Annotated in this window: 37 protein-coding genes, 2 pseudogenes and 2 riboswitches (2 of these 41 only partly in view); of the genes and pseudogenes, 25 read left to right on the top strand and 14 right to left on the bottom strand. The window is 73.6% G+C overall.

The window, feature by feature from the left end; translation table 11 throughout:
• Positions 1 to 8,673 carry the 5' portion of an SDR family NAD(P)-dependent oxidoreductase gene (locus ACFZAM_RS14595; protein ID WP_391045989.1) on the bottom strand. 246 nt of this gene lie to the left of the window's left edge, so only the first 8,673 of its 8,919 coding nucleotides appear in the window; it begins with the start codon at positions 8,671 to 8,673; the stop codon falls past the left edge of the window.
• A gap of 775 nt (positions 8,674 to 9,448) precedes the next feature.
• Between ACFZAM_RS14595 and ACFZAM_RS14590 the strand changes: the two genes are divergently transcribed.
• Positions 9,449 to 10,867 carry a condensation domain-containing protein gene (locus tag ACFZAM_RS14590; protein ID WP_391045987.1) on the top strand — a complete coding sequence of 473 codons (1,419 nt, stop codon included), beginning with the start codon at positions 9,449 to 9,451 and terminating at the stop codon, positions 10,865 to 10,867.
• 10 nt (positions 10,868 to 10,877) lie between these two features.
• Here the strand turns inward: ACFZAM_RS14590 and ACFZAM_RS14585 are convergent, their stop codons facing one another.
• Positions 10,878 to 11,486 carry a hydroxyisourate hydrolase gene (locus tag ACFZAM_RS14585; protein WP_391045985.1) on the bottom strand — a complete coding sequence of 203 codons (609 nt, stop codon included), beginning with the start codon at positions 11,484 to 11,486 and terminating at the stop codon, positions 10,878 to 10,880.
• Positions 11,487 to 11,538: 52 nt separating this feature from the next.
• On the opposite strand from ACFZAM_RS14585, the gene ACFZAM_RS14580 reads away from it, so the two are divergent.
• Positions 11,539 to 11,733, top strand: a complete 195-nt coding sequence (locus tag ACFZAM_RS14580; protein ID WP_188281614.1) for a hypothetical protein — start codon at positions 11,539 to 11,541, stop codon at positions 11,731 to 11,733.
• Between the two features lie 457 nt (positions 11,734 to 12,190).
• On the opposite strand, the gene ACFZAM_RS14575 is transcribed toward ACFZAM_RS14580, so the two are convergent.
• The gene (locus ACFZAM_RS14575; protein WP_391045983.1) at positions 12,191 to 15,808 is read right to left on the bottom strand and encodes a BTAD domain-containing putative transcriptional regulator; all 3,618 of its coding nucleotides are present in this window, start codon (positions 15,806 to 15,808) and stop codon (positions 12,191 to 12,193) included.
• Positions 15,809 to 16,701: 893 nt separating this feature from the next.
• Between ACFZAM_RS14575 and ACFZAM_RS14570 the strand changes: the two genes are divergently transcribed.
• Both ACFZAM_RS14570 and ACFZAM_RS14565 read left to right on the top strand, forming a co-directional pair.
• A complete protein-coding gene (locus ACFZAM_RS14570; protein ID WP_391045981.1) occupies positions 16,702 to 17,694 on the top strand; it encodes an ATP-binding cassette domain-containing protein in 993 nt (330 codons plus the stop codon).
• Positions 17,691 to 18,590, top strand: coding sequence for an ABC transporter permease (locus ACFZAM_RS14565; RefSeq protein ID WP_355341444.1), 900 nt, complete (start codon positions 17,691 to 17,693; stop codon positions 18,588 to 18,590). Before ACFZAM_RS14570 ends, ACFZAM_RS14565 begins: the two co-directional genes overlap by 4 nt.
• A 159-nt stretch (positions 18,591 to 18,749) precedes the next feature.
• Here the strand turns inward: ACFZAM_RS14565 and ACFZAM_RS14560 are convergent, their stop codons facing one another.
• Together ACFZAM_RS14560 and ACFZAM_RS14555 are read right to left on the bottom strand one after the other, a co-directional pair.
• Complete coding sequence (locus ACFZAM_RS14560) at positions 18,750 to 19,217, bottom strand: hypothetical protein (RefSeq protein ID WP_391045979.1); 468 nt, start codon at positions 19,215 to 19,217, stop codon at positions 18,750 to 18,752.
• Between the two features lie 42 nt (positions 19,218 to 19,259).
• Positions 19,260 to 19,963, bottom strand: a pseudogene (locus ACFZAM_RS14555) (IS5 family transposase).
• Between the two features lie 383 nt (positions 19,964 to 20,346).
• Between ACFZAM_RS14555 and ACFZAM_RS14550 the strand changes: the two are divergent.
• The 3 genes and pseudogenes from ACFZAM_RS14550 to ACFZAM_RS14540 all read left to right on the top strand — a co-directional run.
• Positions 20,347 to 21,342: pseudogene (locus ACFZAM_RS14550) on the top strand (TROVE domain-containing protein); the annotation flags it as partial.
• Between the two features lie 1,069 nt (positions 21,343 to 22,411).
• On the top strand, positions 22,412 to 25,972 hold the full coding sequence (locus ACFZAM_RS14545) for a family 78 glycoside hydrolase catalytic domain (RefSeq protein WP_391045977.1): 3,561 nt from the start codon (positions 22,412 to 22,414) through the stop codon (positions 25,970 to 25,972).
• Between the two features lie 151 nt (positions 25,973 to 26,123).
• Positions 26,124 to 27,068: an ABC transporter substrate-binding protein gene (locus tag ACFZAM_RS14540; protein ID WP_391045976.1), complete on the top strand. Its 945-nt coding sequence runs from the start codon at positions 26,124 to 26,126 to the stop codon at positions 27,066 to 27,068.
• Here ACFZAM_RS14540 and ACFZAM_RS14535 read toward each other — a convergent pair.
• Positions 27,047 to 28,483: a hypothetical protein gene (locus tag ACFZAM_RS14535; RefSeq protein ID WP_391045974.1), complete on the bottom strand. Its 1,437-nt coding sequence runs from the start codon at positions 28,481 to 28,483 to the stop codon at positions 27,047 to 27,049. The genes ACFZAM_RS14540 and ACFZAM_RS14535 overlap by 22 nt on opposite strands.
• Positions 28,484 to 28,592: 109 nt before the next feature.
• Positions 28,593 to 28,738, bottom strand: a riboswitch (cobalamin riboswitch).
• A 50-nt stretch (positions 28,739 to 28,788) separates the two neighbouring features.
• Positions 28,789 to 28,922, top strand: a riboswitch (cobalamin riboswitch).
• Positions 28,923 to 29,028: 106 nt separating this feature from the next.
• On the opposite strand from ACFZAM_RS14535, the gene ACFZAM_RS14530 reads away from it, so the two are divergent.
• From ACFZAM_RS14530 to ACFZAM_RS14500, 7 genes are all read left to right on the top strand, one after another.
• The gene (locus ACFZAM_RS14530; RefSeq protein ID WP_391045972.1) at positions 29,029 to 32,730 is read left to right on the top strand and encodes a prenyltransferase/squalene oxidase repeat-containing protein; all 3,702 of its coding nucleotides are present in this window, start codon (positions 29,029 to 29,031) and stop codon (positions 32,728 to 32,730) included.
• Positions 32,731 to 32,756: 26 nt separating this feature from the next.
• The gene (locus tag ACFZAM_RS14525) at positions 32,757 to 33,749 is read left to right on the top strand and encodes a hypothetical protein (protein WP_391045970.1); all 993 of its coding nucleotides are present in this window, start codon (positions 32,757 to 32,759) and stop codon (positions 33,747 to 33,749) included.
• A gap of 4 nt (positions 33,750 to 33,753) precedes the next feature.
• Positions 33,754 to 35,040: a CbiQ family ECF transporter T component gene (locus ACFZAM_RS14520; protein ID WP_391045968.1), complete on the top strand. Its 1,287-nt coding sequence runs from the start codon at positions 33,754 to 33,756 to the stop codon at positions 35,038 to 35,040.
• Positions 35,037 to 36,704, top strand: coding sequence for an ATP-binding cassette domain-containing protein (locus tag ACFZAM_RS14515; RefSeq protein ID WP_391045965.1), 1,668 nt, complete (start codon positions 35,037 to 35,039; stop codon positions 36,702 to 36,704). The genes ACFZAM_RS14520 and ACFZAM_RS14515 overlap by 4 nt, the downstream gene beginning before the upstream one ends.
• A 98-nt stretch (positions 36,705 to 36,802) precedes the next feature.
• Positions 36,803 to 37,627: an ECF transporter S component gene (locus ACFZAM_RS14510; protein WP_355341769.1), complete on the top strand. Its 825-nt coding sequence runs from the start codon at positions 36,803 to 36,805 to the stop codon at positions 37,625 to 37,627.
• A gap of 79 nt (positions 37,628 to 37,706) precedes the next feature.
• Entirely contained in the window at positions 37,707 to 38,000 is a 294-nt protein-coding gene (locus tag ACFZAM_RS14505; RefSeq protein WP_355341469.1) for a DUF1905 domain-containing protein, read from the top strand.
• A gap of 146 nt (positions 38,001 to 38,146) precedes the next feature.
• Entirely contained in the window at positions 38,147 to 38,782 is a 636-nt protein-coding gene (locus ACFZAM_RS14500; RefSeq protein WP_391045963.1) for a DUF1345 domain-containing protein, read from the top strand.
• Between the two features lie 161 nt (positions 38,783 to 38,943).
• Here the strand turns inward: ACFZAM_RS14500 and ACFZAM_RS14495 are convergent, their stop codons facing one another.
• Together ACFZAM_RS14495 and ACFZAM_RS14490 are read right to left on the bottom strand one after the other, a co-directional pair.
• On the bottom strand, positions 38,944 to 40,779 hold the full coding sequence (locus ACFZAM_RS14495) for a protein kinase (protein ID WP_391045961.1): 1,836 nt from the start codon (positions 40,777 to 40,779) through the stop codon (positions 38,944 to 38,946).
• An 838-nt stretch (positions 40,780 to 41,617) separates the two neighbouring features.
• On the bottom strand, positions 41,618 to 42,040 hold the full coding sequence (locus ACFZAM_RS14490; protein WP_391045958.1) for a MerR family transcriptional regulator: 423 nt from the start codon (positions 42,038 to 42,040) through the stop codon (positions 41,618 to 41,620).
• 100 nt (positions 42,041 to 42,140) lie between these two features.
• Between ACFZAM_RS14490 and ACFZAM_RS14485 the strand changes: the two genes are divergently transcribed.
• Positions 42,141 to 42,596 (top strand): hypothetical protein, encoded by a 456-nt coding sequence (locus ACFZAM_RS14485; RefSeq protein WP_391045956.1) that lies wholly within the window; start codon positions 42,141 to 42,143, stop codon positions 42,594 to 42,596.
• A gap of 141 nt (positions 42,597 to 42,737) precedes the next feature.
• Here the strand turns inward: ACFZAM_RS14485 and ACFZAM_RS14480 are convergent, their stop codons facing one another.
• A complete protein-coding gene (locus tag ACFZAM_RS14480) occupies positions 42,738 to 43,463 on the bottom strand; it encodes a TetR family transcriptional regulator (RefSeq protein WP_391045953.1) in 726 nt (241 codons plus the stop codon).
• 190 nt (positions 43,464 to 43,653) lie between these two features.
• Between ACFZAM_RS14480 and ACFZAM_RS14475 the strand changes: the two genes are divergently transcribed.
• The gene (locus tag ACFZAM_RS14475) at positions 43,654 to 44,529 is read left to right on the top strand and encodes an NAD(P)H-binding protein (protein WP_391045950.1); all 876 of its coding nucleotides are present in this window, start codon (positions 43,654 to 43,656) and stop codon (positions 44,527 to 44,529) included.
• A gap of 26 nt (positions 44,530 to 44,555) precedes the next feature.
• On the opposite strand, the gene ACFZAM_RS14470 is transcribed toward ACFZAM_RS14475, so the two are convergent.
• Positions 44,556 to 45,449, bottom strand: coding sequence for an alpha/beta fold hydrolase (locus ACFZAM_RS14470; RefSeq protein ID WP_391045948.1), 894 nt, complete (start codon positions 45,447 to 45,449; stop codon positions 44,556 to 44,558).
• A 73-nt stretch (positions 45,450 to 45,522) separates the two neighbouring features.
• Between ACFZAM_RS14470 and ACFZAM_RS14465 the strand changes: the two genes are divergently transcribed.
• From ACFZAM_RS14465 to ACFZAM_RS14450, 4 genes are all read left to right on the top strand, one after another.
• On the top strand, positions 45,523 to 45,837 hold the full coding sequence (locus tag ACFZAM_RS14465; RefSeq protein WP_391045946.1) for a hypothetical protein: 315 nt from the start codon (positions 45,523 to 45,525) through the stop codon (positions 45,835 to 45,837).
• A gap of 163 nt (positions 45,838 to 46,000) precedes the next feature.
• Positions 46,001 to 46,999 (top strand): hypothetical protein, encoded by a 999-nt coding sequence (locus ACFZAM_RS14460; RefSeq protein ID WP_391045944.1) that lies wholly within the window; start codon positions 46,001 to 46,003, stop codon positions 46,997 to 46,999.
• Between the two features lie 133 nt (positions 47,000 to 47,132).
• Positions 47,133 to 47,693: a GNAT family N-acetyltransferase gene (locus tag ACFZAM_RS14455; protein ID WP_391045942.1), complete on the top strand. Its 561-nt coding sequence runs from the start codon at positions 47,133 to 47,135 to the stop codon at positions 47,691 to 47,693.
• A gap of 107 nt (positions 47,694 to 47,800) precedes the next feature.
• On the top strand, positions 47,801 to 48,661 hold the full coding sequence (locus ACFZAM_RS14450; protein WP_391045941.1) for an aminoglycoside adenylyltransferase domain-containing protein: 861 nt from the start codon (positions 47,801 to 47,803) through the stop codon (positions 48,659 to 48,661).
• Between the two features lie 406 nt (positions 48,662 to 49,067).
• Here ACFZAM_RS14450 and ACFZAM_RS14445 read toward each other — a convergent pair whose 3' ends face one another.
• The 3 genes from ACFZAM_RS14445 to ACFZAM_RS14435 all read right to left on the bottom strand — a co-directional run bounded on the left by ACFZAM_RS14445 (position 49,068) and on the right by ACFZAM_RS14435 (position 50,945).
• Positions 49,068 to 49,484, bottom strand: a complete 417-nt coding sequence (locus ACFZAM_RS14445; protein ID WP_391045939.1) for a hypothetical protein — start codon at positions 49,482 to 49,484, stop codon at positions 49,068 to 49,070.
• A 71-nt stretch (positions 49,485 to 49,555) separates the two neighbouring features.
• The gene (locus ACFZAM_RS14440) at positions 49,556 to 50,083 is read right to left on the bottom strand and encodes an NUDIX hydrolase family protein (protein ID WP_355341772.1); all 528 of its coding nucleotides are present in this window, start codon (positions 50,081 to 50,083) and stop codon (positions 49,556 to 49,558) included.
• A 121-nt stretch (positions 50,084 to 50,204) separates the two neighbouring features.
• Complete coding sequence (locus ACFZAM_RS14435; protein WP_391046204.1) at positions 50,205 to 50,945, bottom strand: SAM-dependent methyltransferase; 741 nt, start codon at positions 50,943 to 50,945, stop codon at positions 50,205 to 50,207.
• Positions 50,946 to 51,104: 159 nt separating this feature from the next.
• Here ACFZAM_RS14435 and ACFZAM_RS14430 point away from each other — a divergent pair, with 159 nt between their 5' ends.
• A complete protein-coding gene (locus tag ACFZAM_RS14430; RefSeq protein WP_391045937.1) occupies positions 51,105 to 52,679 on the top strand; it encodes a SpoIIE family protein phosphatase in 1,575 nt (524 codons plus the stop codon).
• A gap of 483 nt (positions 52,680 to 53,162) precedes the next feature.
• Here the strand turns inward: ACFZAM_RS14430 and ACFZAM_RS14425 are convergent, their stop codons facing one another.
• Positions 53,163 to 53,918 carry an SDR family oxidoreductase gene (locus tag ACFZAM_RS14425; protein ID WP_391045935.1) on the bottom strand — a complete coding sequence of 252 codons (756 nt, stop codon included), beginning with the start codon at positions 53,916 to 53,918 and terminating at the stop codon, positions 53,163 to 53,165.
• A gap of 195 nt (positions 53,919 to 54,113) precedes the next feature.
• Here ACFZAM_RS14425 and ACFZAM_RS14420 point away from each other — a divergent pair, with 195 nt between their 5' ends.
• The 4 genes from ACFZAM_RS14420 to ACFZAM_RS14405 form a co-directional block, all read left to right on the top strand.
• Positions 54,114 to 54,959, top strand: a complete 846-nt coding sequence (locus ACFZAM_RS14420) for a helix-turn-helix domain-containing protein (protein WP_391045933.1) — start codon at positions 54,114 to 54,116, stop codon at positions 54,957 to 54,959.
• A gap of 302 nt (positions 54,960 to 55,261) precedes the next feature.
• The gene (locus ACFZAM_RS14415) at positions 55,262 to 55,861 is read left to right on the top strand and encodes a sigma-70 family RNA polymerase sigma factor (protein ID WP_391045931.1); all 600 of its coding nucleotides are present in this window, start codon (positions 55,262 to 55,264) and stop codon (positions 55,859 to 55,861) included.
• On the top strand, positions 55,858 to 57,279 hold the full coding sequence (locus tag ACFZAM_RS14410) for a hypothetical protein (RefSeq protein ID WP_391045928.1): 1,422 nt from the start codon (positions 55,858 to 55,860) through the stop codon (positions 57,277 to 57,279). The genes ACFZAM_RS14415 and ACFZAM_RS14410 overlap by 4 nt, the downstream gene beginning before the upstream one ends.
• Positions 57,280 to 57,337: 58 nt before the next feature.
• On the top strand, positions 57,338 to 57,671 hold the 5' end (the start) of the coding sequence (locus ACFZAM_RS14405) for an FtsK/SpoIIIE domain-containing protein (RefSeq protein ID WP_391045926.1). It continues 4,454 nt past the right edge of the window; 334 of the gene's 4,788 nt are visible here — the first part of the coding sequence; its start codon is at positions 57,338 to 57,340; its stop codon lies beyond the right edge, outside the window.

Raw genomic sequence — 57,671 nt, 5'->3', positions numbered from 1 at the left:
CGCCGGTACGGGCTCGGCCGGTGCGAAGTCCGCGGCGAGCCGGGCCGCCACGTCCGCGACGGTCGGGTGGTCGAAGGTCAGCGTGGCCGGGAGCGGCACGCCGGTCATCCGGCCGAGGCCCTCCTGGAGTTCCACCGCGGCCAGCGAGTCGAAGCCCAGCTCCGTGAAGGGCCGGTCGACCTCGATCCGGTCGGCCCTGTCGTGCCCGAGGACGAGCGCGGCGCGCTCCCTGACCAGGTCGAGCAGCACCGCGTGCGCCGCCTCCCGGTCGAGCCCCGCCAGCTTCCCGGCGAGTCCGCCCTGACCCGCGGCGGGCGCGGGCGCCGTCGCACCGGTCGCGGCGGCGGGCCGGACGGAGGCCGTCCGGCGGGCCGGGCGCGGCGCCGGCACCAGGCCGCGCAGCAGCGGCGGTACGGGTGACCCGCTGGAGGCCGCGCGGGCCCGCAGTCCGGTCAGGTCCCAACGGGCCGCCACCGTACGGCCGCCCGCCAGGTCGGCGGCCAGCGCCGCGTCGAAGAGCGCCAGACCCTCCTCCTGGCCGAGCGGCAGCGTGCCGATCCGTGCCAGCCGTGCCTGGTCCACCGCGCTCAGCGCCGTGGCCATCCCGGCCTCCGCGGACCACAGGCCCCACGCGACCGAGGTCGCGGGCAGCCCCGCCGCCCTGCGGTGGACGGCCAGCGCGTCCAGGAAGCCGTTGGCGGCGGCGTAACCCGCCTGCCCCGCCGTCCCGAGCACGCCCGCCACGGACGAGTACAGGACGAACGCCGCCAGCGGCAGGTCCGCCGTCGCCTCGTGCAACAGCCACGCCGCGTCCGCCTTGGGCCGCAGCACATTCCCCAGCCGCTCACCGTCGAGCCGCGCGACCACGCCGTCGTCGAGCACGCCCGCGGTGTGCACCACCGCGGTCAGCGGCTTGTCGTCCGCGATCGAGTCCAGCACCGCGGTCAGCGCCGCCCGGTCCGCCACGTCGCACGCCGCGACCCGTACGGCCGCGCCGCGCGCTTCGAGCGCGGCGACCAGCTCGTCGGCCCCTTCGGCCGCCGGGCCGCGCCGCGAGACCAGGAGCAGGTCCCGCGCGCCGTGCCGTGCCACGAGGTGCGCGGCGAGGCGCGCGCCGAGTCCGCCGGTACCGCCGGTGATCAGGACCGTGCCGGTGCCGAGGGCGCTTCCGGGGTCCGGGGTGTCCACGGTCCGCGCGCCGTCGACCGGCTCGGTGCCGGTGCCGGTGCCGGTGCCGGTGCCGGTGCTGGTGTGGGTCTCGGTCTGGGTCTCGGTCTCGCGGAGGGTGAGCCGGGGGACCAGCAGGGCGCCGTCGCGGACGGCCGTCTGGGGTTCCGCCTGGTGCAACGCGGCTGCCAGCAGCGGCCATTCGTCCGGCGCCGTACCGCTCGCGTCCGCCAGGGCGAAGGCGTCGGGGTGCTCGGTCTGGGCCGACCTGATCAGGCCCCAGAGCGGGCCGCCGGTCAGCGAGTCGGGGTCGGCGAGGAAGAGCAGCCGGGTGCCGGCCAGTTCGGGGTCGGCGACGCGTCGCCGTACGAGGTCGAGGGTGTCCGCGAGGACGCGGCGCACGGTCGAGGGGAGGCCGCCGGACGCTGCCGGTTCCTCGGACGTCGGTTCCTCGGATGTCGGGCCCTCGGGCGTCGGGTCCCCGTGCGCCGGGTCCTCGGGTGCCGGGATGACCAGGACGGCCGGGGCCGCGCCCGTGCGGGGGGTGTCGAGGTCGGCGAGTACCGAGGCGGGGCGGCCGGAGGAGCGCAGGGCCGCGGCCACGGGTTCGGCGGCGGCGGAGCCGAGCACCGCCCAGGGCGCTGAGTCCTCGGAGGACGGGGCCGGGGACGCGGCGGCCGGGACCCAGGCGATGTCGTACAGGCCGATGTCCTTGGGGGCCGAGGTCGCCGTGAGGCCGAAGCCCTCGGGGGCGTTGCGCATGCTCACCGTCACCTCGCCCACCGGGCGTCCCGCCGTGTCGCACAGGGACATCCGGGTGCCGTCGCCGGAGGCGTCGCTCGCGGTGAGCCGTACGCGCAGGGCGTCGGTTCCGGGCGCGGGGACGGTGACGGACGTGAAGGAGAAGGGGACGGGGCGGCCCGCCGACGAGGCGTTCCTGGCCTCCAGGACGAGGATGTGCAGGGCGGCGTCGAGCAGGGCCGGGTGCACGGCGAAGTCGGCCGCGGCGGACCGTACGTCCTCGGGCAGCCGGACCTCCGCGTAGAGGTCGTCGCCCGCACGCCAGGCGCCGGTGAGGCCCTGGAAGGCGGGGCCGTAGCCGTAACCCGCGGCGGCGAGCCGCCCGTACACGTCGGTGAGGTCGACCGTCTCGGCTCCGGCCGGCGGCCAGACCGCGGCCCAGCCGTCGTCGGGGGTGGCGTCCGCCGAGGCCGTCAGGTGGCCGGTGGCGTGCGCCGTCCACAGCGCGTCGGTGTCGTCGGCGGGCCTGGCGTGCACGGTCAGCGCGCGCCGCCCGTCCGCGTCCTCGCCGCCGACGGCGACCTGGACCTCGACCGCGCCCAGTGGCGGCAGGACCAGCGGGGTGAGCAGGGTGAGTCCGCCGACCGCCTCGGCCCCGGCCAACTCCGCCGCCTGGAGGGCGCATTCGACCAGCGCCGTACCGGGGACGACGGCGGTGCCGCCGATGGCGTGGTCGGCCAGCCACGGCGTGGAGCGCAGCGAGAGCCGTCCGCCGAGCAGGTGGCCGCCGTCGGCCGCGACGGTGGTCGCGCGGCGCAGCAGCGAGGTGCGGGCGGTCGAGCCCGCGTCGGGCCCCGCGTCGGTGAGCCAGAACCGGCGCCGGTCGAAGGCGTAGGTGGGCAGCTCGGTACGGGCGCCGTCCGCCGCGGTGGCGGCCCAGTCGACGGTGGCTCCGGCGGCGAACGCCTCGGCCAGGCCCCGCAGGAGCGCGTCCTGTTCGTCCCGGCCGCGCCGGACCAGCGGTACGACGCTGCCGGGCCGCCCGGCCAGGCTCTCGCGGGCCATCGGGGTGAGCACCGCCTGCGGTCCGACCTCGAACAGCACGCCGGTACCGGCGGCGGCCAGCCGGTCCACGACCGGCGCGAAGAGCACCGTGTCCCGGATCTGGTCCACCCAGTAGGCGGGGTCGGTCCAGGAGCGGTCGGCGCCCAGGGCGGCCTCGTAAGGGAGTTGGGGTTCGGCGAGGGTGGTCGCGGCGATCTCCCGCCGGAAGGCGTCGAGCATCGGGTCCATCAGCGGCGAGTGGAAGGCGTGGCTGACGGTGAGCCGCTTGGTGCGGCGGCCCGCGTCGGCCCACTGCCGCGCGATGGCCTCGCAGGTCTGCTCCTCGCCGGAGATCACGCAGCTCAGCGGGCCGTTGACGGCGGCCAGGCCCACGGCCCGCGCCGCGTACCGCGGCTCCGCCAGCGTGCCGCGGATCTCCTCCTCGCTCGCTGCGACGGCGAACATCGCTCCGCCGCGCGGGAGTTCCTGCATCAGCCGGCCACGCGCGGCCACCAGCCGTACGGCGTCGGCCGGTTGCCACACCCCGGCCGCGCAGGCCGCCGCGTACTCGCCGACCGAGTGCCCCGCCACGACGTCGGCCTCGACGCCGAGGGAGCGCAGCAGCCGCCACGCGGCCGTCTCGAAGGCGAAGAGCGCGGGCTGGGTGTAGCGGGTCTCGTCCAGCAGGACCGCGTCGGGTCCGTCGGGCTCGGCCCACAGCACCTCGCGCAGCGGGCGGTCGAGGTAGGGGTCGAAGGCCGCGCAGATCTCGTCGTACGCCGCCGCGAACACCGGGAAGGCGGCGTGCAGTTCGCGTCCCATGCCGAGCCGCTGGCCGCCCTGGCCGGTGAAGAGCAGCGCCGTCCGGGCGCGGCCCCTGGCCGTACCGGAGACGGTGCCGGGCCCGGCCGGGTCGCCGTCGGCGAGGGCGCGCAGCCCCGCGATCAGCTCGTCGGTTCCGGCGCCGAGGACGACGGCGCGCTGCTCGAAGACGGTACGGGCGGCCAGCGTGCGGGCGACGTCCTCGGGACGCCTGTCGGCGACGGCGCCGGTCAGCCGCTGGGCCTGGTGCCGCAGCGCCTCGGGGGTGCGGGCGGTGACCGGCCAGGCCAACAGGCCCTGTGCCGGAGTTTCCTGACGGTCCGTCCGCTCGGCGGGAAGGTCGGCCGCGGCCGGTTCCTCCACGACCACGTGGGCGTTGGTGCCGCTGATGCCGAAGGAAGAGACGGCGGCCCTGCGGACCCGCTCCCCGCGCGGCCAGGCCCGCTGCTCGGTGAGCAGCCTGATCCGTCCGGCGTCCCAGTCGGCGCGCGGCGTCGGCTCGTCGGTGTGCAGCGTGCGCGGCAGCGTCTCGTGGCGCAGCGCCTGCACCATCTTGATGACGCCCGCCACACCCGCGGCGGCCTGCGTGTGACCGATGTTGGCCTTCACCGAGCCGAGCCAGACCGGTCGCGCGGCGGCGGGGTCGCCGCCGCCCGGGGCGCTGCCGTAGGTGTCGATCAGCGCGTTGGCCTCGACGGGGTCGCCGAGGGAGGTGCCGGTGCCGTGCGCCTCGATGGCGTCGACGTCGTCGGCCGTGAGCCGCGCGTCGGCCAACGCCTGGCGCACGAGGGCGCGTTGGGCCTGACCGTCGGGCGCGGTGAGGCCGTTGCTCGCACCGTCCTGGTTGACGGCGGTGCCGCGGATGACGGCGAGCACCGGGTGGCCGTTGCGGCGGGCGTCGGAGAGCTTCTCCAGCAGCAGCACCCCCGCGCCCTCGGAGAAGGACGTGCCGTCCGCGTCGGCCGAGAACGCCTTGGCCCGGCCGTCCGCGGCGAGTCCGTGCTGCCTGCTGAACTCCACCAGATTGCCGGGCGTCGACATCACCGTCACGCCGCCCGCCAGCGCCATCGGGCACTCGCCGCCGCGCAGGGCGCGGACCGCCAGGTGCAGGGCGACCAGGGAGGACGAGCAGGCCGTGTCGACGGTCAGCGCGGGGCCGCGCAGGCCGAGGGTGTACGCGACCCGGCCGGAGATGACGCTGAGCGCCGTACCGGTGAGCAGGTGGCCGTCACCGCCGCCGTTCGGCCGGTGCAGCGGGGGGCCGTAGTCGGAGGCCATCGAGCCGAAGAAGACGCCGACCGGCTGCCCGGCGAGCGTGGCCGGGTCGATGCCCGCCCGCTCGACGGCCTCCCACGACGTCTCCAGCAGCAGCCGCTGCTGCGGGTCCATGGCGAGCGCCTCGCGGGGGCTGATGCCGAAGAAGGCGGCGTCGAACTCCGGTGCCTCGTGCAGGAATCCGCCGCCGACGGTGGTCAGGGCGCCGGGCCGGTCGGGGCCCGCGCCGAGCAGTGCGTCCAGGTCCCAGCCGCGGTCGGCGGGCAGCCCGGTGACCGCGTCGGTGCCGTCCGCGACGAGCTGCCACAGCTCCTCCGGGGTACTGACCCCGCCGGGGTAGCGGCAGCTCATGGCGACGACGGCGATCGGCTCGGGCGCGTCGGGGTCGACGCTGGAACCGGCGGACGTACCGGTGTCGGCAGCGGTGTCGGCGGAAGTGCCGTCGCTGGTCACGCTGTTGGGGGCGGGCCGGACGCCCGCGCCGTCCGCCTCGGGCGTCAGCGGCGTCAACCGCGCTGTCAGCTCGGCCAGTCGCTCGGCCAGCCGCTTCGGCGTCGGGAACTCGAAGAGCAGCGTCGTCGGCAGCTTCAGACCGGTGGCGTCCTTGAGCCGGTTGCGCAGCTCGACGGTGCCCTGCGAGTCCAGGCCGAGGTCCTTGAAGCTGCGGCGCGGGTCGATCGCGCTGCCGTCCGCGTGCCCGAGGACCGCGGCGGTGCTCGCGGTGACCAGATCGCGTACGGCCTCGGGAGTGCGGACCGCCACGGGCGCCGGGGCCGCGTCCGAGGGTCCCGCGGTGCCGGCGGCACCGGGACCGGCCGCCGCGCCGAGGATCGGCGCCCCGCCCAGCCAGTGCCGCTCGCGCTGGAAGGCGTACGTGGGCAGGTCCGTCGTACGGGCTCCCGGTACGGCCGCGACGGGCGCCCAGTCGACGTCGGCGCCGTGTACGTAGGCACCGGCGAGGGCGCGCAGCACCTGCGCGGGGCCGCCCTCCTCGCGGCGCAGGGTGGGCACGGAGGCGGCCTCGTGGCCCGCCTCCTCCGCGGTCTCCTCGATCGCGTGCCGCAGCACCGGGTGCGGGCTGCACTCGACGAACAGGCCGTTGCCGTCGGCGAGCGCGGAGCGGGTGGCGTCGGTGAAGCGGACGGCGTGGCGCAGATTGCGGTACCAGAAGTCGCCGTCGAGCTCCGAGGTGTCCTCGACCCGGCCGCCGGTCAGCGAGGAGTAGAAGGGGGTGTCGACGGCGACCGGCCGGACCGGTGCGAGCACGTCGAGCACCTGCTCGCGGATGACTTCCACGGCGGGGGAGTGCGAGGCGTAGTCGATCTTGAGGACCTTGGTGCGGAAGCCGTCGGCGTCGAAGCTCGCGGCCAGCTCGGTGAGCGTGTCCAGCGGTCCGGAGACGACCGCGGAGGTGGGGCTGTTGAGCACGCTGAGGGTCGCCGCCCCGTAGGCCGCCAGCCGTTCCTCGACCATGGCGAGCGGCGCGGACACCGACAGCATCCGGCCGCCGGTGACCTGGAGCAGCACCTGGCTGCGCAGGGCCACCACACGGGCCCCGTCGTCCAGGGAGAGCGCGCCGATGACGGTCGCGGCGGCGATCTCGCCCTGCGAGTGGCCGATGACGAAGTCCGGTTCGACCCCGGCCGCGCGCCACACCTCGGCGAGCGAGACCATCACGGCCCACAGCGCGGGCTGCACCACGTCGAGCCGCTCGAAGCCGGGCGCGCCGGGCGCACCGCGCACCACGTCCACCAAGTCGTAGTCGGTGTACGGGGCCAGCGCGCGGGCGCACTCGGCGATCCGGTCGGCGAACGGGCCGTCGATCTCCAGCAGTTCGCGCGCCATGCCCCACCACTGGGAGCCCTGGCCCGGGAAGACGAATCCCACGCCGCCGGTCGCGGTGTGCCCGGTGATGACCTCGCTGTGGGGTCGGCCCGCCGCCAACTCGCCGAGCAGTGTGTCCAGTTCGGGGCGTCCCGCGCCGAGGACGACGGCGCGGTGGTCGAAGGCCGAGCGGGTGCGCAGCAGGGACAGCGCGACGTCCCGCGCCGGTACGTCGGGGCGCGTGGCGAGGTGGGCGGCGAGCCGGTCCGCCTGGGCGGTCAGGCCGCGCGGGGAGCGGGCCGACAGGAGCCAGGGGGTGGCCGGGGCCGCGTCGGCGTCGCAGTCGCGGCGGACCTCGGGGCTGTCGTCCGCGACGGTCTCGTTTGGCGTGGTCTCGTTCGGCACGGTCCGGGGCGCCGCGGTCTCGTTCGGCACGGTCTGGGGCGCCACGGTCTCGTTCGGCGCGGTCTCGGGCGCCGCCGCCAGGATCAGGTGGCAGTTGGTGCCGCCCATACCGAAGGCGCTGACGCCCGCGGTCGGGCGGCTGTCGGGGGAGCCGGGCCACGGACGGGCGGCGGTGACCACCTCGATGCCCTGCTGCTCGGCCGCGATGGCCGGGTGGAGCGAGGTGAAGTTCAGGCTGGGCGGGAGCGTGCGGTGGCCGATGCTGAGCGCCACCTTCAGCAGACCGACGATGCCGGCCGCGCCCTCCAGGTGGCCGACGTTGGTCTTGGCCGAGCCGACCAGCAGCGGCGGGGCGCCGTGCGCCACCCGGGACTCGGTCTCCAGCGAGGCCCCGAGACCGGCCGCCTCGATCGGGTCGCCGACCGCCGTACCGGTGCCGTGCAGCTCCACGTAGGCGATCTCGGCGGGCGCGACTCCCGCGTCGCGGCAGGCCAGCCGGACGACCTCGCGCTGCGCCTCGGAGTCGGGAACGGTCAGGTGCTCTCCTGTGCCGCTGTTGACGGCGCCGCCGAGGATGACGCAGTGCACGGTGTCGCCGTCGGCGAGCGCGGCCGACAGCGGCTTGAGGAGGACCACACCGCCGCCCTCGCCGCGTACGTAACCGTTGGCCCGGCCGTCGAAGGTGTGGCAGCGGCCGTCGGGGGACAGGGCGCCGAAGCGCTCCAGGGCCCGGTCGCTCTCGCCGAGCAGATTCAGGTTCACCCCGCCCGCCAGCGCCGTCCGCGCGGTGCCGCGACGCAGCTCCTCGCAGGCCAGCCGCACGGCGACCAGGGCGGAGGACTGGCCGGAGTCGACGGTGAGGCTGGGGCCGCGCAGGCCGAGCAGGTGCGAGACCCGGTTGGCGATGATGCTGCGGTGGGTGCCGGTGACGCTGTGCCTGCTGATCCCCTGGCCGCCGAGCCGGTCGTGGACCAGCGCGTAGTCGCCGGTGATGGCGCCGATGAAGACTCCGGCCGCCGTGCCGTGCAGGGTCGAGGGGACGATCCGGGCGTGCTCGATCGCCTCCCACGCCAGCTCCAGGACGAGCCGCTGCTGCGGGTCCATCGCCGCGGCCTCGGCCGGGGAGAGGCCGAAGAAGGCGGCGTCGAAACGGTCCACGTCGGCGATGTATCCGCCGCGCCCGGCCCGGCCCGTGCCGTCCGCGGCACCGTCCGCCGTCGATCCCGCCGTACCGTCCGCCTGGCGCCGGTCCGCCGGGGCCTCGCCGACCGCTTCGCGGCCTTCGCTCAGCAGCCGCCAGAACTCCTCGGGGCTCTTCGCGCCGGGCAGCCGGCAGGACATGCCGATGACGGCGACCGGCTCCGCGGCCGTGGACCGTTCAGTCAGAGCGGACATGACCCACCTTTCGAGGATTGGCTGTTCCAGAACGCATCGCCCGGCATCGCACGCACTGCGGCGCATTGCCGTGAATTTCTTCTTCGTGTTTCTCTTCGCGGGCCCTGACGGTTCGGTAAACGCATTCCGCTGCTCAGGACCGGGAAATACGACCGGGGCGGCCGGCGTGGTCTTCACCGGTGGCCCCGGCTGTTCCGGGCATGGCAGAAGCGTGGACTCCACGGCCCTGGCGGGTCAAGTAAGTTCGCCCCGAACGCGGTGGCAGGGAATACCGCGAACTTGATGCCAACGCGCGCGTATGGACAAGGAGAAGCGACCCATGAATAAGTGTGTGATGCGGCGAAAGGGCCGCCGGAAAACCGTCAGGAGCGAGGTGCGGGAGGAGGTGAAGCAAATGCGCAAGGTGGTCTGTACGCGGGTGGTCTGCACCCGGGTCGTCTGCACGGCCGTGAGCCACGCGCGCGGCACCGTCTGTCGCTGAGCCGTCGCGTTCCACGCGCCGCGCGGCTCGTCACCTTCCTCCCCGCGCCGACGGGCGCGGGGGGAGGGGCCGTACGCGAACCCGTAGCGCGGCCCGGAGCCCGCAGCCCGCCGACCACCGATCACCGACCGCTTTTCGGCGCACGACCGCCGCACGCCTGCCGCACGACCGCCGTCCGACCGCCGCCCCGAAACCCCGTCGGCGCCTCACCTCGCGCCGCGCCACCGCCTCACGCCACGCCGGACCACCGCCTCACGCCACGCCTCGTGCCCCACCTCATGCCACGGAGGGACCATGCCCGTCGACGCCCCGCTCACCTTCGGCCAGTTGTCGACCTGGCGATCGATAGAAACCTTCGCCACCGACCGGCTGATGGAGGTGAACGTCCCCGCCCTGTGGGACGTCGAGGGACTTCAGGCGCCCGCGATCGACCGTGCCCTGCGCGTCCTGACGTACCGTCACGACAGCCTGCGGACGACGTTCCACACCGATGCCGACGGCCGGCCCTTCCAGCGCGTCCACCCCGAAGTCCCGCTCCGGCTGGACCGGTTGGACCTGCCGTCGGTGACCCCGCAGGACGGCGCGCGGGTGCTGCGTGAGCTGTACGCGCGGCCCTTCCCCGTCGTGGGCGACCCCGGCTGGCACGGCACGCTGATATGCGCCGCGGGCCGCCCCCGCTATCTGGCCGTGTCGATGTCGCACATGGTGGTGGACGTCTGGGCGATCCGCGAACTGGAACGGCAGCTCAAGGAGTTGGCGGCCAGGGGCGGCGGGGACCCGGCGGCCGACGGCCGGCCGGGGCCCGCGCCGCGCGAGCTGGCCGTCCTCCAGCACGGCGACGCCTGGGCGGGCCACCGCCGCGGCGCCGAGAAGTACTGGAAGAAGATCCTGGCGGGCGGCCCGCTGAGCAATCTGCCCGCCCGGACGCCCGGTTCCGACGAGCGCCGCATCCAGGCGACGTTGCGCTCCCCGCGGCTCGCCGCGCTGGTCGCGGACGCCGCCTCCGCACACCGGGTGTCGCCGCAGAGCGTTCTGACCGCGCTGACCGGCGCGGCCCTTTCCGGAGTGCTGTCCCGGAACCGGATCATGCTGAGCCTGATGTGCGCCAACCGCTTCGACCCGCTGTGGCAGCCCGTCGTCAGCACCATGAACCAACTGGTGCCGCTGCTCTGCGCGGTGGACCCGGACGCGCCGCTGTCCGGCTTCCTCAAGCGCGCGCATCTCAGCTCGCTGCTGGCCTACCGCCACGGCAGTTACGACGTCGACGCGGCGGCGCGGCTGGCCGCCGAGGCACCGGGGCCGGACGGCTCGCTCTTCGTCCACGACTGCTGGTTCAACTACGTGGCGGAATCGGAGCCGTCCGCCGACGTACCGTCGGCATCGTCACCGCCGCCCGTACCGGCGCGGGACCGGGCCGATGTCCCGTCCGGCGCGTCCCTGACCTGGACGCCCCCGGCCCGCGAGGCGGGTCACCCGTTCTATCTCCGGGTCAACGCCGAAGGGGCTCACCAGGTGGAGCTGACGCTGCGGTCCGACCCCGACGTGCTCGGTGAGGAGGATGTCACCGCCGTCCTGCGGACCATCGCGCTCGGGGCGCTGCGCGCGGCCACCGAGCCGGAGGCCACGGTCGGCGCCCTGCTGGACGACGGACGGGCGAGGGGGGAGCTGGGAGCCGATCTGTTCCCGCGTCAACCGGCCCTCGCCAAGGGGTAGTCGTGGTGCCTCAGGCGCCGCGGTAGCTCAGGAAGGAGTGCGTGGAGACCACGATCGGCAGGTGGATGTCCGCGTCGGACTCGGTCACCCGGAACTCGACGATGGCCCGGGGGTGCAGGGGCAGCGAGCCGAGGACGGCGTAGTACGCGTCCAGGTCGCAGACCACCTGGTAGATGCCCGGCTGGATGTTCCGGTCACCGAGCATCGCCAGCCGGCCGTCCTGACCGGTGCGCCCGCGCACCAGCTCACGCCAGTCGTCTCCGGCGGGCTGGCGCAGCAGGACGTCGACGTCCGCTGCCGGTACGCCGAACGCACTGTCCACGATGTGCACGCAAAGACTCACGGGGTCCCGCCTCCGGGTTCGGGCGCGCCTTTTGCGGTGTCGCGCCTGGGTGGCCACGACGTTGGGGGATGCCCCTATCGTTCCGCCATCGCTCCGGCGGCCCGGGACGATAGGACCGGCGGCCCCCGACGATAGCGAAACGAGGGCGGGGCGAGAGCCGGACCGCCGCGCCGAGCCCCGCGCCGACCTGCGGCGGTCGGGTGAGAGCGCCGTGATAGCGACCGTGATAGCCGGGCGAGGACGGACCGAAAGCGGTCCACCGAACCATGAAGTCATCGAGCCACCGGGACACCTGAACCGGCGGCCCCACAGACTTGGAGATGGCATCATGACGGTTCGCGCCTTCCGCCGCAGCATCACCGCCGCCGCCCTGCTCGTCACCCTCACGGGCGGCGTCGCCGTCGCGGTCACCTCGACGCACTCGTCCACGAACGGCCACACCTCGGTCGTACGTGTCGACGGCGGAACGCCGAAGCCGACCCCCACCCCCACCGCCTCCACGGACAACACCATCTGGGACTGACCTCCGCCGCGGCCCTCGCGGCCCGGCACCCCGTACCACCGCACCGCGCACCATCGCTTCCCCAGCTCCACCCCACGACGACCGCCGCTCGGTCGGCCGGATGAGCCCTTTCTCACGGCGCCCCGGTTCGATCCGGCGAATCGTCTCCCCACGAAGCCCGTGCCGACACGGGCATCCCGCACCGTCGGAGATCCGGCACCCCCACCCGCCCGCGCTCTCGGGTACCTCCGCACCATGACGCCCGTGACCCCGGGCCGCCCACACGGCTGGGCGCCTTCCACCCCGTGACACCCGGTGCTACCGGCTGCCCGGATTCTCCCTGCCCGCACCGGCGGGCGCCCCCGCTCCACGACGCCCGGTCGGCCGCACCTTCACGCCGACCGGAAACACCGCCGACCCGGCAGGCCCCCTGCCGGGAGCTGGCGTTCCCCCAACTCCCCGGCGACTCCTAAGCCGTTCAGCTGTGCAGCTCGGCCTCCGCCGGAAGCTGCGCCGCCGCGACACCCGCGTCGGCGCCCCCGTCGGCCAGCGTACGCAGCAGCCGCCGCACCTCCTCGACCAGCGCGACACCGCCCTTGTCCGTCCGCAGCCCGGTCAGCATGCCCGCCGCCGCCTGCCAGTCGGCACGCGCGCCCTGCGGACGGCCGGACGCCGCGTGCACCCGGCCGCGCAGCACCATCGCGCGCGCCTTGTCCAACGTCGCGCCGATCGCCTCGAAGCCGGTCAGCGCGCGCTCGACGTACTCTGGCGCCGCCTCGACGTCCGAGGTGAGCAGCGCCTCGGCGAGCGCCAGCGCGATCCGGCTCTCCACCATGCGGGCGCCGGCCTGTACCGCCAGTTCGAGCGCCTCGGTCAGCATCGCCCGCGCGGAACCCGGCTCGCCGCGGCGCAGGTCGACCGTCGCCAGACCCAGCAGCGCGTAGCACTCGCCGACCTTGTCGCCGGTCACCCGCACACTGTCCAGCACACGCGTGTAGGCGACATGCGCGTCGTCCAGCCGCCCGACCCGCAGGTGCAGCGCGCCCAGCCGGTTCTGCACCTGAGCGGTGACCCGGCGGTTGCCGACCTCGTGGCAGATCGCCTCGGCGCGCTCCAACAGCCGCAGCGCCGTGGCCGTTTCACCGCAGTCCACGTGCACCTGGGCCATGTTGTGCAGGACGTGCGCCTCGGCGATCCGGTCGCCGGTGACCTGGAAGACGCCCAGCGCCTCCTCCCACCGCTCCTGCGCCGACGCGATGTCACCGGTCAGCCGGTCCAGATAGGCCATGTTGCGCAGTACGAGCGCCGCGCCGTGCTCGTCGCCGAGTTCGTGGTAGAGCGTGTGCGCCCGCTCGAACTGCCGCATCGCCGGGTCCGTGCTCTGCTCGAACATGTGCAGTGAGCCCAGCGAGTAGCGCATCGCCGCCTCGCCGTGCTGATCGCCCGCCCGGCAGGCCGCCTTGAGCGCGATCTCGTGCGTCTCGCGCCAGTTGCCGAAGTACGAGTACGCCTCGAAGAGCGTCACCGAGCTGAGCGCCAGGTCCCAGCAGTGCTCGACGAGTCCGGCCGCCGACGCCTGCCGCACGGCCGCCACGATCGACGTACGCTCCTGCTCGTACCAGGCCAGCGGGTCGGACAGCAGCCGCTCCACCAGCCGGTCGGGCAGCCGCCAGCGCTCCGCCGAACTGCGCCGTTCCAGATAGCCGCCCGCGTACTCGCGGCGGTGCGCCTCACCGGTCAGCGACAGCAGCGCGCCGAGCCAGCGCTCCAGCGCGCCCAGCCGCTCCTCGGAACTCTCCTCCGCCAGCCGCTCCTGCGCGAAGGGCCGCATGATGTCGTGGAAGCTGTAGCGGACATGGCCGCCGGGACCTGGCGTGGCGTCGATCAGATACGCCTCCGCCAGGACTTCGAGCGCCTCCTGCGCGCGCAGCACGTCGACCTGGAGCAGCGGGGAGCCCACCCAGGCCGCGAAGTTGGGCACGTCGAGCAGGGCGAGACGGCGGAAGAGCAGCCGGGCGTCGTCCGGCAGGCTGTCGTACGTCAGCGAGATGCTGGCCCTGACCTGCATCTCACCGTGGTTCAACTCGTCCAGCCTGCGGGACTCGTCGAGCAGCCGGTCGACGAGGTCGGCGACGCTCCAGTGCGGACGGGCCGCCAGCCGCGCCGCCGAGATCCGTAACGCCAGCGGCAACCGGCCGCAGAGCTGGGAGAGTTCGGTGACGCTCTCCGCCTCCGCGACCACCCGCGCCTCACCGATGTAGCGGGCGAGCAGCGCGGCGGCCCCGCTCTCGCTGAGCGCGCCGATCTCCACCCGGCCCGCGGTGGGCAGTCCGGTGAGCCGCTGACGGCTCGTCACGATCACCGAGCAGTCGGCGCTTCCGGGCAGCAGCCAGGTGACCTGACGCTCCGTCATGGCGTCGTCCAGCACGACCAGTACGTGCCGCCCGCTGACCAGGTCGCGGAAGAGCTCGGCGCGTTCCTCAAGGGACTTGGGCAGGCTGGGGCCGACGACACCGAGCGCCCGCAGGAAGCGCTCCAGGATGTCGGACGGGTTCGCCGGACGGTCGCCGACCCGCAGGTGCGCGAAGAGCTGGCCGTCGGGGAAGTCCTGGGTGAGCAGGTGCGCGACATGCACGGCCAGCGTCGTCTTGCCCGCGCCGCCCTGTCCGACGATCACGCAGACGGGCACCGCCTGGTCGCTGCGGTGGCGCTGGTCGCCGCCGATCTGCCGCACGATGTCGTTCACGGTCTCGCTGCGGCTGGTGAAGTCCGGGATGTCGGCGGGCAGCAGGCTCGGCGCGCGCCGCTTGGGCTCCTCGGCCGGCGGCTGGTGCGGCGACTGCCCTTCGGCCTGACCGCGCGCCTGGTCCGAGGCGCCCTCCGGGTCGGCGCGGGCGCCGGGCATGGGGGCGCCCGCCGAGGTGGGCGGCCGGGCCGACTCCGCGGGCGCGCTGCCCGTCGGATCGTCCCGGTCTCCGTACCGGTCGTCGCGGTCCCGCTCCATGCGGTCCCACTGATCGCGGCGGGGTTCGTCGCGCCGGTGCTCGTCCGCGCGGTAGTCGTCACGGCGCGGGTCGTCCCGCCCGTGTTCGTCCCGCCCGTGTTCGTCGCGGCGCTGCTCGTCGCGTCGGCGTTCGTCCCGGCGGTAGTCGTCCCGGCGGGGGGCGTCGCGCCTTTGATCATCGCGCCGCTGGTCGTCCCGGCGCTGTTCGTCGCGCCGCTGGTCGTCACGGTGTTGATCGTCGCGCCGCTGGTCTTCGCGGTGCTGCGGCTGACGCCCCTGACCGTCGTGGTCCCGGCTGTCCCGGCTCGTCGAACGCCCCGACGTCGTCTCGTCCGGCTCCGCGCCCGGCAGCGAAAACGTACCGGCGAGCATCGCCCGGTGCAGGCCGCGCAGTTCACTGCCCGGGTCGATGCCCAGTTCGCTCTGCAATTCCTCACGCACCTTGCGGTACGCGTCCAGCGCCTCCGCCTGCCGCCCCGCCGCGTAGAGCGCGATCATCAGGAGCGCCCTGAAGTGCTCGTGCAGCGGATACTCGGCCGCGAGGGACGTCAACTCGCCGATCAGCCGGTGCTGTTCACCCGCGATCAGCCCGGACTTCAGACTCTCGCCGAGCACGGCGAGCCGCCGCTCGTTGAGCCGCCCCACTCCCTGCTGCACCAGCGTGCTGTCCACGTCGGCGAGCGCGGGACCGCGCCACAGTTGCAGCGCGTCCCGCAGGATGCGGGCCGACCCGGCCGGGTCCCCGGCCGCCAACGCCGCCTGCCCTTCGTGGACTTCGGCCTCGAACCGGTGCAGGTCGAGTGTGCCCGCGGGGACCCGCAGCAGATAGCCGGGCCGTCGGGTCTCGATCAGGTCCTCGCCGCCGCCCGCGAGGATGCGCCGCCGCAGGTTGGAGATACAGATCTGGATCTGCCCACGCGAGGTCGCCGGCGGGTCGTCGCCCCACACGGCGTCGATGAGCCGTTCCACCGGGATCACATGACCGGCCTCGATGAGCAGCATCGCCAGTACCGTCCGCTCGCGGGCACCGCCGAGTTGCACCGGGCGCCCGTTCGCCGAGACTTCGAGGTGCCCGAGTATGCAGAACTCCAACGATTTACCCCCGGCTACTGTCGGTAACGGAGCGGGTGAGTGCGCTGTCCCGCCGCGCGAGGCCCCGGTGTGCGCGGCGGGCCTCTATTGCGTGTACTCCGTGCCGCTCAATTGGACGAATTCTCATTCATGACGCAGCACAAATCAAGATGTCCATAGCAGCATGGTTGATTTCGAAGAGAGCCACTGGGGTGAGTGGGGCGCGTGTGACATGAGTGCGTCATCGACTTCCTCCCGGGGCCGCACTTCGGCGCCGATCCCCGCCGCGCGCCGACCCGCCGCCTTGTGTCGCGACACTCCCCGTAAGTAGCGTCCTGTCCGTCTTTCCCCGTCACATACGGCGACGTTCCGGCTGCGAATCCGGTATGTCCGCCCGTGGGGTATCGGTCATGCGCTGTCCCCCCTGCCCGCCCGGCCCGCGGCCCTCGGCCGGACCCGCCGGAGACCCTATTGGCCGCCTCCGGATCAATGTTCAGAACACCCGGATGGTGTGAGAATGAATGAATTCACGCCGTCATTCCCTTGAATCCTGTACGAGTTTCCCGAATGGGTCCTTTACTGGCTCTTCGCAACCGTGTACTGCCACTTCGGGAATCCGCGGCCATTGGGCATATGCGCCGGTCCTGTTCCCCGGCCCCGCTCCTCGGGCCGCTCACAGCCCCCGCGACGGCGGTCGGGGACCCCGCCGGGAGGCGGGCGGTCCGCTTTTCGCGATCATCATAAACGCCCCCGCCCGCGTCGGCCGACGTCCCCCGGTCGGACCGTTGTCGCGGGCCGCGCGGACGGGGGCGTGTTTCGATGACGAGAGCAGCGGGCGCACGGATCGGGCAGCCGACGGGCGCGGGCCGGGCGGCGGACGGGCATGCGGGTCGAGCGGAGCCGGGAGGTGGGACATGGCGGTCGAGGCGGCGGTGGAGCGGACGGGCCCCGGCGGCGGACGGCCCCCGGTGATCCGTACGGTCGGGCTCACCAAGCGGTATCCCAAAGCGCCCGTCATGGCGGTCGACGGCCTCGACCTCGAGGTCTACGCCGGGGAGTTCTTCGGACTCCTCGGACCCAACGGCGCGGGGAAGACCACCACCATCGGCATGCTCGCCACGCGCGTGGTCCCCACCGGCGGGAAGGCGTACGTCGGGGACATCGACGTCGTCGCGCAGCCCGCGCTGGCCAAGCAGGTCATCGCGGTCGTGACGCAGCAGAACACCCTGGACCGCTCGCTGACGGTGTGGGAGAACCTCTACTACCACGGGCTGCTGTTCGGGATCTCCGCCGGACGGTCGCGCGAACTGGCCGACGAGTCGTTGGAACGCTTCAGTCTGTCGCGCTGGGCCGCCTCTCCTGTGGGCAACCTGTCGGGCGGCATGGCGCAGCGGCTGCTGGTGGCGCGCGCGATCATGCACCGCCCGGCCGTCCTCTTCCTGGACGAACCGACGGCCGGTCTCGATCCGCAGAGCAGACTCGCGCTGTGGGAGATCCTGGCCGGGCTCATCGCCGACGGCCAGACCATCGTGCTCACCACGCACAACATGGAAGAGGCCGACCAGCTCTGCGACCGGGTGGCGATCATCGACCACGGGAAGATCCTCGCCCTCGACACACCGGAAGCCCTCAAGCAGGGAGTCGGCGCCGACACCATCGTCACCGTGCTGGCCAGTGGCGACCACGAAGCCCTCGCCGCCCGCCTCACCCGGGACATCGAGGGCGCCGTCCGCACCCGGCTGGTCGACGGCGGCGTCGAACTCCAGGTCCAGGGCGACGAACGCCTGCTGCCGCGCGTGGTCGCCAGCACCGAGCGGGGCGGCTTCGAACTGGTCGACCTGTCGATCGTGCGCAGCTCCCTGGAGACCGTGTTCATCAGCCTCACCGGCAAGGAGCTGAGGGAATGACCGCACCACCGGCCGGACCCTCGCAGCCGCTGTCCCCGACGCACCGCCCGGTCACCGTACGGCCGAGCCGTTCCGTGGCCGCCGCCAGCCGTACCGCCCTCGGCGCGCTCGTCCGGCGGGACCTGCGGGTGCTGTGGAAGAGCTTCGGGCAGTTCGTCGCCCGGACACTCGTCCAGCCGTTCCTGCTGGTCTTCGTCTTCCTCTACGTCTTCCCCACCATCGGGCAGGGCATCGGCGGCGCCGGGGGCTCGACGGGCGAGTCGGACTTCGCCACCGTCCTCGTGCCCGGTGTCGTCGCCATCAGCATCATGTTCCAGGGCATCCAGTCCGTCGCGATCCAGATGTCACAGGAGTTCGGCTACACCCGCGAGATCGAGGACCGGGTGCAGGCGCCCTGCCCGATCTGGCTGGTCGCCGTCGCCCGCGTGCTGTCCGGCGCCGTCCAGGCCCTGATCTCGGCGGTCATCGTCTTCCCGATCGCCGCGGTCGTCCACGCGCCCGGCGTCCACGCCCATCTCACCGTCCACTGGTGGATCGTGGTCACCCTGATCCCGCTCGCCTGCGTCGCCATGACCTCGCTCGGCCTGATGCTCGGCACTACCTTCCAGCCGCAGAACATCGGCGTCATGTTCGGCTTCGTCGTCCTGCCCCTGGTCTTCCTCGGCGGCACCTACTACCAGTGGACGAAGCTCTCCCTCGTCCACCTCGGCGGCTTCCACTGGCTCCAGATCCTGGTCCTGGTCAACCCGCTCATCTACATCACCGAGGGCATGCGCGCCGCCTTCACCGAGTCCACCCACATGTCGCTCTTCGCCGTCTACCCGGTCCTGATCGCCGCCTGCGCCGTCTTCCTCACCCTGGGCCTGCGCAACTTCCGGCACCGCGTGCTGTCCTGACCCACGGGCGGACCGCCTCACGGGCTCACGGGTTCACGGACCCACGGGCGGACGGGTTTACCGACCCGCGAGCCGCGGCCGGTGCGGCCCGCGCGGCTTAGACGTCGTTTCTTATGGCTGTGTGAGCCGATTTGGCGACAGGCGTCTTGGGGGCTTCGGTCACTCTGCGACTGGAAACGCTGCCTGGGCCAGGGTCTGTGCTGTGAGGAGTACGGCGTTCTCCCAGGCTCGGAGACCTTCATGAGACAGGTAGTCGAGGTAGTACTCCTCGCCCACGGCCTGGACGAATTCACGCTCGGCCTTCGTCTGCGACGCGAGCCCCTGCCAGATTCGAGCCGCTGCGACCCTCGGCGATACTGCACCGGCGCATAGCCGTGTCGCCATGTGGTGCAGGAGACAGCGCTCAGCGGTCTCGCCATCGGGGATCCGGACTCCGAGCTCCGCCATCGCCCGGTCGAAGAGTTCGTCGATCTCTGCTGTCTCCGCCCGTCGGGAAAGGCCCGCCAGTTCACACAGCGAGGGAGAGTCGTATCCGTCAGCCAGCAGGTGGGCCGCCGCCATCGGCAAGTCCTCCGGGAAGATCAAACGCACGACGTACTGCCAGGCGACTGTGGCGAGCTGGTCCATGAGGGCATCCTGCCTGCCCAGGAATACGTCTGACCAGCGAATTTACGCGCGTCGTGCGAGTCGGCGGTGGCAGATCAGGGCGGCGGCTATGGCAGTGAAGGCGAGGAAGTGCTCGGCTGTGCGTTCGTAGCGGCGGTGGAGCCGGCGGCAGCTGGCCAGCCAGGAAACGGTCCGCTCAACCACCCAGCGGTGCCGCCCCAGGCGTTGTGAGGACTCGATGCCCCTGCGGGCAATGCGGTGGCGGATGCCGCGCACGAGCGGTATCAGTCCCTGGCTGTCGTGGAGGTTGGCGGCGGAGATTCCGAGGGAGAGGGGCAGTCCGTCGCGATCGGTGACAAGGTGGATCTTCGATCCATTCTTGCCACGGCCGGTCGGATTCGGTCCCGTCAGAGGCCCCCTTTCGCGGCTCTGACGTTGACGGAGTCGACTGCGCACCTGGACCAGTCCAGCTCACCGCAGGCGCCCAGTTCGTCAAGGATGACGCGGTGGAGTCTGGCCCAGACCCGCGCTTTGCTCCACTGGGCGAAACGCCGGTAGACCGTGGGCCAGGCCGGGCCGAAGACCGGCGGAAGCTGCCGCCAGGTGCAGCCCGATGTTGCCACGAAGATGATCGCCGCCAGCGCCTCCCGGTCACCTGCCCGCCGTCGGCCTCCGCCCTGATGACGTTTGACCTCGGTGGGAGGCACCACCCGCCGAAACAGCACCCACAGGTCCTCCGGCACCAACCGTTCCACCAGATCCGTCATGCACTGCTCAACGACAACCAGCACCAAAGGAAACGACGTCTAAATCAGTCGGCACGTTCGGGGCACGTGGCTATGCTGACGATCGACAACAGCACCTCCCGGTGCGCAGGTCGCGGTTACTTCTTTGTGGTAGAACCACTCCGGTGGGCGGGGTTCGAACCCCGCAGAACCGCGGCCGTCCTGATCTCGGGGGGCGCAGCATCGGCGGTGTCCGGTGCGCGGACAACGGGTACTTCCACTGTTCATGGTGAGACGTGGGTTCGAATCCCACCGGGCGTGAAACCCCGTAGCTCAGCGGCCCAGAGCGCATTGTTCCCGTCGTCGACCCCTGATCTCGGACACCGCCCCGCTGGGCTTCCCCTCCGACGCGGGGGGACTCTTCCATGTCTCGTTTCAATCAGCGCGGCGTCAAGCCGCGGGCCACGTCGCCCGTGACCACGTCCGGCGCGCGGACCGTGACGGCGGAGGGCGGCTCCGGCCACCTGCGCGACCCGCGGTCCGAGCTCTTCCTGCTCGCGATATCCAACGTTGTGGGAACCGACACCTTCTACGAGAAGGGCGGCGACCGCGACGACCGGTACCAGCGGCTGGTCCGCCGACTGGCGATCGAGGACCCGCGGTGGACGGCCGCGCTCCTTGCCTGGCTGCGCGGCGACGGCAACATGCGCACGGCGGCGCTGGTCGGCGCCGCGGAGTTCACCGCCGAGCGGCTGCGCAACGACGCGCCCGGCTACTCCCGGCAGGTCGTCGACTCGGTGCTCCAACGGCCCGACGAGCCCGGCGAGTTCCTCGCCTACTGGACCTCGACGTTCGGCCGCCGGCTTCCCAAGCCCGTCAAGCGCGGTGTCGCCGACGCCGTACAACGCCTGTACAGCGAGCGGTCGTTGCTGAAGTACGACACCGAGTCCAAGGGCTACCGCTTCGGTGACGTCCTCGAACTCGTCCACCCCTCGCCTGCCGCCGACAAGCCCTGGCAGGGCGACCTGTTCAAGCACGCCATCGACCGGCGACACGGCCGCGGCGACGACATCCCGGCCGCGCTGCGGATCGTCCGCGGCCGGGCCGAGCTGATGGCCGTGCCGGTCGGGAACCGCCGCGGCCTCCTCGGGAGCGGTGGCGGTGACCGGACCGACGGCACCGACGGCACCGACGGCACCGACGGCACCGACGGCAGCAGCCGTATCGCCGCCGCCGGCATGACGTGGGAAGCGCTGGCGGGCTGGCTCCAGGGCCCGATGGACAAGGCCGCGTGGGAGACGGTCATCCCGTCGATGGGTGTCTTCGCGCTGGTCCGCAACCTGCGGAATTTCGACCGCGCCGGGGTGTCCGACGAGGCCGCGGCGCAGGTCGCGGCCACGATCTGCGACCCGGAGCGGGTGGCGCGCTCGCGCATGCTCCCGTTCCGGTTCTGGGCGGCCCACAAGCACGTCGCATCGCTGCGCTGGGGCCACGCGCTGGACAAGGCGCTGAACCTCTCGCTCGCCAACGTGCCCGCGTTGCCCGGCCGCACGCTGATCCTGGTCGACCGCTCGCCGTCGATGTTCCCCGGCTTCGGCTTCTCCACGCCGAACAGCTCGGACATCACCCTGGCCGAGCAGGCCGCGGTCTTCGGCGCCGCCCTGGCGGTACGCGCCGCCGACCCGACCCTGATCGAGTTCGGCATGCGCAGCAGGCCGGTCGCCGTGCCGAAGGGCGGCAGTGTCCTGCGCCTGATCGAGAAGTTCGGCCGGATCGACGGCACCGACATTCCGTCGGCGGTCAAGGCCCACTTCCGCGGCCACGACCGGATCGTCGTGGTCACCGACGAGCAGACCAGGCCCGGCTGGTTCCCGTCCAACGCCAGTGGCCACGGCGGCATGCGCGAAACGGAGATCGACGCCCTCGTCCCGAAGAACGTGCCGGTCTACATGTGGAACATGGCCGGCTACAAGGCGGGCGCCATGCCCTCGGGCACCGGCAACCGCCACACCTTCGGCGGCCTCACCGACCACGCCTTCGGCATGATCACCCTCCTGGAGTCCGGCCGCTCCGCGTCCTGGCCCTGGGAGCGCTGCCCCCGCCCCACCGCACCCCGAGCGGGCGGGCGAAGCCCGAGCCCGGCAGCGCACCGACTCGATCGTGAACGAACACAGCCGAAGGCGCGCCAAAGGCGGCCCGGCCCGGCGGTTTCGACGGCCACCCGAGCCGAAGAAGGCCGCCGGGCGGCCCTCCCCTCGGCGTCGACGGCCATTCGACCCCCACTGAATCGATTCCCCGCACCCCGAGCCCCCGCCCGCGAGAACGCGGTGCCCCGCCTCCTTGACCGGCGCATACGCCCACCGGCCCCCGGCGTCAGGAGTCTTGACACACCCGTTCACGCGTCCGTAACGTCACTAGCAGATGAAGTGAAACGATTCAATCCCCTTCCGTGGACGGACTGTGACGATGCGTCGAAGACTGGTGTCCCTCTTGGCCACGGCCTCGGCCCTCGCGGCCCTGGTCCTGGTCCAGCCGCTGGCCGGACCCGCGAGCGCCGCGCCGCCGGGCGCGCCGGGCCCGGGGCAGCAGGCAGGCGTGGGGAACAGCGGCGCGCCCTCCCACCTGACGGTCGGATCGCTGTCCGCTCCCGTGGACGTCGATCCCGCCGGTACCGTCGGCTTCGGCTGGCAGTCCGGGGTCGGCCGCCAGACCGGCTACGAACTCCGCGTCACCGAGGGCGAGTCGGGCCGCGGCCGGGTCGTGTGGGACAGCGCGAAGGTCGCCTCGGCCGCCGCGACCGCGATCCCGTACGGCGGCGCCGCCCTGCGCGCCGCCGAGCGCTACTCCTGGTCGGTGCGGGTCTGGGACGAGCGCGGCAGGGCCACCGCGTGGTCGGCCCCCGCGACCTTCGGCACCGGACCCGGCGCCACCTGGGGCACGAGCGCGCCGATCTGGTCCGCGCCGCCCGCCGTCGACACCTGGACCGACTACCGCCTCGACGTGAAGCTGACCGTGACCAAGGTCGCGCTCGGGGTGAGGTTCCGCTCGCCCGACGTCCGCAACGGCTACATGTGGCAGTTCAGGGCGTCGGACACCAGCAACCCCAACACCCTTGTCCCGCACGTCGAGACCAACGGCACCTTCCGCGCGGGCACGCCCGTACCGCTGAACACCACGCTCGCCGTCGGCACCACGCACGACGTCCGCGTCGAGGCGGTCGGCTCGACGCTCACCACCTTCCTCGACGGCAAGGTGGTCGACACCAGGACCGACACCGCCTTCGCCGAGGGCGGCATCGGATTCCGTACCGGCGGCACCGAGACGGGCACCGCGGACGACGTCACCGTCACCAGCCTGGCGGCGGCCGACAGCGGAAAGACCCTCTACGCCAACGACTTCGGCGCGACCGGCGCGCCCTTCCCGTGCGGCACCGTGCAGAACGGCGCGCTCGCCGTGGGCACCAGCACGGACTGCCTCAGCTCCCACGCCACCAACGACTGGGCGCTGCTGCGCCACGACTTCACGCTCGACAAGAGCGGGAAGCGGACCAAGCAGGTCGCCTGGGCCACCGTCTTCGCGACCGGCTCCTCCTTCGACGCGGCCAAGCAGTACGTCTACAAGCTGTATCTCGACGGCCGGTTCGTGGGTCTCGGCCCGACCGAGGCGCTGGACAAGGAGACCCGCTACGACGGCTTCGACGTGACGGCCGCGCTGCGGTCCGGCGGCGAGCACGCGCTGTCGGCGGTCGCGTACACCACCAAGGACCAGCGTTTCCAGGCGTATCTGGTGATCCGCTACACCGACGGCAGCACGAGCACGGTCGGCACAGGACCCGGCTGGAGGAGCATGTCAGGGGCGGACATCTGGCCGTCCGCGAAGTCCACCGGGACCAGTTACTGGAACATGCCGCAGGAGGACATCACGATGAGCCGCTACCCGGACGGCTTCGGCCGCTTCGGGTACGACGACTCCGCGTGGCCCGCCGCCACCGCGAAGACCGCGTTCGCGGACCTGCGGCCGACCCCGTTCGGCAAGGTCCGGGAACAGCTCAGGCGGCCCGTGAAGATCACCGACAAGGGCAGCGGGAACTACCTCGTCGACTTCGGCCAGACCTGGCAGGGCGGCGTCCACCTCACCCTGCCCGGCACGGCGGGACGCAAGGTCACCCTCCGCTACGGCGAGGAACTGTCCGACCCGACGACCGTGCGCTACAAGCTGCGCGCGGGCAACGAGTACCAGGACGTCGTCACCCTGCGCGGCGGCACCCAGAGCGTCGACACCTGGGGCATGCGCGTCTTCCGCTACCTCGACGTCCTCAACTCGCCCGTCCCCGTCACGGCCGACAATCTCCAGGCCCTCGCCATGGTCTACCCGTTCGACGAGAGCGGCGCCCAGCTCACCTCGTCCGACCCCGATCTCGTCTCGGTCTGGCAGCTCGCCAAGAACACCGTGGAGACCACCAACCAGAACTTCTACGTCGACTCCTGGACCCGCGAGCGCGGACCCTACGAATCCGACAACTACATCCACCAGTTGGCGAGCCTCTACCTCAGCGACGACCCGACACTCGGCGTCTACTCGATGGACTACTTCGCCAACCACCGCACCTGGCCGCAGGAATGGCCGCTCTACGTGATCACATCCGTCTACGACAACTGGCGGCAGACCGGCTCCACCGACCAGGTCAAGCGGATGTACGACGCGCTCGTGCCCAAGCTGCTCAGCAAGGACTACAACGCGGCGCTCGGCACCATCGACCAGTCGGACGCCATCGTGGACTGGCCGGAGGGCAGCCGTGACGGCTATGTCTTCGCCGCGAAGAACACCATCCTGGGCGCCCTGTCGTACAGCAACTTCTCGCAGATGGCGGTCCTGGCCGCCTCCCTCGGCAAGAGCGCCGACGCGGCGAACTTCACCGTGATCGCCGACCGGCTGCGCACCACCCTCAACTCGGCGTTCTACAACGCGGGCAAGGGCGCGTACGACGACGGGCTCAGCGCCGACATGAAGCCGACCGGGCACTTCGCGGTCCAGGCGACCGCGTTCCCCGCCGCCTTCGGCGTCCCCGCGAGCCGACAGCAGTACGACGCGGTCGCGTCGTACCTCACCTCGCGCGGCATGGCGTGCAGCGTCTACTGCTCGGGCTTCCTGCTCCAGGGGCTGTACAACGCGGGCCACGCGCAGGAAGCGCTCGACCTGCTCACCTCGCACGGCACCAACAGTTGGCTGCACATGATCGACCTGGGCGCGGGCGCCACCGGCGAGGCGTGGGACCCGGCCGAGAAGAGCAACATGACGTGGTCGCACCCGTGGGCCACCGCCCCCTCGTACGTCATCCCGCGCGACATGTACGGCATCGCGCCGTCCACGCCGGGCTACGACACCTTCACCGTGCGTCCGCAACCGGGCGACCAGACGTACGGCTCGGTGACGACACCGACCGTCAAGGGCACGGTCGGCGCGTCCTTCCACCGCGTGGGCGACCGTACCGACCTCGGCGTGTCGGTGCCGGGCAACTCCGTCGCCACGGTGAGCGTGCCGGTCACCGACGGATACCGGGGTACGACGGTGTACGTGGACGGCCGTGCGCGGACCGCGACCCGGCAGGACGACGGCGGGCTCGCGGTGCGCGTCGGCGTCGGCTGCCATGTGCTCAGCATCTCGGGCAGCCGGGCCGTGACCGCTGACCCGCTGCTGACGGGCGTGTGCGGCGGCGCGTACCGGGTCGGCGACACGCCCACCGGCTCGCTGGCCACCACGGCGGTGACCGCGACACGCGGGAAGCCCATCCCGGTGACGCTCACCCTCGACCAGCAGGTCACCGGCCTGACCGCCGCCGACCTGCGGGTGTCCAACGGCACCGTCACCGGCCTCACCGCCAACGGCGTCGGCGCGGCGGGCACGACCTGGACGTTCACCGTCACCCCGCGCGGGAACGGCGAGGTGACGGTCCGGGTCCCGGCAGGCGCGGTGCACGGCACCAGCGGGCGGCCGAGCCTGGCGATCGGACCGCTGACCGTGGGCTCCGCCGGGCACGGGCCCTGGGGCTGAACGCCTCTCGCCGTAGACCCTGAACCCCGCTGAATCCCCCTGAACCAAGGCCGGGTGCCACGATCAACCCGTGGCACCCGGCCTTGTCCTTGTCCTCCGCTTCCCCTCGGCCGCGCGAGCCCCCGCCCGCCGCCCGGCTACCGTTCCCGGTATGCGCATCGTCTCCCTGCTCCCCGCCGCGACCGACATCGTCGTCGAACTCGGCCTCGGCGACGCCCTCGTGGGCCGTACCCATGAGTGCGACTGGCCGCCGGAGGTGGTCGCCGACGTACCGGTGGTGACCGGCGCGGAATTCGACCCGGACGCGCTCAGCAGCCGGGAGATCTCGCGGGCCGTCGGCGGCGCCGCGCACCGGGGCTCGTCCCTCTACACCCTGGACGCCGCGCTGCTCGCCGAGTTGGCGCCCGACGTGGTCCTCACCCAGGACCTCTGCCAGGTGTGCGCCGTCTCCTACGGCGCGGTCACCGACTCCGTACGCGTGCTGGACGGCGAAGGACCGCGCGTGATCAGCCTGGAGCCGAAGACCCTGCCCGACGTACTCGCCTGCGTGCGCCAGGTCGGTGACGTGCTGGGCGTTCCCGAGGCCGCGGCCCGCAGGACGGCGGAGCTGGAGGAGCGGCTGGCGGCGGTACGGGAGCGGGTGGCGGGCCGCCCCCGGCCGCGGGTGGCCGCCATCGAATGGCTGGACCCGCTGTGGCCCGCGGGGCACTGGGTCCCGGAACAGATCCGCTGCGCGGGCGGCGAACCCCTGCTCGCGCGACCGGGCGAGCACACCGCGCCCATGGAGTGGACCGCGCTGCGGGAAGCCGCGCCGGAAGCGGTCATGCTGCTGCCGTGCGGCTTCCCGCCCGAGCGCACCCTGAAGGAGGCCGGCCTGCTGACCGGCCACCCCTCATGGGCCCAATTGCCCGCCGTGCGTGACGGGCGCGTGTGGGTCCTGGACGGACCCGCCTACTTCAACCGGCCGGGACCCCGCGTCGTGCGCGGCGCCGAAGTCCTGGCCCACGCGCTCCACGGCGTCGAACCGGCGGAACCGGTCACCGCCGCGGAAGCGCGCCCGCTGGCGGGAGCCGGTCAGCTCCCGTACCGCAGGTAGACCGTGTCACCGAGGTGGACGGTCGTGCCGCGCGAGGCGGCGATCGGCGCCGAGCCGTCCAGGCTCGACTTCCACGTCGCCGTACCGGAGTTGACGGTGCCGTTGAGCGCCGTGACCGTGCCCGTGCCGGTAGCGGGCGTGACGGCGGTGACGCAGCCGCCGGGCGTCGCGGACGCCGCCGCCGCGTCCAGGACCGTACCGAGCGTCGTGGTCGTACCAGTCGCCGCGACCGGCACCGAGCACACCTTCAGCGAACCGCCGCCGTTGTCCACAATGAGCGCGAGCTTGCTGGTGGAGCCGCTGGTGAAGTCGGTGGTGGCGGCCCAGGTGGGCGCGCCGGGAGTGACCGGGGCCGGGGGAGTGGCGGTGAAGCCGCCGCCCGCGACCGCGCGGACCGCGTCGATCGAGGCGTACGCCGACGGGCTCGTGTCGGTGGGCAGGTAGCGGAAGCCGCCGCCCGGACCGAACTGTTGGGCGAGCAGGAAGTCGACCGGCGTCTTGCGCGCCGCGGTGGTGAAGTCCGTGCCCTGCGCGTTGAATCCGCAGGCGTTCAGGCCGGAGACGGCCCAGCCGTTGGAGTCGGTGTTCGCGCCGAACATCGAGGTGAAGGCGCCGGTGGCGTTGACGAGTTTGCCCTTGAGGAAGTTCTTGCCCGCGACGACGGCCGTGTCGGTGTTGGGCACCCCGGCCGAGCACAGCGACGCCAGGGTCGCGCCGGTCATGTCGATGTCGCTCGCGGCGCCGAGCTGCGTCGGATCGCCCGCCGCCTTCGCGTAGTTCCAGCCGCCGTCGGTGTGCTCGTTGGCGCGCACGACCGCCACCGACGCGTCGAGCAGGGCCTGGGGCACGCGCTGCCCGCCCGATTGCGTCTTCGCCCCGGCCAGCGCCAGCAGCCCGAAGACGGTGCCGTTGAAGTTGGCGGGGGGCCCGAAGTAGCCGGGCGAGGCGGGCTGCCAGTACGAGGCGATGTCCGCGATCAGATTGCGGCCGGTGCCGACGCGGGCCGGATCGATGCCCGCCGCGTACGCGTTGAGCGCGCCGCGCTCGTAGTCCGTCACCACCGGCGACGCGGACGGCCACGCGGCGGTGGCCAGCAGATTCCGGTAGACCGTCCTGGCGTTCTTCGTGGTGTCGCCGCCGGGAGAGACGTCGGCCGCCGCGGTGCCCGCGGCGGCGAAGGCGCTGAACGCCCACTCGTTGGACAGACCGCTGCCCGCGTACGAGCCGTCGGCGGCCTGAAGCGACTTCAGATAGGCGACGCCGTTCGCCTTGGACGTGGCGATCTGCGCCGGGGTCGAGGTCGCCCGCGCGGGCGCGGTCGCGGTGAACAGCAGGGCTCCGGCCGCCAGCGGTACGGCGACGGCGAGTGCCCGGCGCCGGGCGGTGCGGGAGGGCACGGTCACAGGAACGGTCATGAGTGGAGGACTCTCCTTGGAAGGGGGCGCCTCGCGCCCCGGCACACGGCTGTCCTCACGACCGGCCCGCGCCGAGGCGGTCGCCGCCCGAACGCGTGGTCAGGCTTCCGCACGTGCTGCGTCTCCGAGCGGGTGATCGGGCTCGGACCACCGCGAAGGCGGCCCCTACCGTTGCGCGTCAGCTCCGGACTCTCACCGGATTCCCCCAGTCGGCGACCAGCCGAGGCTAGCGCAGCACGCGCGTGACGTAAGGGTCGCGGGGGAGTGGTGAAGGCAACTGCCCGCCACGTTGACGGGGCACACGCCGACGTGGTGCTATGAAACGTATTTCCGATTCAGCAGCCAGGGGAAGCCGGTCCAAGTCCGGCGCTGACCCGCAACCGTAGGCCCTCCGAGAGGCGGGCGAGCCGGATCACCTGCGCTGAGCAGCAAGTCACGATCGCCGTCGAGGACTACGGCACGGACGACAGGACGGCCGCGTCAACCGCCAGGCCGCCTCGCCTCCGCGGCCCGCCCTCCCCGTCGGCCGACCCGGGGGGCCACCCGTGCTTCGTCTTGTCCCGCGCCGCCGTCACAGACGGCCGCGCATCGTCGTCCTGCTCACCGCGGCGGCGCTGACCTTCGGCAGCCTCACGGCCGGACTGGTCTCGGTGGCGACCCCGGCGGGCGCGGACCCGATCGGCGACTGCACACCCACCTCGGGGGCGATCGTCGCGGTGGACTACGGGCACTGGAACGGCCCGGTGCTGCGCGGCTGCGACGCGCACCCCACCACGGGCATGAATCTGCTGCACAACGCCGGATTCACCACCACCGGCACCGTGCACGACGGCCCCGGCTTCATCTGCCGGATCGGCAACGACGGCTTCGACAGCGGCACGCAGTACCCGACGACCGCCGACGAGGCGTGCGTCCTGACCCCGCCCGCGAACGCGTACTGGTCGTTCTGGATCGCGCCCGCGGGACAGGACACCTGGACGTACAGCCCGCTCGGCGCGCTCGGCGACCACCCGCAGGACGGCGAGGTCGAGGCGTGGGTGTTCGGCCCCACCGACATCGGCGGCAGCACCGGCGGTCCCTCGTTCACACCGGACTCCGTCCGCGCCCACGACACCACCACGCCGCCGACCACCCCGCCCACGACGCCGCCGACCACGCCCCCGACCGGTCCCGGCGGACAGGCCGACACAGCGGCGGCGGCCACCTGGCTGACGAGGCAACTCACCGACGGCGACCACGTCTTCGACGGCTGGGGCACCGACTTCGGCGCCACCGCGAACACCGCCATCGCACTCGCGGCGGCCGGCGGCCCCGACGCCACGATCCGCGCGATCGACGCCTTTCTGACGGCGCACGCCGACGACTACCTGCTCCCGGACTCCACGGTCACCGTGCCGAGCCCGGCCGCGGCGGCCAACCTGGCGCTGCTCACCGAGATCCTGGGCGGTGACCCCACCTCCTTCGGCGGCCACGACCTGCTCAAGGACCTGACGGACAACGTCTGCGCGGCGGCCGGAAGCCTCGGCAACTGCACCGCGGCCGGTGACTTCCACGGCGCTTTCTCGCCCGGCACCCAGGCCCGCGCCCTGCTCGCGCTGGCCCGCGGCGGCGCCACCGTGCCGCGGCCCGCCGTCGACCGGCTCACCGGGATGCAGTGCGCCGACGGCGGATTCTCCGGCTCGATGCTCTCGCCCGGCGAGCGCTGCACGTCCGACCCCGGTTCGACCGCCGACGCCGTCGTCGCCCTCAAGCACCTGCCCGGTACCGGCGATGTGCTGGACAAGGCGCGGGCGTACCTCACCAAGACGCAGTCCGCCGACGGCGGTTACCTCGCGTACGAAGGGGCGTCCTCCGGCGACACCGGTACGACCTCCTCCGCGGCCCAGGCGCTGACCGTACTGGCGCAGACCGACCGCGCCGCCGCCGCCCGCTCCTGGCTCGCCGCCCGGCAGACCGACGGCGGCGGTTTCGCCTCCGACGGCTCCGGCGGCACCGACCCGGACCTGTACGCCTCGACCGCCGCCGTCCTCGCCGTGACCTCCAGCGACCTCGGCAGCCTCACCTACGGCGACACCCCGACGAGCCCGCCGACGACGCCCCCCACCACCGCGCCGACGACCCCGCCCACGACCTCGCCGACCACCCCGCCCACGACCGGACCGACCACCCCGGCCGCGGCAACCCCCGACCTGGCCAAGGGCGTCGCGTACCTCATCAACCGCGGCAATCTCGTGGACGGCCACTACTACGAGTCCGGCGCGGGCCAGAACACCGGCTTCGCCGACTTCGGCCTGACCGTCGACGGCGTGCTCGCGCTGGCCGCGACCGGCGGCGCCGACGACACCCTCGCAGGGATCACCGACTTCCTCCAGCACGGCAAGGACGGCTCCGGCCGCGGCATCGACGACTGGACGCTGATCGGCACCTCCTACGCGCAGGGCGGCTCGCTCGCCAAGGAGGCCGTCGCGGCCGAGGTCACCGGCAACGACCCGCGCGCCTTCGGCGGCCACGACCTGATCGCCGCGCTCGACGCCACCGTCTGCGCCGCGGCCGACACCTCGGGCGGCTGCGCGGCCAGGAACAACTACGCCTACGCCACCTCGGTGTTCTCCCAGTCCCTCGGCGTCATCGCCCAACTGCGCGCGGGTGACACCGCCAAGGCGGCCGGGCCGGTCGCGTACCTGGAGAGCCTCCAGGACTCCAGCGGCGCCTGGCCGAGCCTGATCCCGGCCGCCGGCGACCAGGACGTGGACAGCACGGCGATGGCGATCATGGCCCTCGACCTGGTGCCCGGCGACGCCGCGGCCAAGGCGGTCGCCAAGGGCGCGGCCTGGATCGCGAGCAAGCAGCTCGGCGACGGCGGCTTCCGGGGCGCGGCCGGTGACTCCGTCAACTCCGCCGCCCTCGCCGTCCAGGGCCTCACCCTGGGCGGCACGGGGTACCGCGCGCAGATCGCCAAGGCGCGCGCGTTCCTGGCCGCGCAGCAGAACGCGGACGGCGGCTTCCGGGTCGCCTCCGACACCGACCAGAAGCAGTCCGACGTACGCGCCTCCACGCAGGCCGTCGGCGGCGCGGTCGGCACCTCCTTCGGCACCCTGCTGCGCGACCTCGCCGACCAGAAGGCGGCGGCCGAAGGGGCCGCGTACCTGGTCAAGCAGCTCGACGGCAGCGACCACCTGGCCAGCACCTACGGCCCCGACTACGGTCTGACCGCCGACCTCGCCCTCGCGCTCGCCTCCACCGGCGGCCAGGACCCGACGCTGACCAAGGTCACCGGCTACCTCGCGGGACACGTCGCGGACTACGCCGACCCGGCGGGCACCTCCGCCTACCCCGGCCCGTACAGCGGCGCCACCGCCAAACTCGCGGTGCTCGCCCAGGTCATGGGCCAGGACCCGCGGCACTTCGGCGGCTTCGACCTGATCGGCACGCTCAGCGGCCACGTCTGCACGGCCGCCGCCGAGGACGGTTCCTGCACCGCCCCCGGCGACTTCGACCAGGCGTACTCGACGGTCTCCCAGTCCCTCGGCGTCCTCGCCCTGGCCCGCGCGGGCCAGACCCCGCCCGCCGCCGCCGTGAACCGGCTGCTCCAACTCCAGTGCGCGGACGGCGGTTTCTCCTCCACGCTGGACGCGCCGGGCGCCGACTGCGCCTCCGACGTGGACACCACCGGCTACGCGCTCCAGGCGCTCGTCCTGGTGCCGGGACACGCGGACGCGGTCACCAAGGCGCGTACGTATCTCGTCAAGGCCCAGCAGTCCAGCGGCGGTTACCAGGGCGCGGCGGGCGTCAGCAGCAACTCCACCGCGCTCGCCGTCCAGGCGCTGCTGGCCACCGACAAGATCCGGCCCCAACAGGCGCGCGACGGGCAGAAGTTCCTGCGCACCACGCAAAACAAGGACGGCGGCTTCCGGATCACCGCCGCGGCGGGCGACTCCGACCTGCGGTCCAGCACCCAGGCCGTCCCGGCACTCGCGGGCACCCCGCTGACCACGCTCACCCACGCGCTCGCGCCCATCGCGCCCTCGGGCGGCGGCTCCACCGGCGGTTCTTCCGGTTCTTCCGGTTCCGGCGGCTCGTCCGGCGCCGCGGGCGGCACGGACTCCGGCGGCTCCGGCGGCTCGCTGGCCGCCACCGGCACCGGCGTGCTCGCGGCGGCCGGTCTCGCCGCGCTGCTGCTGGCCCTCGGCAGCGCGCTGACCGTACGGCGGCGGCGCACCGCACAACAGGGCGGGAGGCACCAGTGATCCACGGCATTCGGCCGGCCCATGGCATGCGGTCAACGGCCCGGCGGGCGGCGCCCGTCGCAGGCGCGTCCTGCCATCCACGGCGGCCCGGCGCACGATCGGTCCTCGCCCGTACGGTCACCGCGCTCGCGCTGACGCTCGCCGCCGTGTGCGGCGGGCTCACCGTGGGCGCGGCGCCCGCGATGGCGACCGCGCAGCCGATGAGCGCGTGCACGACCACCAAGGGCGTCGTGCTCGCGGTGGACTTCAGCCACTGGGGCGGCCCGCTGCTGCGTTCCTGCGGCACCACGCCCACCACCGGCTACACCCTGCTGAACCAGGGCGGCTGGGCCACCACCGGCACCCAGCACGACGGTCCGGCCTTCATCTGCCGGATCGGCTACGCCGGTTACCAGGGCGGCAAGCAGTATCCGACGTCCAAGGACGCCCCCTGTGTGCTGACACCTCCCGCGACCGCCTACTGGTCGTACTGGCACGCCGACGCGGGGCAGAACACCTGGTCCTACAGCCAGTTGGGCGCGATGAGCTACCACCCCAAGCCCGGCAGTGTGGACCTGTGGATCTTCGGCGCCACCAACGTCGCGGGCACGCAGGGCCGTCCGACGTTCTCACCCGACAGCGTCCGGGCGCACAACACCACGTCCGGCGGCGCCACTTCGGCCCCGCCCAGGCCGACCAAGCCCGCCGGTACGCACACCACCGCGGGCTCGGTGCCCGGGAAGACCTCGCGTCCGGCCGCCACCACGCCGTCCGCGACCCGTACGACACCGGCCACCACCTCGGCCCGGCCCACCGCGACCCCCACCGGGACCGCGTCCGCGAGCACCGCGCCGGGCACGGGCACGGCCACGGGCGCAACGCCGTCGCCAGGGCAGCCCCGCACGCAGGACGCGGAGCCGACCGCCGCCGCGAGCCATTCGTCCGGCTCGGTCCTGCCCTTCGCCCTGACCGCGGCCGTCGTGGCCGTGATCGCCGGATTCATCGTCGTCAGGACCCGGCGGCGGCGGAACGCGGAGTAGCGCGTTGTCCACCGCCCCGCCTCCGTCCCCGACCGGCGGTCCCGCGCACGCCGCCGCCCCGCACACCGGGCGGCGGCTGCCGCGCACCCTGCACCCGGTCGCCTGGTGGATCTGGGGCATCGCCCTGGCCACCGCGGTCAGCCGCACCACCAACCCGCTGCTGCTCGGCCTGGTCCTGGTCGTCCTCGGCTACGTCGTCACCGAGCGCCGCACCGACGCCCCCTGGGCGAAGGGCTTCAAGTACTACCTGTACCTCGCGCTGACGGTCGTCGCGATCCGCGTCGTCTTCCGCTGCGTCTTCGCCAGCGGCATCACACCCGCCGACCACATCATGTTCTCGCTGCCGCACATCCCGACTCCCCACTGGTACGCGGGAATTCAGCTCGGCGGCCCGGTGTCGCTCGAGGCCACCCTGTCCGCCGCGACCGACGGACTGCGGCTGGCCTGCCTGCTGTGCTGCATCGGCGCCGCGAACACCCTCGCCAACCCCAAGCGGGCCCTGCGCGTCCTGCCCGGCGCGCTGTACGAACTCGGCGTCGCCGTCACGGTGTCGCTGAGCGTCGCCCCCCAACTCGTCGAAAGCGTCCAGCGGGTGGCGCGCGCCCGACGGCTGCGGGCCGACCGGGCCAAGGGGCTGCGGGCGCTGCGCGGCATCCTCATCCCCGTACTGGAGGACGCGCTGGAACGCTCCCTGCACCTGGCCGCCGCCATGGACTCGCGCGGCTACGGCCGGGCCGGCACCGCGACCCGCGCCTCACGCCGTACCACCGCCGTCCTGATGCTCGGCGGCATGCTCGGCCTGTGCACCGGCATCTACGGGCTGCTGGACGGCACCACCCCGCGCGCGCTCGGACTGCCCGCCATGCTCGGCGGGTCGCTGCTCTGCTGCGCCGGACTCGCGCTCGGCGGGCGGCGGATACGGCGCACCAGCTACCGACCCGACCCCTGGCGGTCCGCGGAGTGGGTGGTCGCGCTGTGCGGCGTCGCCACCGCCACCGTGCTGTTCCTGACTGTCGGCTACAACGCCGCCGACCTCAACCCCAGCCTGTATCCGCTGCGTTGGCCGTCACTGCCGTGGCTGCCCGCCGCCGCGATCCTGCTCGCGGGCACCGCCGCCTTCGCCGCGCCGCCCCCGCCGCGCACATCCGCCGCGAAGAGAGCGAAGAGCGCGAAGAGCGCGAGAAGCGCCACGGCCGGGCGCTCCGCCGTGCCGCCCGGCGGAGCCGCCGTGACCGCCACGACAGCCGAAACCGCCGAGTCCGCCGACAAGCCCAGCGAGGCCCTGCTGTGATCCGATTCGACCAGGTCAGCGTCGTGTACGCGGGCTCCGAGCAGCCCGTGCTGCGGGACGTGGACCTGACCTTGGAGGAAGGCGAACTGTGCCTGGTCGTCGGCAGGACCGGCGCGGGCAAGTCCACACTGCTCGGCACGGTCAACGGCCTGGTGCCGCACTTCACCGGCGGCACACTCGCGGGCCGTGTCACCGTCGACGGCCGCGACACCGCGTCGTACCCGCCGCGTGAACTCGCCGACGTGGTGGGCGTCGTGGGCCAGGACCCGCTCGCCGGATTCGTCACCGACACCGTCGAGGAGGAACTGGCCTATGTCATGGAGCAGTTGGCCGTCCCCGCCGACGTCATGCGCAAGCGCGTCGAGGAGACCCTCGATCTGATGGGCCTGGCCGACCTGCGGCACCGCGCGCTGAGCGAGCTGTCCGGCGGCCAGCAGCAGCGCGTCGCCATCGGGTCCGTCCTCACCGCCCACCCCAAGGTTCTGGTGCTGGACGAGCCCACCTCCGCGCTCGACCCGACCGCCGCCGAGGAAGTCCTCGCCGCCGTGACCCGGCTCGTGCACGACCTCGGGGTGACCGTCGTGCTCGCGGAACACCGCCTGGAGCGCGTCGTGCAGTACGCCGACCGCGTCCTGCACCTGACCGGCGACGGCACCGTCACCTCCGCGCCGCCGTCCGTCGCCTTCCGTACCGCCTCGGTCGCGCCCCCCGTGGTCGACCTCGGCCGCCTGGCCCGCTGGGAACCGCTGCCGCTGTCCGTACGCGACGCCCGCCGCGCCGCCGTCCCCTTGCGCGAACGGCTCGCCGGACGTCCGGTGCCGCCGGTCCGCGTCCCGCACGGCACGGGCACACCGCTGCTGACCGCCAGCGGGATCGTCGTGCGCTACGGAGACGTGGTCGCGGTCCGCGAGGTGGACCTGGAGCTGCGGGCCGGTGAGGTCACCGCGCTGATGGGCCGCAACGGCTCGGGCAAGTCGTCCCTGCTGTGGGCGATCCACGGCGCCGGGCCGCGACAGGGCGGAACCGTACGGCTCGCGCAGGGCGCGGACCCGGCCGCACCCGAGCCGGGGGCCTCGGCACGACGGTTCGGCGGACGGCGTACGACGTCGGGACCTGAGCGCCGCCGCGTCGGCCTGGTCCCGCAGACCCCCACCGATTTGCTCTACCTGGAGACGGTCGGCGCCGAACTGGCCCAGGCCGACCGGGAGTCGGCCGGGGCGGCCCCGAGCACCGCGCGGGCGATCCTCGACCGGCTCGCGCCCGGCATCCCCGACGACACCCACCCCCGCGACCTGTCGGAAGGCCAGAAGCTCTCGCTCGTGCTGGCCATCCAGCTCACCACCGCCCCCGACGTCGTCCTGCTGGACGAGCCGACCCGCGGCCTCGACTACCAGGCCAAGCAGGCCCTCATCCGGATCGTGGACGCGCTCGCCGCCGAGGGCCGCAGCGTCGTGATCTCCACGCACGACGTGGAGTTCGTCGCCGCGAGCGCCGACCGCGTGATCGTCATGGCCGAGGGCGAGACGGTCGCCGACGGCCCCACCGCCGATGTCATCGTCGCCTCACCGGCCTTCGCACCGCAGGCCGCCAAGATCCTCGCCCCGCTGCCCTATTTGACGGTCGGTCAGGTCGCGGACGCGCTCGCGGAAGCCGAGGCGAAGTGATGGCCACGGCCAGGACGGGCGCCACGGACACGAGCGGGGGCGCGGGCAACGGCAAGGGCGCGGCCGGGCGTTGGACGGGCCGTACCACCGCCGTCCGGATGCACGCGACGGCCGTCGTCACCATCGTCCTGGCCGCCTTCATCGGCCTGGTCGCCTTCTTCTGGCCCTTCGTCGTCGCCCCCGGCCGCTTCGGCACCTCCTACGCGCCGCCGCTGATCTTCGGCGTCCTGCTGATCCTCGTCCTGGCCGTGGTCTTCGCCCAGATCGCCGACGGCGGCATCGACGCCAAGGCCCTGGCCATGCTCGGCGTGCTGTCCGCCGTCAACGCCGCCCTGCGCCCGCTCGGCGCGGGCACCGCGGGCATCGAGACCGTCTTCTTCGTCCTCGTGCTCGCGGGCCGCGTCTTCGGCCCCGGCTTCGGCTTCACCCTCGGCTGCACGTCCCTCTTCGCGTCCGCGCTGCTCACCGGCGGTGTCGGGCCCTGGATGCCGTACCAGATGTTCGGCTGCGCCTTTGTCGGGATGCTCGCCGGGCTCCTCCCGCGCGCCCGCGGCAGGGCCGAGATCCTGATGCTCGCGGCCTACGGCTCGGCGTCCGGCTACCTCTTCGGCTTCCTGCTCAACCTCTCCTTCTGGCCCTTCTCGCTCGACCCCGGCAGCTCCATCGCCTACCTGCCGGGCCTGCCCTTCACCGAGCAGTGGCACCGCTACCTGGCCTTCGACGTGGCGACCTCCCTCGGCTGGGACACCGGCCGCGCGGTCACCAACTTCGTCGCCATCCTGCTGGCGGGCCCCGCCGCCCTCATCACCTTCCGCCGCGCCGCCCGCCGCGCCAACTTCACCGCCCCCATCCACTTCGCCCCGCCCGCCCCGCCCCCTCCGCCCGCTGGGTCCGCTCCGGGCGCGGGCGCGGACGAGACGTAACCCGTACTGGTCTAGCCTGGCGGTCCCCGACGGACGCGCGGGACGCGGGAAGCAGGACGTGGGAGAAGGGGCTGAGGGCGTGGAGCTGGTGTTCGCGGGGCGGGTCGTGGAGTGGCGCGGACCGGCGCCGTACTACTTCGTGCCCGTGCCGGAGGAGGAGTCCGCGGACATCCGCGAGGTGGCGACGACGGCCTCGTACGGGTGGGGGGTGATCCCGGTGCTGGCCCGGATCGGCGGCACCGATTTCGCGACCTCGCTCTTTCCCAAGGACGGCGGCTATCTGCTGCCGCTCAAGAACGCCGTGCGCAAACCGGAGGGGCTTTCCGAGGGGGACGACGTGACGGTGGAGATGACCGTCCGCCTCGACACGTAGGGAAGGCGATCCCGTGCCGAATCCCGCCGAAGCCCCGGGCCGAATCCCGCCGAATCCCCGGACCGATTCCCCGGCGCCGATCCGGCACGGCACTTTTGCGCGGCCATTGCCGTGCCGACAGCGGTGAACCACTAGCGTTACGGCCTGTGAGTACGAGTATCCGGTTTTCGCCGTCCGCGGCTCCGCGCCTTGCCGGTTCGGTCGCCTTCGGGGCGGTGGTCGGGGCGTGCGTGGGGTCGTCGACCGACACGCCGCTGGGAATTCTCTCGGCCATCGCGGCCACCGAGTCGTTCTTCGTCGTGGTCGGCTGGTGCGTGCTGTGGCCGATGGACGCCGCCGCGACCCGCCACAATTCGCGGCGCGAGGACCTGCGACCGCTCGCCGAGGAGATCGTGGTCGTCGCGGTCGCGCTCTGCGGCCTCATCGGCATCGTCGTGTTCCTGCTCGGCAACTCCGACACCGCCCACGCCGCGACCGCGCTCATCGGCGTCTTCATGGCCTGGGCCGCACTGCATCTGATGTACGCGGCACGGTACGCGTATCTGTATTACGAGGAGTCCGAGGGCGGGATCGATTTCAACTCCGAGGACGAGGCCCCGGCCTACCGCGATTTCTTCTACTTCAGCTACAACCTCGGCATGACCTACCAGGTCTCCGACACCGACGTCTCCAGTTCGACGATCCGCGCGGTCGTCCTGCGGCACACACTGCTGTCGTACCTGTTCGGTACGAGCATTCTCGCGACCGCCATCAACCTCGTCGCCGGAATCTTCACGCGGTGAGCGCACGGCACTTGCCCTGGCGCTTGTCCTGATACCTGCCTGACGCCTGCAATGTCCTGACCCTGCACTGTCCTGACACCTGCGGCGCCCTGACGCCCGCACTGACACGTGTCCGGCACCGCGCGACGCCTTCCGCGCGGTGCCGGACACGTGCCGGAGGGTCAGCGGCAGCCCACTCCGTAGGTGCCGTTGCCGGAGTCGGCGGCCGGGTCGCTGGAGACGGACAGCCCGACGTACGGGTGATCGCGGTCCGGGGTGAACGTGTACCGGTCCGTGAAGGTGTAGCTCTGCGCGCCCTTGGGGAACTGGGCGGTCTGCCGGGCCAGCGTGACGGCGCCCTGCGGCTTGCCCGTGGCGCTGTGCCACCACGTCAGGTGCAAGGTGCCCGCCTCGGTGCCGTCGTAGGTCACGTACACCGTGGCGGTCGCCGTGCGGCGCTTGCCGGTCGGGCAGTCGAAACCGGTGACGGCGATGGACGCCACGTGCGGCCCGGCAGCGGGCTTCCCGGTCGTCGTCGGGTCGGCCGAAGGGGTGGTCGGCGCGGTGGTGGGCGGCGTGCTCGGCGTGCTGGTGGGCGTGCTCGACACGGTCCTGCTGGGCGTGACCGCCGTCGTCGGTGTGCCGGTCGGCGAGACGTTGACCGTGGGCGACGCCGACAGGCTGACGGTGGGGGACGGGTTGGCGGGCGCGGTGGTCGGGGTCGTCGCGGTCAGCGACGTGACGGCGGTCGGCGTCGGGCCCGCCACGGGGGTGTCGTCGCTTTTGTTGCCGGTCGCCACCGCCGTGACGGTCACCGCGCCCGCGATGATCACGGCCGCCGCGACGACGGCGAGGACCTTCGCGCGTCGGCTGAAGCGGGGTGCGGGAGCCTCGGGGCCGCCCGCGGGGGCGTGGTGGGGCACGTGCTTGGGCGGTACGGGCGGCGCGCCAGCCCCGGACGCGGCGGACGCGGCCACGGCGACCGGTACGGCGGCGCGCTGCGGCTGCTGGGCCGCTTCCGCCGCGGCCTCGCCGGACGGCGCCGCCAACAGGACGACCAGCGCGGCGAGTTCACCGCGCCCGCGCTCCTCCCAGTCCTCGCCGTAGGCGGCGACGGCGACCGCCTCGGCCTCGGCGGCGAACTCGGACGCGCTCTGCGGCCGGTCCGCCGGGTTCTTCGCCAACCCGCGTGCGAGCAGCGGCCGTACGGGCTCCGGAGCCTGCTCGGCCGGGACCGGTGCCTCGGCGTGCTGGGCCGCCAGTTCCGCCGCCGTGGCACCCGCGTACGGCGGCGCGCCGGTGAGGCTCTGGTGGAAGACGGCCGTCGCCGCGTAGACGTCGGAGGCCGCGGTCGCCGGTGCGCCCGCCCACCGCTCGGGCGCGCTGTAGGGGGTGCCGGAGGGTACGGCGTCCGGCTCGGCGTTCGCCTCCGCCTGATCCGGGGCGGGAGCCGCCGGTTCGGCGTCGACGAGCTGGACCGTGCCTTCGGGGGTGATCAGGACGTTCTCGGGCGCGATGTCGCCGTGGGCGCCACCGGCCTCGTGGGCTGCGGCGAGCGCGACCAGCGAGCCCTTGAGGACGACGAGCGCCGCCTCGGGCGCGAGCGCGCCCTTCTCCTGGAGGAGGGCGACAAGTCCGGTGCTGCTGACCGGAGTCGGCGTCCCGGCCACGGGCTCCTGGGGCTCCGGGGCCTCGGCCACGGCCTGGGACGGCGCCGCCTTCGAAGCGGCCGGTGCCGTCTTCCGCCCCTTCGCCGGGGGCCTGGTCCCCGCCGCCTTCTTCGCCGCGCCCGCGGGCGGGGCCGCCGCCGCGGTCTTCCGTGTCTGCGCCGTCTTGGCCACGGTTCTAGCGGGTGTCTTCGCGGGTGCCTTCGCCGGAGTCCCGGCCGGTGCCTTGGCCGCCGTCTTCGCGCTCTTGGCGGCCTTCACGGCGGGCTCCTCCGCCGCCTGCTTCTGTGCCGCCTTCGCCGCCGCGGCTGCCATGGGAGCGGCCTCGGGCTGCTTCTGAGGCTCCGTCACCTTGCTTGCGGTAGCGGGTACTTCGGCCGCCGCGGTCTTCACGGCGGGCTTTGCGGCAGCGCGCTTCGGCGCGGCCTTCGTGGGCTTCGCGGGCTTTGGCGCCGCCTCGGACGCGGCGGCTTCCTGAGCGGTGCCCTCGGGCTGCGCGTCCGCCACCGTCTCCGTGTCCCCTGCCGTGTCCGCTGGCGTCTCCGCTGCCGTCTCCGCTTCCGCCCGGGCGGGAGCCTGGGCGCGCTTACGGGGCTGCGCCGCAGCCTTCCGCGCCCGGGCCATGGGCCTCGGGCCCGGCTGCCGCTGTCCGGCCGGCTTGCCGTCCCCGGCCGTCGCGCCGTCCTCGCCGGGTATGCCCGTGCCGTTGTCGTCGTCCACCTGATTCCGCCCCTCGCGCTGCCCCTTGAGGAGGAGCCGCTGTGCGCGGCACCTCGACGCCCTGTTCCGTACTCGGATTTCCCACCGCCAGCCGGGCCGATCTGCCGGGGGTCACGGCTGTCCGCCCGAACTGCCCCTTCCACGGGAGGGCCGAGCGCCGAAGACGCCGACAGGGGACCGGGGTTCGCCCGGGAACCGTGGAGGAGGTGCCGTGAGGATCAAGAGGGTACTGGTGGCCGGGCACCAAGGGGAGATCGGGGCGGCCCTCATCCCGCCCCCGCACCCCCCTTTGCCGGACAGCCAGGGGCATATGCCCCGCCGATCCCCCGCCTACGCGTGTCCCCCGATGCGGACGGTACGCACGGGGCGGCGGCGATGACGGCGCGGGCGCGGAACAGACGCTCGTCGCGGCCGGGTTGGGCCTTGCCGCCGTATCGGCACTGGCATCGGCACCGTGTCACTCGGTCCTTCAGACGACTGGCCGGATGGCGTGGGCCAGGGGGCGGGCCGTCACGCGCGTGGCACCGTCGCCGTCCGGTTCGACCGCCCGGAGCGGGCACCCTGTGCCGACGCGGTCGGTGAGTTCGGCCCGCAGGGTGGCGAGTTCGGCCATGCGGGCGTCGAGGAGGCGGATCTTCTCCTCGAACAGCGCGGAGAGCGCTAGGGCGGGGTCCGGTGCCGCGCGCAACTCCTCGCCGGTCCGGGCGATTTCGGCCAGGGAGAATCCGAGTGTCTGCGCGGTGCGGACGTAGTGCAGCCAGGCCACCGACTCGGGCGGGAAGTCGCGGTAGCCGTTGGTGAGCCGTCGGCCCGTGACGAGGCCGACCTTCTCGTAGAACCGGATCGCGTCCCTGGTCATCCCGGTCTGAGCGGCCAGCTCTCCGATACGCATGCCGCGCCTCCCCCCTCGGCCGATGAGCTTGACCTTGGACCGTACTCCACTGTTTAGCGTGAGGCCGTCGCTGAGCCCCCCAACCGGCCGGAGCCTCCCCGTGATCCGTTTCCACGCCCCCGCACGCCCCGCCTATCTCCGCGTCGTACGCGCGAGTGCCTGGTACGACCTCGCGGTCACCGTGGGGTTCGTCACACCGTGGACCTACGCGCGGGTGCACGACGCGCTGTCCTCGGCGGGCGACGCGCTCGGCTGGGGCGTCCTGCCCGAACTCGACGTGTGGCAGACCCTGTTCGCGAATCTGATGGGCTCTGTCGTGGTCGTCTGGGCCGCCCTCCGCATCGTACGGACCCTGCCCGAACACGGCCTGCTCGACGGCATCGCGCGCACCCTGTTCTCCGCGTGGATGGCGTACGCGCTGGCCCAAGGCGCCTCGCGGATCCTGTGGCTGTTCCTCGCCGCCGAGGCCACCTGGGGAATCGTCCAGCTCACGCCCTGGCTGCGCCCCGCCGTCGACCACCGGACCGCCCGACCGGAACGCTCAGGGCTGGGTTGATCGCCAGCCGCCAGCCGCCAGCCGCCAGCCGCCAGCCGCCAGCCGCCAGCCGCCAGCCGCCAGCCGCCAGCCGCCAGCCGCCAGCCGCCAGCCGCCAGCCGTCGGCCACGGCGGGCCTTCGGGGCGCGGACGGCCTACGGCCTACGGCTGCGGCTTCGCGGTGGCGATGCGGTCGAGCCAGTCGCGCAGGAGGGCTTGTTCGGTGGCGGTGAGGGCGGAGGTCCGGGGGAGGACGGCGCGCAGGGTCACGGCGGCGGTGACGGGACCGGAGGCGGGGTCGGTGGCGGCCGGGGCGTCGGTGGTGATCGCGGCGATGACCGCTTCGCGGGCCAGGGCGGCCAGTTCCGGGTCGCGGCGGTCGGGCGGCAGGGAGATCAGCGTGTTGGTGATGCCCTGGCCCGCGGCCTGGACGAGCAGCGAGGCGCGTTCCTCGCTCACGCGCAGTCGGCCCGCCTCGGCGATCCGGCGGATGTGCCCGGCCAGCACCGCCACGCCCGCGACCTCGGCGGGTGTCGGCGGCACCGAGCCCCTGGTCCGCTCGTACATGACCTGGTAGAGCGCCGGGTTGGCGAGGCCGAAGCCGACGTGCAGGTCCCAGCCGGTCCGCAGGTCCGCCACCGGGTCCGCGCCGGGCTCCAGGTCCGTCTTGCTGGCCAGATAGGCCGCGAAGCCGTCGGCCGCGACCGCATCGAGCAGGCCCTGCTTGTCGCCGAAGAGCCGGTAGATCGTCGGTGCCTGCACTCCGGCCGCCGCGCCGACCGCCCGGGTCGACACGGCCTCCCGGCCGCCCTCGGCGAGCAGCTTGGCGGTGGCGGCGAGGATGCGCTCGCGCGGACCGTCCTCAGGGGCGATGTCTCCGACGCTCATGGTGTCAACGGTAACAGGAATCACGTTAGCGGTGATTCAGTATCGATGCTAGCGTGTGAGTCGTTAGTGATGATTCGACGCTGCTCGTGCCGCCACCGATACGGCGACACCTATCGGCATGTCGATCTGTCGACCGCGCGTCGCCCGTGCGCCGAGGCCCCGCAAACCCTCACCCACCTGGAGACACCTCATGATCATCGTCACCGGAGCTACCGGAAAACTCGGCCGGGCCGTCGTCGACCGGCTGCTCACCCGCGTCCCCGCCGAGGAGATCGGCGTCAGCGTCCGCGACCCCGACAAGGCGCGGGACCTGGCGGAGAAGGGCGTCCGCGTACGGCGGGGCGACTTCACGGACCCGGCGACCCTCGCGCACGCCTTCGAGGGCGCCGCGCAGGTGCTGATCGTCTCGGCCGACGTCACCGGAGAGCCCGCCCTCGCCATGCACCACGCCGCGATCGACGGAGCCAAGGCCGCCGGGGCCGGCCGCATCCTCTACACCAGCCACATGGGCGCGAGCCCGACCTCCCTCTTCGCGCCCATGCCCGACCACGCCGCCACCGAGGCGGCGCTGCGCGACTCGGGTGTGCCGTGGACCTCCCTGCGCAACGGCTACTACGCCAGCTCGGCGATCATGCTGCTCGGCGCCGCCGTGCGCACGGGCGAGCTGGCCGCGCCGGAGGACGGCCCCATCTCCTGGACGGCCCACGCCGACCTCGCCGAGGCCACCGCGCGCGTGCTGACCGCCGACGACCGGTCCGTACGCCCGTCGGGTCCGACCGCGCCGCTCACCGGCTCCGAAGCGCTCGATCTCGCCGACGTCGCGGAGACCGCCGCCGAACTGTCCGGGCGCCCGGTCAAGCGCGTCGTCATCGGCGACGACGAGTACCGGGACCTCCTCGTCGGGCACGGCGCCTCACCCGCGCAGGCGGAACTGCTCCTCGGGATGTTCGCGGCCGGCAGGCAGGGCGAGTTCACCGCGGTCGACCCGGCGCTCGCCACCTTGATCGGCCGCCCGCCGACGCCGTTCAGGGACGTACTCGACGAGGCGATCACGTCCGCTGCCTGACGGCCGACCTCTCGGCCGCGTGCTCGTCAGCGCAGGAAGGCCGCCACGGTCGACACGAAACGCGCCGGGTCGTCGAGCCAGGGGAAGTGACCGGCGCCGGGCTGGACAGCCGACTCGGCGCGCGGGAACAGACCGGCGACCTCGGCCGCGGCGGAGGGCGGGGTGTTGAGGTCGACCTCCCCGGCCAGTACGAGGACGGGGGCGGTGAAACGCGCCAGGGCCGCGCGGGTGGCGGCCGGGTCGAAGGCGCCCTCGGAACCGAAGACCTCCCCGGCTTCCGCGTTCCTGCGCGCCTCGCCCGCGTCCCGGTGCGCGCGGGCCGCGTCGTCCCAACGCCCGTAGAAGAAGGGGTCGACGGCCCGGAACGTCCCGGCGTCGCCCTTGCCCGCGACGACCGCCTCCAGCGCGGCGAAAGCGGCCGGGAACCACGGCTCGCCCTCGCGCAGCAGCGCCGTTCCGCGCCGCGTGTCCCCGGTGACCGGGACATCGACCGCCCGGACGCTCGGCGTGATCAGCGCGAGCCGCCCGACGCGTTCGGGATGGCGGGCGACGTACAGCACGGCCAGATTCGTACCGGCGGAGTGCCCGAGCAGATCCGCCCGGTCAAGGCCCAGATGGACGCGGAGGGCTTCCACGTCGTCCACGAGCCGGTCGCAGCGGTAGGAGCCGGTGTCCTGGGGGACCGCCGAGTCGCCGGTGCCCCGCGGGTCCAGCAGGATCAACCGCCGGTGCGCGGTGAGACCGCCGAGGTCCCCGAGGTACGCGCTGTCCTGCATCGGACCCCCGGGCAGGCAGATCAGCGGCGGCCCCTCGCCGAGAGCGTGGTACGCGAGCCGGGTCCCGTCGGGCGCGGTGAAAGAACTCGTGGCGGTCGTGGCGGTCGCGGCGGTCGTGGCGGTCGCGGTGGAGTCGGCGGTCATGGCGACGACTGTGGCAGCGGCCTCGGGACGGGGGCAACCGGGTTCCGGCGGCGGCCGTCCGCCGGGGAGCGGGATGGCCGTACCTCGCGAGCTGCGTCGGTCGGCGTGGATCTCGACGCCGTACGCACCTTCGTCGCCGTCGCCGACGCGGCACGGTTCCAGCAGGCACGCGACGGACCCGCACTCGCTGGTCTGGCGCGCCGACAACCCGCATCCAGCGCTGACCGTCCTGCGCCGCCACCTGCGCGGCACCGCGCCGGACGGCCGGGCGTCCGACACCTGGACCCCGAAATGGACGCATCCGCCGGTGGCGCGGTCCGCGCGTCCCGGGCAGGAGCCGCGTCGTGCCGGACCGGCCGGGGACGCCGTACGTCCAGGGGCCGGATGAGCCGTGCGGGCCGCACCGGGCGAGCAGCGTGCGAGGGCGGCCACCGGACCGGTGACGTACCGGCGAGGGGACGGGCCACGTACCGGCGAGAGGCGGCCACCGGACCGGCGGGAGGCGGCCACCGGACCGGCGACGATCGGGCGCCCGGCGTATTCTGCGTCGTATGTCCTGGACCAGCCTCTTGAGGGTGCGCCGCGCGGAGGGGGAGACCTTCCTGCTGCGCCGCAAGCGGGTCCCCGGCATCGACCTGTCCTACGGTGACGCGCGGCTCGCCGAGATCCGGGCGGCGGCGCGCGAGGGCGTCGAGCAGTGGCCGCTGATCCGCGCGCGACTGGCCGCCGCGACGGACGGCGAGGACCTGACCTTCCTGCTGGAGGGCGTGCAGAGCGTCGCCGGGGTGGAGCGGTGGATCGGCGACGTGATCGCCGCCGAGCCGGACGACGCGCTGCCGCTGCTGGTCTCCGGCGCCCGGCATGTCGCCTGGGCCTGGCACGCCCGTACGGGTTTCGCGGCGCGATACGTGTCGGACGAGCAGTGGGAGCTTTTCCGGGCCCGGCTGACCGTCGCCGAGGACCACCTGCTGGAGGCGGCCGAGCGCGAGCCGACCTGGGCGGCGCCCTGGTACTTCCTCCAGATCACCGGGCGCGGTCTCGGCGTCGGATCCGATGTCGCGGAGCGCCGCTTCGCGGCGACCTGCCGCCGCTCGCCCGGCCATGTCGCCGCCCACCGGCAGCACGTGCAGCAGCTCTGCCCGAAGTGGGGCGGCTCGTGGGCCCGGACGCACGCCTTCGCCCGCGAGTCGATGCTGGCGGCCCCCGCCGGGAGCCCGATGGGCCACCTCGTCGCCCAGGCCCACCTGGAGGAGTGGCTGGCACTCGGCGGCGACGCGGAGTCGCCGTATCTGGCCGACGCCGACGTGGTCCGCGCCGTCAACGAGGCCGCCGCGCGCTCGGTCTACCACCCGGACTTCGTACGCCGCCGGGACTGGCCGCTGGCCTTCAACACCTTCGCGATGACCTTCGCGCTCGCCGGGGACCTCCGCCTCGCGCGTCCGCTGTTCCAGGTCCTCGGGGACCGGGCCACCGAGATGCCCTGGATCTACCTGGACGGCCAGTCGCCCCTGGTCCCGTTCCTCGCCTGGCGCGCCCGCGCCGACCGCTGACGCCGTACGTCCGAAGGGGTACGGACCCGCGCCGGGCGAAAACCGCTGGTCGCGGCGGCTCCCTTTGCGGTAGGTCTGCGGGGGCGCGTGCCGTGGAGCGGCGCCGCTGTGCGATGCCGACGTGGAGGACGAGATGTTCGCGATTTCCCTGGGAGACGACGCCGAGCTGCGCCCGCTGGAGCCGTGGCGGGCCGAGGAGTTCCTGGCCCACATGGACCGCGGGCGCGAGTACATCGGACAGCACATCGGCCTGGCCGACGCCACCGCCGACCTGGACTCGGCGCGGAACTGGCTCCAGTCGTACGCCGACAAGACGGCGGCCGACGCGGGCCGCCTCTACGGCATCTGGCTCGACGGACTGCTCGTCGGAGGTGTCCTGTTCAAGGTCTTCGACGCGGCGGCTGGCAACTGCGAGGTGGGCTGCTGGCTCGAACCGGCCGCCGCCGGACAGGGGTTGGTCACCCGGGCGGCCCGCGTCATCATCGACTGGGCGGTGTACGAACGCGGCATCCACCGCGTGGAGTGGATGGTGTCGCCCAAGAACACGCCGAGCGTCAACGTCGCCAAGCGGCTCGGCATGACCCGCGAAGGGCTGCTGCGCGCCACCTACCTCTACCGGGGCGTACGGCAGGACGCCGAGGTCTGGTCGATCCTCGCACCGGAGTGGCGCGTCGCCGGGCGGGACGCCCGCTGACCGACCGACCGATCGACCGCCCGCTGACCGCCCGCCCGCCGTCCTCGTACCGGACGCCGGGCCGGCAGCGCACCGCGGCCCCGGGGCACCCGTGGCAGACTCCCCGAATGCTCCATCCCGACGCCGCCCGCCTCACCCGCCGCTATCTGTCCGTCGCCGACCGGCTGCTGCCGGGCCGGATCACCCACTTCTACGTGGTCGGCTCGGCCGCGCTCGGGGCGTGGCGCGCGGGCGGCAGCGACATCGACGTCGTCGCGGCGGTGGACGGCGGCTTCACGGCGGGGGACCTCCGGCGGCTGCGGGTGCTGCACCCGGTCGGCAACGCCACCCCCGTCGTACGGGCGCTGCTGCGGGCGCGGGTGACGGTCCCCGGCACGGTGAACGCGGTCTACGTGTCGGCCGCCGACCTCCGCCGACCGGTGACGGCCATCCGCCCGCTGGCCTCGCACACCGGGAACTCCTTCGCGCGCGGCCGTGCCTTCGACGTCAACCCTGTGGTGTGGAAGGTGCTGCGCGAACGCGGCATCCCGCTGCGCGGCCCGGTCCCCGGCACCCTCGGGCTCGACCCGGAACCGGAACGCCTGCGCGCGTGGAATCTGGAAAATCTGCACGGCTACTGGCGCCCCTGGGCCGAGAAGGCGCTGGCCGGGAAGACGCCCGGCAAGCCGCTGGTGGCGGCGCGCTCGGCGGGACGCTCGCTCACCACCTGGGGCGCGCTCGGGGTGTCCCGGCTGCACCGCACGGTCGCCACCGGGGACATCGTCTCCAAGGAGGGCGCGGGGGAGTACGCCCTGGAGACCTTCGCGCCGCGCTGGCACCCGCTGATCCGTACGGCCCTCGCTCATCGCCGCGCTGAGCCGCTTCCGGCCGGGCTCGCCCGCGACCCGGACCTCGCCGACGGGGCGCGGCGGCTCCGGCTGACCGGCGCGTTCGTCATGGAAGTGATCGCGGACGCCGACCGGCTCTGAGGACCGCCGCCCCAGCAGCCGTTCAGCGGGCGCCCCCCCGCCCGCTCCGGGGGGCCGTCACGACCCGGAATCCCGGCACGACCGGCCGTTGGCCCGTGCCGCGCCCTGCCGCCGTACGGGCGACCCCTGTCACCTGTCAGAAGCGGCAGGCGCGGGCCCGCTCCTACCTCGGCGCCGTGGCCCCCCAGGCACTGGCGCAAGCGCAGGGCCAAGCGGCGGCGAGCGGCCGGTCGCATCCGCACACCGACACCTACGCGACGGGCACAGCCGCCGATACGACGTCCCGTACGGCCTCCGGTGCGACGTCCGGTACGGCCTCCGGTACGCGGACTGCGTACACCGACCTCGACCGGCTGGTGCGGACCTTGAACGTGCCCGGCGGCCAGGTCAGCAAATTGACGGACTGTCAGGGGCGGTCCAGGGTGATGGAGTTGACCGGGCCGAGGTCGTAGTGCCAGGCGCCGCCCGCCACCAGGTCGTCGACGACCTGGCCGGTGCCGTTGTAGCCCGTCCACAGCCTCGCCCGGGCGCCCCCGGACTGGTTGTTGAGCACGTCGTGCCACCCGTACTGATTGCTCAGGTTGTGGGCGCCGTAGCTCCAGTACACGAAGCTGGGGTGGTCGTTGCCCCAGTCCGTGTCGTTCGGGTAGACGCAGACGGCGCCGTACGGGCAGCCGTGGACCGTGCCGCCCGCCGCGTCGGCCTGCGCCGCGCCGACCGTGCCGACGGCCATCACCGAAAGTGCCAGCGCCGCCACGCCCCGCATGACCTTGCCCATGTCGCTCTCCCTCTCCTCGCGGAACCGGCCCTTCGAGGCCGCCACCAGCACCGTAGGAAAGGGGAACGGCCCGCCGCTCCTGACAATTGACAGGGCGGCGGGCCGGGACCGGACCGTCAGGACAGGCAGCCGACGCTCGCCAGGGCCTGCCGGAGCAGGACACCGCGACCGCCCGGCATCTCCTGCTGGAGCTGCGGCGAGGACGCCTCCTGCGGGGTGAACCACACCAGGTCGAGCGCGTCCTGGCGCGGGCGGCAGTCGCCCGCGACCGGTACGACGTAGGCGAGGGACACCGCGTGCTGCCGGGGGTCGTGGTAGGCGGTGACCCCCTCGGTCGGGAAGTACTCGGCAACGGTGAACGGCTGCGGGGAGGCCGGGATCCGGGGCAGCGCCACCGGGCCGAGGTCCTTCTCCAGATGCCGCAGCAGCGCGTCGCGGACCCGCTCGTGGTGCAGCACCCGGCCCGACACCAGCGTGCGGCTGATCGTCCCGTCGGGCCCGATGCGCAGCAGCAGCCCGATGTGGGTGACTTCCCCGCTGTCGTCCACCCGCACCGGCACGGCGTCGACATACAGGATCGGCATACGTGCGCGCGTCAGCTCCAGTTCGTCGGGAGCCAGCCAGCCGGGCGTGGTTTCGGTCATGTCAGCCATCCGCTGATCGTACGTCGCCACCCGCCCGCGCACAGGCCCGGGAGCCGAACCGGACCCGCGCGGTCCGCTGTCCGGACCTGCGCGATTCCCGGCCCCGCCGCGATCCGCCGCTCTAGCCGCTCATGCGGCCCACGCCCGCGTAGACCCAGAACTCCGAGGGATTGTCCGGGATTTCGTCGGCCGGATCGGGGCGCCACAGCGGGACGTAGACCAGTCCCGGCGGGACCAGGCCGAAGCCGGTGAAGAGCGCGGCGATCTGGTCGTGGGAGCGGGCGGTGACCGGAGAGGTGGCCTTCGACCGGTAGAGCTGGCCGACGGCGGCGGCGGTGCCGGGGCGGTCCTGGTCGGTCGCGTGGCTCAGCGCGAGCCAGCTCCCCTCGGGCAGCCCGTCGCGGTAGGCGGCGACCAGCCCCTCGGGGTCCTCCGCGTGCGTGATGAAGTGCAGGATCGTGATCATCAGGACGGCGACCGGCTGGTTGAAGTCGATCAGCTTCCGTAGCTGCGGCGAGTTCAGTACGTCGTCGGGCCGCCGGATGTCCGCGCTCACGATGTCGGCGTCCGGATTGTCCGCGAGCAGTGACGCGCTGTGCGCGACGGCCACCGGATCGTTGTCCACGTAGATCACCCGCGTGCCCGGCGCGATCGACTGCGCGACCTCGTGGACGTTGCCCTGCGTGGGGATGCCGGAGCCCAGATCGACGAACTGCCGGACGCCCGCGTCGACCAGATAGCGCACCGCCCGGCCCAGGAAGGCCCGGTTCGCCCGCGCCAGCGCCCGCACCTGCGGGTCGATGGCGGTGAAAGCGGCCAACGCCTCCCGGTCTATGGCGAAATTGTGCTCCCCGCCGAGCATCGCGTCGTAGATCCGCGCCACGCTCGCCTTGGCCGGATCCACGCCCTCCGGGACATCTTTGCGTCCGCTCACCACAAGTCCCTTTCGACGGCCGCGTCTTGAACGGTCATCATAGAATCCTGGTGACGGGGCGCTGCGGGGTGCGTACGTCTCCACCGGGTGGTTTCGGCCGCCCGCCGCAACGGCTCGGCGGAAGGCACGACCCTGCGACACGAAGCGCACGAACAGCCCGAGGACAGCGCCCTCGAGGACGCGCCGGGGGCCGCTTCCGCGTTCCGCGAGAAGCCGCCGCCCCCGCGCCGCGGGCGGCTGGCGGTCGGTCCAGCGGCCGATGTCATCGGTTCCGCGCTCGATCTGCATATGACCGGAAACCATGTCGTCCACGCGATGGCGCCCGGATTCTGCGACGCCGCCTCCGTCTATCTGCTGGAGCGCTGGCTCGTCGACGAGAGCGCGGGGACGTCCGCCGATCCGCCGCAGATCGAGGCCAGGCGGCTCGCGCTGCGGATGGGCGCGGCGGCGGCCGAGAGCACCGAAGGCGTCCTGCCGATCGACGAGGTGCTGGTCTTCCCGCGCCAGACCCCGTACGCCCGCGCGCTCGCCACCGGCCACGCCCAACTGCTCGACGCGGTCGACACCCACACCTTCGACCGGCTCGCCGCCTCGGGACGCGGCGACGCCCGCATCCACGACCTGTTACGCACCGCGTCCTTCCTCGTGGTTCCCATACGCCTCCAGAGCGCCGTGATCGGCTTCATCGCCTGCACCCGCGGCCCGCACCTGCCGCCGTTCGGCCTGGAGGACATGGCGGGCGTCGAGTCGCTGGCCGCGCGGGCCGCGGTCGCCCTGGACAACGCCCGCCGATACGAGCACGAGCGCCGTACCGCGCTGGCCATCCGCAGGAGCATGCTGCCCGACACCGACCGGACCTTCGAGGGCTGCCGCGTCGCCCACGACTACCGGCCCGCGGGCCCGCACGACATCATCGGCGGCGACTGGTTCGACGTCCTGCCCAGGCCCGGCGGCCGGGTCGGCCTGATCGTCGGCGACGCCATGGGACACGGCCCGGAAGCCGCCGTCGCGATGATCCAACTGCGCACCGCCGCAAGGACGTTGGCCGCACTGGACACCGACCCGCGTGAACTGCTGCACCGGCTCGACGCCCTCGCCGCCGACACCCCCGACGCCTCCTTCGCCACCTGTGTGTACGCCGAGTGGGACGCGGAACAGCACACCTGCACCGTCGTCGGCGCGGGCCACCCGCCGCCGCTGATCCGCGCACCGGGCGAGGCCGCCCGCCCCGTCCCGCTCGGCGCTGGACTGCCGCTGGGGCTCAGCGCCTGGAGCGCCGAGCCCTCGGTGCTGGAGATCCACCAGCCCACGCTCCTGCTGCTCTACAGCGACGGCCTGATCGAGAGCCGCCGCTCCGACATCGACGCCGGTATCGCCCGGCTCGCCCGCTCCCTCGACCACGGCATAGGCGAACGGGCGCCGGGCGGCCCGGTCATCGGTGCCGACGGTGCCGACGGTGCGGACCGCGCCCCAACCGGCCCCGGTACGGGTCCCGTTGGCGGCGCCACCGCCCGCGCCGCCGCCGAGGCCGCCGCACTGGCCGAAGTCGACGTCGGCCAGGAGCAGTTGCAGTCCCTCTGCGACACCCTCCTCCGCGACCCGCCCGCCGACGCCACCACGGACGACCGCACGGTCCTGCTGGCAGCGCTGACACCGGGATAGGCCGCGGGCGCGCTTGTCGTGAAGGGGCGTCCGTCTGACGGTGCCTGGCGCGCGGCCGGATTCCGTGAGGCGCTTCCGGCGGTCGTGCTGACGGTCGTACCAGCGGGCTGACACGGCGGGCTGACACCGGGAAAGGCGCGCGGGCGCGCTTTGCGCGAAGCGCCCGGTGGCGCCCGGCGCGCCGTCGCGCACCGGCAGGTGGCTCCACGGCCCCGCTCGGCCAGATCGCCACGGGACGGACGGCCGACGCGAGCCACGTCCGCTGCGCCGACTTCGACGGCGACGGCAAGACCGCGGGCGGCGAGATCTCGGCGTGGCTGAACCGCGGCGGCGACGGCCGCGTCGCCTCGGGCCCGGTCATCGGCTGACCGCGCGCCCGAGGCCGTACGGCCGTGTGTGTGTACGCGCGGCCGTCCGCGACGGCCCTGGTCGCCGGGGCCCGAGGCCGTACGGCCGCGCGCGACGCCCGCTCGAAGGGGCCGGTCAGACGATGCCGCCGTTGGCGCGGACGACCTGGCCGTTGACCCAGTGACCGGCCGGGGAGGCGAGGAAGGCGACGACCTCGGCGATGTCGGCGGGGGTGCCGAGCCGCTCCAGCGGGGGCTGGGCGGCCAGGCGGGCGACGGTCTCCTCGTCCTTGCCGTCGAGGAACAGGTCGGTCGCGGTGGGGCCTGGCGCCACCGCGTTGACGGTGACGTCCCGGCCGCGCAGCTCGCGGGCGAGGATCAGCGTCACCGCCTCGACCGCGCCCTTGCTGGCGGCGTAACCGGCGTATCCGGGGAAGGACAGGCCCAGCACGGACGTGGAGAAGGTGACCACGGCGCCGCCGGGGCGCACCCTGCGGGCGGCCTGCTGGGCGACGACGAAGGTGCCGCGGATGTTCGTGCGGTGCATCGCGTCCAGCTCGGCCAGGTCCAGCTCGGCCACGGTCGACAGCGCCATGCGCCCGGCGGCGTGCACGACGACGTCGACACCGCCGTACGCGGACTCGGCGGCGTCGAAGAGCGCCGCGGCGGCCGTCTCGTCGGCGATGTCGGCCTGGACGGCGAGCGCCTGGCCGCCGGCCGAGGTCACCTCCTCGACGGCGGCCTCGGCCAGGCCGCGGTTGCCCGCGTAGCCGATCACCACGGCGTGGCCGTCGGCGGCCAGCCGGGTCACCACCTGGCGGCCGATACCGCGTGAGCCGCCGGTGACGACGGCGACGCGCGGCCGGGCGGGGGTTTCGGGGGTGGTCGTCATGGGGGGGGCTCCTGTACGGAAACGGGGGCGGTCGGGCGGCCGGACCGCTCCGGCGTTCGTACGTCCTGCCGGGGGCCGGTCCGCTTCCCACTGTCGGTCGCTTCCACGCGGTCAGCCAGGGCTGAGCCCACCCAGGGGTTGCCGTCCCCTGGCTGCGGCCTGGCCCCGCCGGGCGCGGCGAGTGACGATGGAGGGGTGAATCTTCCCGAGCTGGCGGCGTTCCTGAAGACCCGGCGCGACCGGATACGGCCGGACGCAGTGGGGCTGCCCGCCGGGCCGCGGCGGCGGGTGCCGGGGCTGCGCCGCGAGGAGGTCGCCCAGCTCGCCGGGCTCTCCGCGGACTACTACACCGAGCTGGAGCGGGGCCGCGGCGCCCAGCCCTCGGCCCAGACGCTGGCCGCGCTGGCCAGGGCGCTGCGGCTGACCACGGACGAGCGCGACCACCTGTTCCACCTCGCCGAGCGGCCCGTGCCCCCCTCCGCGCACGGTTCGGCCGCCCCCGTACAGCCCGCGCTGCTGGGCCTGCTCGACCGGCTGACCACCACCCCCGCCCAGGTCATCTCGGACCTGCACGAGACGCTGGCGCAGAACGAGCCGGCCGCCGCGCTCCTCGGCCGTCCACCCGCCGTACGCGGCCCCGCCCGCAGCTTCGTCTTCCGCTGGTTCACCGATCCGCGGGCGCGCGGGATCTACCCGCCCGAGGACCACCCGCACCACTCGCGGGTCTTCGTCTCCGACCTCCAGGCGGTCGCGGGCCAGCGCGGCCGGGACACCGAGGTCGCGCGGATGGTCGCCCATCTGCGGCGTGAGAGCGCCGAATTCGCCGCTCTGTGGGACGCCCACGACGTCGCCTTCCGCCGCACCGACCACAAGCGGATCGTCCATCCGTCGCTGGGCGTCATCGAGTTGGACTGCCACTGCCTGTTCAGCGAGGACGGCCGGCAGCGGCTGCTCTGGTTCAGCGCCGCCCCCGGCACCGAGGGCGCGGAGCAACTGGAGCTGCTCTCGGTCATCGGCACGCAGGACATGTCGGCGCGGTAGGGCGGGACGCGGCAGAGCGCGGGGTGCGAGGCACGGCAGGGCGCGGCAGGACGTGGGGCGCGGCAGGGCGCGCGGACGCCCTCGGCACGGCGGCGGCGTCCCCTTCGCACGGACCGCACGGGTCTCGGCTGCCCGCGAACTCCTCCCAGCTCAGAGGGCGTTCGGCGGGCCGCTAGCGCCGGGGCAGCTGATTCGCATGGGAGTCATGTGGTTGTTGCGCGGTGTTCATCAGGGGTTCTCGGACGGTGACGACCGGCCGCCTACTGTGATCGGGAGAGCTGGCAGGCAGAAAGGGAACTGTGGTGAAACCGACACAGGATCTTCCTGACGCACTGTCAGGCGGTGAGGTCTCCGGCGAGGCGAGCGGCTTAACCGGTCCTTCCGTCGCGGGCGGTGAACTGGCCGCCGCCCGGCTGCGCGGCGAACGCGAGGCGCTGCTGCGGTACGTGGCGAAGCTGCTCGCCCCCGACCTGCGGCACGCCGAGGACGTCGTGCAGGAGACCCTGCTGCGGGCGTGGCTGAGGGCCGATCAACTGGACTGGCAGGAGCGGCCGATCAGGCCCTGGCTGTTCAGGATCGCGCACAATCTGGCCGTCGACACCTGGCGCAAGGACCGCGCGATACCCGTCGGCAGTGCGGCCGACGTCCGCCCCGACACCGCCGACTGGGACGACCTCGCCGACCGCGTGGTGGACCGGCGGTGGCTGCAACAGGCCATGCGGCGACTGCCCTACGCGCACCACGAGGTACTGGTGCACGTGCACATCTACGGACGCGGCAGCGAAGAGGTCGCCGACGTCCTCGGGATACCCCGCGGGACCGTCAAGTCCCGTACCCACCACGCGATCCGCTCGCTGCGTCGCGAGCTGGGTGTGCTGGAGAACGAGGAGACGGCCGCATGACCCGTCCGCAACCGGCCGTCGTCGAGCTGGCGGGCGGGCCCCTCCAGGTGTTCACCGACCACCGGGGCGCCATCTGCACGGTGCTGGGCGTCCTCGGCCTGGTCATCGCCGTGCTGGTCCTCACCAACCGGTCGGTCCGCCGGATCGGCGGATGGCGCGTGGTGCGCCGCTGGGCGCGCCGCGAGAGCCGCCTCACCGCGAACGCCTTCACCGCGCCGCTGCGCGGGTGGGTCCGCTACCGGCGGCAACTCCGACTGCTGGGACGCCTGTTGGACGACCCCGGCGTCTGGCGGACCGGGGAGCGCGCGCTGCGCGCCGCCCACGCCGCCGCCCCCGACCGCTGCCGCCCGTACGGCGTGCTGGTCGGCGACGGGACCGACGACGGTCTCGTCGGGGTCCTCGTCGCAGGCCGGGACGTCCCCGAACCGCCGCCGCCGTGGGTCGCCGACGACCGCGACCCGCGCGTGTGGTGGAGCGCGTACGAGGAGTGGCACGACCTCCAACCCGCCGGACTCGCGGGCCGGTTGGCCCTCGGGGACGGCGCCGGCTGGGAGCAGGGGCCGGTCGCACCGCCCGTACTGATCGCTGCCGTCGGCGTCGAGGGGGACCGCGCGGTCTTCCTCGACCTCGCCTCGGGCGCGCCGGTCACCTCGCTGGACGGTGACGAACGCGTCGCCCGCCCGCTCGTCCACGCGCTCGCCGCCCAGCTCGACCGGCGGCTGCCGCCCGGCGCCGTCACCGTCGCCGACGGCGTGCACCCCCGGCACGCGGGGCCGCCCGTCGCCCAGGCGCTGCGCGACGCCGCCCGGTGGAGCGACACCCACGAAGGCCCCGCCTTCGTGGTCTGCCAGGGCCCGCTCCCCGACGCCGCCGACCTCGCGGGCGCCGCGGGACCGCGCGTGCTGGCGTACGGCAGGACGCACGGCCGCGCCCGGCTGCTGGACGTGGACCGCGACGGACTGCTCACCGTGCATGGCACACCGCTGCGGGTCCGGGCGACCTCCGTGCCGCGCGCGGTGGCCGCCGCGATCGGGTCGCTGCCGCCGTACGAACCGCCGCCGCTGGCCGCGCCCGTCCGCGCCCCGGCACCGCACGCGCACGTCGAACGGGCCGAGGAGCCGGGCACGGTGGGCGTCTCCGCGGTGTCCGCCGCGAGCGTGCCGTCCACAGAATTCGCGCGGGGCGTCGGCCACGCCCAGGTGACGCCCCGTCAACGCAGCGGTGGCGAAGCCGAGTCGGGCCCGATCGGCGTCTCGGCGTCGGCCGCCGCCGGGCCCGGATCCGGCGCGACCCCGCCAGGGGGACGCGCCCGCACCGGACCCGCCGCCGGTGAGCCCGCGGGCGGAGCCGGGACACCCGACGCCGAGTCCGTGGGCTCGGGAGCCGTGACCACCGCGCCCGCCCCGCGCGGCGACTGACCGCCGACCGACCGTTGACCGCCGCCCCCGGCCGCCCCCACCACCCCGGTTGGACATCGTGAAGCTGACTCTCACCACCGTCGACGCCGTCGGCACCACCGCGGGCGCCGTGCACCGCGACCACCTGCTGGAACTCCCCGACGGCTGCACCGTGGGCGACCTGGCCGAGGCGCTGGGCGTCCGGGCCGACGGCACACCCGCCACCGCGGGCCGCCCCGGCGCGCCCGCGGCGGACCCGGCACGCCCCGACGGCCCGGCGGACCCCGACGCGGGCCCCGCCCTCCACCTCGGCGCCGCACCGCTCGCCCCCGAGGCCCCGATCCGCGACAGCGGCATCCGCGAGGGCAGCGTCCTCGGCGTCGGCGGCACCCCGCCCGACCCCGACCCGCTCG

Source organism: Streptomyces sp. NPDC008079 (assembly GCF_042957385.1).
Classification (GTDB): Bacteria; Actinomycetota; Actinomycetes; order Streptomycetales; family Streptomycetaceae; genus Actinacidiphila.
The sequence above is the reverse complement of the archived record's forward strand: the minus strand, read 5'-3'. Positions and strand labels throughout refer to the sequence as shown.

What these genes read in the sequence shown, in the direction of transcription:
- ACFZAM_RS14410 (WP_391045928.1), top strand. Translation starts at nt 55,858, where the DNA reads ATGACCCGTCCGCAACCGGCCGTCGTCGAGCTGGCGGGCGGGCCCCTC.
- ACFZAM_RS14565 (WP_355341444.1), top strand. Translation starts at nt 17,691, where the DNA reads ATGACCGCACCACCGGCCGGACCCTCGCAGCCGCTGTCCCCGACGCAC.
- ACFZAM_RS14465 (WP_391045946.1), top strand. Translation starts at nt 45,523, where the DNA reads ATGGCCGTACCTCGCGAGCTGCGTCGGTCGGCGTGGATCTCGACGCCG.
- ACFZAM_RS14425 (WP_391045935.1), bottom strand. Translation starts at nt 53,918, where the DNA reads ATGACGACCACCCCCGAAACCCCCGCCCGGCCGCGCGTCGCCGTCGTC.
- ACFZAM_RS14475 (WP_391045950.1), top strand. Translation starts at nt 43,654, where the DNA reads ATGATCATCGTCACCGGAGCTACCGGAAAACTCGGCCGGGCCGTCGTC.
- ACFZAM_RS14510 (WP_355341769.1), top strand. Translation starts at nt 36,803, where the DNA reads ATGCACGCGACGGCCGTCGTCACCATCGTCCTGGCCGCCTTCATCGGC.
- ACFZAM_RS14470 (WP_391045948.1), bottom strand. Translation starts at nt 45,449, where the DNA reads ATGACCGCCGACTCCACCGCGACCGCCACGACCGCCGCGACCGCCACG.
- ACFZAM_RS14480 (WP_391045953.1), bottom strand. Translation starts at nt 43,463, where the DNA reads ATGAGCGTCGGAGACATCGCCCCTGAGGACGGTCCGCGCGAGCGCATC.
- ACFZAM_RS14585 (WP_391045985.1), bottom strand. Translation starts at nt 11,486, where the DNA reads ATGACTTCATGGTTCGGTGGACCGCTTTCGGTCCGTCCTCGCCCGGCT.
- ACFZAM_RS14455 (WP_391045942.1), top strand. Translation starts at nt 47,133, where the DNA reads ATGTTCGCGATTTCCCTGGGAGACGACGCCGAGCTGCGCCCGCTGGAG.
- ACFZAM_RS14490 (WP_391045958.1), bottom strand. Translation starts at nt 42,040, where the DNA reads ATGCGTATCGGAGAGCTGGCCGCTCAGACCGGGATGACCAGGGACGCG.
- ACFZAM_RS14450 (WP_391045941.1), top strand. Translation starts at nt 47,801, where the DNA reads ATGCTCCATCCCGACGCCGCCCGCCTCACCCGCCGCTATCTGTCCGTC.
- ACFZAM_RS14435 (WP_391046204.1), bottom strand. Translation starts at nt 50,945, where the DNA reads ATGCTCGGCGGGGAGCACAATTTCGCCATAGACCGGGAGGCGTTGGCC.
- ACFZAM_RS14460 (WP_391045944.1), top strand. Translation starts at nt 46,001, where the DNA reads ATGTCCTGGACCAGCCTCTTGAGGGTGCGCCGCGCGGAGGGGGAGACC.
- ACFZAM_RS14570 (WP_391045981.1), top strand. Translation starts at nt 16,702, where the DNA reads ATGGCGGTCGAGGCGGCGGTGGAGCGGACGGGCCCCGGCGGCGGACGG.
- ACFZAM_RS14580 (WP_188281614.1), top strand. Translation starts at nt 11,539, where the DNA reads ATGACGGTTCGCGCCTTCCGCCGCAGCATCACCGCCGCCGCCCTGCTC.
- ACFZAM_RS14535 (WP_391045974.1), bottom strand. Translation starts at nt 28,483, where the DNA reads ATGACCGTTCCTGTGACCGTGCCCTCCCGCACCGCCCGGCGCCGGGCA.
- ACFZAM_RS14590 (WP_391045987.1), top strand. Translation starts at nt 9,449, where the DNA reads ATGCCCGTCGACGCCCCGCTCACCTTCGGCCAGTTGTCGACCTGGCGA.
- ACFZAM_RS14560 (WP_391045979.1), bottom strand. Translation starts at nt 19,217, where the DNA reads ATGGACCAGCTCGCCACAGTCGCCTGGCAGTACGTCGTGCGTTTGATC.
- ACFZAM_RS14540 (WP_391045976.1), top strand. Translation starts at nt 26,124, where the DNA reads ATGCGCATCGTCTCCCTGCTCCCCGCCGCGACCGACATCGTCGTCGAA.
- ACFZAM_RS14525 (WP_391045970.1), top strand. Translation starts at nt 32,757, where the DNA reads ATGCGGTCAACGGCCCGGCGGGCGGCGCCCGTCGCAGGCGCGTCCTGC.
- ACFZAM_RS14440 (WP_355341772.1), bottom strand. Translation starts at nt 50,083, where the DNA reads ATGACCGAAACCACGCCCGGCTGGCTGGCTCCCGACGAACTGGAGCTG.